This window comes from Bacillus cereus group sp. BfR-BA-01441 (assembly GCF_022663075.1).
GTDB classification, from domain to species: domain Bacteria; phylum Bacillota; class Bacilli; order Bacillales; family Bacillaceae_G; genus Bacillus_A; species Bacillus_A cereus.
Window position 1 is genome coordinate 1 of record NZ_JAKUEU010000031.1, and the last position, 56,913, is coordinate 56,913.

Here is a 56,913-nt window from a genome sequence, read left to right on the forward strand (position 1 = left end):
CCAGTCGGTCCAGTAGCTCCAGTGTCACCAGTCGGCCCCGTAGGTCCAGTAGCCCCAGTGTCACCAGTCGGCCCCGTAGGTCCAGTAGCCCCAGTGTCACCAGTCGGCCCCGTAGGTCCAGTAGTCCCAGTGCCACCAGTCGGTCCAGTCGGTCCAGTTGGCCCGGTCGGTCCAGTCGGTCCAGTTGGCCCGGTAGGTCCAGTCGGCCCCGTAGGTCCAGTCGGTCCAGTCGGCCCGGTCGGCCCAGTCGGAAGGGTAAACGGTGGTATCGGTGGTAATGTTGGTCCTACAAGATTAGGGTCAAATGCACTAGCAGATAAAGATTCATCGGGATTTAATCCATTTGAATAATTATTATTTGACATAAATTCACCTCCATAAAGCGTTCATTATATAGTAGATGCAAAACCGAAAGAAAATGACACGGACATTTGAATTATTGAAAAGAAATCTTAAACTACTTGAACAATTTAAAAAAATGGAAAGTTTAGTATATGTATAACATATGATTGATTTGGAAGAGGGTGATTATGTTGAACAAGCAAGGAATTACAATTAGTTTATGTATGATTGTTCGAGATGAGGAGGAGACAATAGCCCGTTGTTTAGAAACAGTTGAAAAAATTGTGGATGAAATTATAGTAGTTGATACAGGTTCCGTCGATCGAACGAAAGAAATCGTAGAGAAATACACTTCTAACATATATGATTTCCAGTGGATTGATGATTTTGCAGCAGCAAGAAATTTTTCTTTTTCAAAAGCGACGCAAGAGTATATATTGTGGCTAGATGCAGATGACGTCTTATTAGAAGATGCTCAAGAAGCATTGAAACTTTTAAAAAGTGAATTAGATCCTAAAATTGATGCTGTTTCGATGCCTTATCATCTTGCAATGGATTCTAACGGGAAACCTTTATATTGTACAAAAAGAAATCGACTTGTAAAGCGTGAAAAACAATTTCAATGGTTTGGAAAGGTTCATGAGTATTTAGCTATTTCTGGTGAGGTTTTTAGTAGTAATGTTGCTATTACACATAAAAAAGAAAAAAAAGTAACAAATCGTAATTTGAAAATTTTTCAAAATACTGTAGCGGCAGGTGAAGAATTAAGTCCGAGAGATTTATTTTATTACGCAAATGAATCTACGGATAACCAAAAATATGATGATGCAGTTCTTCTATATGAAACATTTCTTAATCAAGACGAAGGATGGTATGAAGAAAAAATTTATGCATGTGGTAAGCTAGGAGATTGCTATGCGAAGCTCGGAATGTGGGAGAAGGCAATCGAATCTTGTGTGAAGTCGTTTCGGTATGACGTCCCTAGAGGAGAGAATTGTACAAGAATAGGATATATATATATGGAACAAGAAAAATATAATGAAGCGATATTTTGGTTTAAACTTGCAACGGAAGTACCAATGGCAACGGAAAGTCCTTTCCATAGTCCAGCTAGCTACACATGGCTACCCTATTTACAAATGTGTATTTGTTATAGCAGGTTAGGGGAGCAGGATAAAGCGTATTATTACAATGAATTAGCAGCTTCTTATGTTCCGAATAATGCTGCAATTGAATATAACCGTAAATATTTTCGGGGAGTTTTTGATAAACCATATAAAGTGTAATAGGTTTCGTTTTTTAGAAATGATTTATCGCTATTCTAACTCTAATAGATTGGTTATATATTAGAGTATCAGTAACGTAACCAATATAAATAAAAGATTTTATACTGCTATTTGCGGGCTAATAATCATTGGGGGATGAACAAAATCTGCACTTTATAGAATTCATATGAGATTTATATTTCTAATTCAATTTGCATAAGGAGTGTGTGAAATGAATCGCGAAAAAAGTTCTTTATATGAAGAAAAATCCGAGCATTATTATAATGCAGCGAATCCGAATTTATTAAAGCATATAAAAAAGGAATGGAAAGAAGTTCTTGATATTGGTTGTTCGAGCGGTGCATTGGGAGCAGCTATTAAAGAAAACGGTACACGTGTATCAGGAATAGAGGCATTTCCAGAGGCGGCAGAAAAAGCGAAGGAAAGACTAGATCATGTTATTTTAGGGGATATAGAAAAAATAGATCTTCCTTATGAGGAGGGGCAATTTGATTGCGTCCTATTTGGGGATGTATTAGAGCATTTATTTGATCCGTGGGCTGTGATTGAAAAGGTTAAGCCATATATAAAGCAAAATGGTGTGATTTTAGCAAGTATACCAAACGTTGCTCATATTTCAGTATTAGCTCCCTTACTTGCTGGAAATTGGACGTATACAGAATATGGTTTATTAGATAAAACACATATTCGTTTCTTTACATTCAATGAAATGCTAAGAATGTTTTTAAAAGCAGGATATTCAATTAGTAAAGTAGATCGTGTATATGTTGATCATAAAATGTATGAGCCGCTTATTGAGGAGTTATATGGAATTTGTAAAAAATATCGTCTTGGAAGTGGCTTCATGGCTGAGACAGTTGTATTTCAGTATATTATTGAAGCTGAAAAATCACAATTATGAGTGCTGCAGACAAAACAATATTATTTGTTACATGTATAAATGATCGGAAATTGTATGCAAACTGCGTTCGACATATATTGCAATTGTTAGTACCGCCAGGGTATATTGTCCAATTTATGCCGATTCGAAATGCGAAAAGTATGACGAGTGGATACAATCAAGCCATTTCGCATCCAGCGAAGTATAAAGTGTATTTACATCAAGATGTTTTTATTATAAATAGGGCTTTTTTATACGGATTACTTCAATTATTTGAGGAACATGAAAACCTTGGGATGATTGGGATGGTTGGAGCGCAATATGTTCCTCCGACTGGCGTATGGAACGAAGGGCGTGGAATTGTAGGGAAAGTCATTGGTTATATGAATGATTTGTTTTATATGGCAAGTTTAGAACAACCGTATCATGAATCAAAAACATTTATTCCTGTAGAATGTATTGATGGTTTATTAATGGCCACACAATATGATGTTCCGTGGCGAGAAGACTTATTTGACGGATTTGATTTTTATGATGTATCTCAATCATTTGAATTTAGAAAAGCAGGATATACAGTCGGTGTACCTGTACAGCGCGATGCTTGGTGTATCCATTATCATTTTGATGTGAATATGACGAACTATGAAAAGTATCGGAAAATATTTGTGGAACACTATATGTCAGATGTAAATAAGGAAGAATAAAAGGGGGGACAAAAATGAAAGATTATACAATATTAGTCGTTGTTTGTGTAAATAATGAGGAGCTTTTCAAACAATGTGAGAGCCAAATAAGAAACATTTTTGTTCCCCCTGGTTATGTCGTGCAAATTTTTCCGATACGAGATGCGCAAAGTATGGCAAGTGCATACAACCGAGCTCTTTCATATCCAGCGAAATACAAAGTGTATATACATCAAGATACATATCTTATTAATCGAGACATGTTTTCTACACTTATATCTCTTTTTAAAGAAAATGAAAAGCTTGGTTTAATAGGAGTCGCTGGGGCTCAGTTTTTACCGAATAACGGGATATGGTGGGAAGGAAAAAATTTAGTAGGGAAAGTGATTGAGTATAGAAGACAGAATTATCAATTATTAAATTTAGATCAGGTTTTTTATGGTAATCAACCATTTTTGTCAGTTCAGGCAATTGATGGTTTATTCATGGCAACGCAGTATGATATTCCGTGGCGAGAAGATTTGTTTCAAGGGTTTCACTTTTATGATGTGTCACAGTCTTTAGAGTTTCAAAGGGCTGGTTATTTAATTGGTATCCCAAATCAAGCAAATTTATGGTGTATTCATTACAACGGGGATGAGTTTGATACGGATACATATGAGAAGTACCGGAAAGTGTTTGTAGAACATTACAAAGATATATTATCTCCATCATAAAGGAGAGATGCAAAGTGAAAGGAATTATTTTAGCAGGTGGTACTGGATCGAGATTATATCCAATAACGAAAGTAACGAATAAACATTTACTTCCTGTTGGTCGGTATCCGATGATTTATCATGCGGTATATAAGCTAAAACAATGCGATATTACAGATATTATGATTATTACAGGTAAAGAGCATATGGGGGATGTTGTTAGCTTTTTAGGGAGTGGTCATGAATTTGGGGTTTCCTTTACGTATCGTGTGCAAGATAAAGCGGGCGGGATCGCACAGGCGTTAGGGCTTTGTGAAGATTTCGTCGGGAATGATCGTATGGTAGTTATATTAGGGGATAATATTTTTTCAGATGATATACTTCCGTATGTTGAAGAGTTTGCAAATCAAAAAGAAGGTGCGAAAGTGCTATTGCAATCTGTAGAAGATCCCGAAAGATTTGGCGTAGCACATATTCAAAACCGAAAAATAGTTGAAATTGAAGAAAAGCCGAAAGAGCCGAAAAGTTCTTATGCGGTTACGGGAATTTATTTGTATGATTCGAAAGTCTTTTCTTATATTAAAGAATTAAAACCTTCTGCACGGGGAGAACTTGAAATTACAGATATAAATAATTGGTATTTAAAACGAGGGGTACTTACTTATAATGAAATGAACGGCTGGTGGACTGATGCGGGAACTCATGCTTCGCTTCAAAAGGCGAATACGTTAGCGCGTGATATTAATTTGGGGAAACAGTTTAACGGAGAATAGGTGAGAATATGAAAGTTGTAGAAACAAATTTTACCGATGCAAAATTGTTAGAACCGAGGTTGTTTGGAGACGAGCGTGGCTTTTTTTCAGAGAGCTATAATAAGCAGGTGCTAGAAACATTAGGGATAACGTATTCATTTGTACAGGATAACGTATCTTATTCGGCTAAGGCAGGAACGATTCGGGGACTACACTTTCAAAAAAAACCGAAAGCACAAACGAAACTCATTCAAGTTATGCAAGGGGCAATTTATGATGTTATCGTTGATTTACGAAAAAAATCACCAACATTTAAAAAATGGAAAGGATATATTTTAAGTGCAGATAACCATCGGCAATTACTAGTGCCAAAAGGGTTTGCGCATGGATTTTGCACGCTTGTTCCGCATACTATCGTTATGTATAAAGTAGATGAATATTATAGCGCAGAGCATGACTCAGGATTACTTTGGGAAGATAAAGATTTAGCAATTCCTTGGCCAGTAACCGATCCTATATTGTCCGATAAGGATCAGATATTACCATTATTAGAGGAATATGAAGATAGTTTTTAAGTAGGAGCGTTGTTTATGAATATATTAGTGACAGGTGGGGCTGGATTTATTGGAAGTAATTTCGTTCATTACATGCTACAAAGTTATGAAACATATAAAATTATTAATTACGATGCCTTAACATATAGCGGGAATTTAAATAACGTAAAATCTCTTCTGGATCACCCGAATTACTCTTTTGTAAAGGGAGAAATTCAAAATGGAGAGCTATTAGAACACGTTATAAAAGAGCGAAACGTACAAGTGATTGTAAATTTTGCAGCCGAATCACATGTGGACCGTAGTATTGAAAATCCGATTCCTTTTTATGATACAAATGTAATTGGGACGGTCACTTTATTAGAACTAGTTAAAAAATATTCGCATATAAAACTTGTGCAAGTATCAACGGATGAAGTGTATGGCTCTTTAGGAAAAACAGGGAAGTTCACAGAGAAAACGCCGTTAGCTCCAAATAGTCCATATTCTTCAAGTAAGGCGAGCGCGGACATGATAGCTCTATCTTACTATAAAACATATCAATTACCGGTTATAGTAACGCGTTGTTCTAACAATTATGGACCGTACCAGTATCCTGAAAAATTAATTCCATTAATGGTTACGAATGCACTAGAAGGAAAAAAACTACCGTTATATGGTGATGGTTTAAATGTAAGAGATTGGTTACATGTAACGGATCATTGCAGTGCGATTGACGTTGTTCTGCATAAGGGACGTGTAGGAGAAGTATATAATATAGGTGGAAATAATGAAAAAACAAATGTAGAAGTTGTGGAACAAATTATTACTCTTTTAGGAAAAACAAAAAAAGACATTGAATATGTTACAGATCGTTTAGGGCACGATCGTCGTTATGCGATTGATGCAGAGAAAATGAAGAATGAATTTGATTGGGAACCGAAATACACGTTTGAACAAGGATTACAAGAGACGGTGAAATGGTATGAAAAGAATAAGGAATGGTGGAAATCACTAAAAGACCAGTAAGGGGCATGTTAAATGAAAGAGAGGGTTATCATAACAGGAGCAAACGGTCAATTAGGAAAGCAACTATTTGAAGAGTTAGACTCTGAAGAATATGATATATATCCATTTGATAAAAAGTTATTAGATGTGACAAATATATCCCGAATACAACAAGTGGTACAAGAAATAAAACCACATATAATTATTCATTGTGCTGCCTATACGAAAGTAGATCATGCGGAGAAAGAACAGGATTTTGCGTATAGAATAAATGCAATCGGAGCTCGAAATGTAGCGGTTGCTTCACAATTAGTAGGGGCGAAGCTAGTTTATATTAGTACTGATTATGTATTTCAAGGTGCCAGACCAGATGGATACGACGAATTTCATAGTCCAGCGCCGATAAATATATATGGGGCCTCTAAGTATGCGGGGGAGCAGTTCGTCAAAGAGTTACATAATAAATATTTTATCGTTCGCACATCGTGGCTATATGGTAAATATGGAAATAATTTCGTGAAAACGATGATGCGATTAGGAAAAGAAAGAGATGAAATATCCGTTGTAGCGGATCAAGTTGGCTCTCCTACGTATGTGGCGGATTTAAATATGGTTATTAATAAGCTCATTCATACTTCTTTATACGGTACATACCACGTATCAAACAGTGGTTCATGCTCTTGGTTTGAATTTGCACAAAAGATATTTTCGTACGCCAATATGAAAGTGAATGTATTACCTGTTTCAACGGAAGAATTCGGGGCTGCAGCTGCGAGGCCCAAATATTCTATCTTTCAACATAACATGCTACGATTAAATGGTTTTTCACAAATGCCGTCTTGGGAAGAAGGATTAGAGCGGTTTTTTATAGAAACCAAAAGTCATTAACAAATTTCTGTTAATGACTTTTTTGTTTGCCTTTAAGCGGTTTTATGGTACTATAATTATAGTATCAGGTACTAATAACAAGTATAAGTATTTCTGGGAGGATATATCATGGAACTATTACAAGGGAAAACATTTGTTGTTATGGGCGTTGCGAACCAAAGAAGTATTGCATGGGGAATAGCTCGCTCTTTGCATAATGCAGGTGCAAAATTAATATTCACATATGCAGGAGAACGTTTAGAAAGAAACGTTCGTGAATTAGCGGACACATTAGAAGGACAAGAATCACTTGTATTACCTTGTGATGTAACGAATGATGAGGAACTTACAGCTTGCTTTGAAACAATTAAACAAGAAGTAGGTACTATTCACGGTGTAGCACATTGTATTGCTTTTGCAAATCGCGATGACTTAAAAGGTGAATTTGTAGATACTTCTCGCGATGGATTTTTACTTGCACAAAATATTAGCGCATTCTCTTTAACAGCTGTAGCAAGAGAAGCGAAGAAAGTAATGACAGAAGGCGGAAATATTTTAACATTAACATACCTTGGCGGCGAGCGCGTTGTGAAAAATTATAACGTTATGGGTGTTGCGAAAGCTTCATTAGAAGCGAGCGTGAAATATTTAGCGAACGATTTAGGTCAACACGGTATTCGTGTTAACGCTATTTCTGCAGGACCAATTCGTACGTTATCTGCAAAAGGTGTAGGCGATTTCAACTCAATCTTAAGAGAAATTGAGGAGCGCGCACCACTTCGTCGTACAACAACGCAAGAAGAAGTTGGCGATACAGCAGTATTCCTATTCAGTGATTTAGCACGCGGTGTAACAGGAGAAAACATTCATGTTGATTCAGGGTATCATATCCTAGGATAAATATAATATTAATTTTTAAAGGACAATCTCTAAATGCTGAGATTGTCCTTTTTATTTGTTCTTAGAAAGAACGATTTTTAACGAAAGTTCTTACCACGTGATGAATATAACTATAATAGTACACGATTTATTTAGCTACGTATGGAAGTGGGAGGGACGAGTGTGAAGAATAAAAATAAAAGTTCAACAGTTGGAAAACCGTTGTTATATATCACGCAAGTAAGTTTAGAACTTGCTGCACCGAAAATAAAAAGGATTATCCTGACAAACTTTGAAAATGAAGATCAAAAAGAGAAAAGTAATAGACAAGAAAATATTGTAAGAAGTGCTGTGGAAGAGGTAATAGAACAAGAACAACAAGAAGAGCAGCAAGTGGAAGAAAAAATAGAAGAAGAAAAAGAAGAACACATAGAACAAGAAGAGCAAGAACCAGAACCAGTAAGAACTGTCCCGTATAATAAATCATTTAAGGATATGAATAATGATGAAAAAATTCATTTTTTACTAAACCGCCCTCATTACATTCCGAAAGTAAGGTGCAGAATAAAAACAGCTACAGTCTCATATGTTGGATCGATCATATCGTATCGAAATGGTATTGTATCTATTATGCCGCAAAATAGTATGAGAGATATTAGGCTGTCTATAGATGATATCCAATCGATTAGTATGGCCGGTTTTTAAATATGTAAAGGTGGTAGAAAGCTTCTACCACCCCAATAGTTTTTTAGTTTACTTTACGATAGAAACGTCGCGTAAGCATTGAATCGCACAGAAACAGCTTAAATCAACAGTAATGCAAGTAGTTGTAGATATTAATCTTGCATTTGGTACAGCTAAAAACGTACAAATTGGATCGTCACCAGGTGGTACCGGAGAACTGTCACCTAAAACTACAGTTAATACACGTAGTACAGCACAGCTATCGTCATCTACACTTTCCACACGGAAAATTGGAGAACGGCAGCTAGTAAGGCTTGATGATGGTGCAAATGCTTCAAAAGGTTCTCCAGTTTTTGTGTATAAAATAAAAGGGCGTGTATTAGCTACTGATGCAGTATTGTGTGCACCTAAGAATGGGATTTCACAACCAGATCCACATGTTGTTGTAGAACAATCTTGTAATTCATTGATGAATTTTACAACGTCAACTACACAATGAGAAGAGCCATGGTGTTTATTTTCGTTACAACTCATTAATGTCACTCCTTATCTTCTTGTTTGTATTTACATTAATAAGATATTGGAGTCGAGGAGATTTGGTCACAATCTCAAGACCTTTTTTTTTAAATAGGCGAAAGAGGATAAGGGAAGGTGGAATCATGCTGTTTACAAGCTGGCTTTTATTTTTTATTTTTGCGTTAGCTGCTTTTAGGCTCACTCGTTTAATTGTTTATGATAAAATTACAGCCTTTTTGCGAAGACCATTTATTGATGAATTAGAGATTACGGAGCCGGATGGAAGTGTATCAACGTTTACAAAAGTGAAAGGTAAAGGATTAAGAAAGTGGATTGGCGAATTGTTAAGCTGTTATTGGTGTACAGGTGTATGGGTTAGTGCTTTTTTATTAGTCTTATATAATTGGATTCCTATCGTTGCAGAACCGTTACTTGCATTATTAGCCATTGCAGGAGCAGCAGCAATCATTGAAACGATTACAGGATATTTTATGGGAGAATAATATATTTTCATAATAAGAGAAAAAGCGGAGTTTAAAAGAATGAGGGAACGGAAATAAAGAGTTGTTCATATAGTAAATAGACAGAATTGACAGTAGAGGAGATGTTTGCTGTGAGCAATAATCCAAGGCAAAATTCATATGACCTGCAGCAGTGGTATCATATACAGCAACAACACCAAGCACAACAACAGGCATATCAAGAACAATTACAACAACAAGGATTTGTGAAGAAAAAGGGATGCAATTGTGGGAAAAAGAAGAACACAATAAAACAATATGAAGAATGAAACACTCATGCTACTGTGAGTGTTTTTTATTATATATAAAAAGCGGTATTTCTGTATTAGAAATACCGCTTTTTACTAGCTAATTTGTGCAACTGTTAATGCTGCAGCACGAATGTCTACAGTTCCAATTAACTGAACTGGCACAATTTGAATTAAGTCACCAGGATTTAAGTTAATAAGAATAACACCGCTGGATACGTCTACTTCACCAGTACCAATAACGTTAGAACGAACTGCTGTACCTGATCCAGGAATAATGTTAGCTGGTGTATTTAATGATAAGAAGAAACGACCAGCTTCTGGTGCAACAGGTGAGTTATCAAGACTAATTGTTAATGTATAACTGATTTGATAAATACCAGCTCGTAGAATTCGAATGCCATCTCCGACACTTACTGTATCATTTATTACAGGAACAGTAATATTTGGGTTTGGACTTACGCTAGGTAATAATAGTGGTGTAAATAGTGAAGCAAACTGAGGTGCAGACGCGTTGAAAGCAAAACCAAAGGCAGGTAGTGTACTAGCTGGCTTCGCCTCGCAATCGATTTTAGTAAATTCGCAATCAGAAGAGAACATGTTTTTCACTCCTTTATCTGTTTCTACTTTCAGTTAATGAAAAGGACAGGTTCTATGTTCTAGACAAGTTCCCAATTTTAAGAAATTTACATAAGAATACTCGTTAAGCATGGATTGGGTGGCAGAATTATCTGCCACCCAATCCATGCTTAACTCATTATTTAGTTTTAAATAGAAACATCGCGTAAGCATTGAATAGCGCAGAAGCAACTTAAATCAACAGTAATGCAAGTGGAGGTTGATATTAGTCTTGCATTTGGTACAGCTAAAAACGTACAGATTGGGTCGTCACCAGGTGGTACAGCGGTACCATCACCTAAAACTACAGTTAATACACGCAATACAGCACAGTCATCATCATCTATACTTTCTACGCGGAAAATAGGAGATCTGCAGCTAGTAAGGCTTGAAGATGGTGCAAATGCTTCAAAAGGTTCTCCAGTTTTTGTGTATAAAATAAAAGGACGTGTATTCGCTACTGATGCATTGTTATGTGCACCTAAAAATGGAACTTCGCAACCAGATCCACATGTTGTCGTTGCACATTCTTGTAGTTCATGTATAAAACGAACAACATTCGATACACAGTTGAAATCACACTCATGTTGATGATCTTCATTACAATTGCAGCTCATTATGTTCACTCCTTCTCGTGAGTTCTGACATACACTATTACAATATGAGTGGAATATGGCTGATATTACGTTAATTCTCACGATAAAAACAAGGAATTTATATAGGAGGGATGTACATAACGTGATATAAAAAAAGACATCCTTATTTAGTGGATGTCTTTTCAGGTAAATCTTTTCGCACAGTATATAAAAAACGAGATATATCTAATTTCTTTCCTCTGAAAAATTGCGGAGAAGAAATATAAAGTTCTTCTTTCGCACGTGTAATGGCGACATACAGTAATCGGCGTTCTTCTTCTAACGCTTCAGAAGTTTCCGTAACACGATCATTTGCATCTTTTAAAGAAGAAGTGTGGGGCAGGATTCCATCACTCGCTCCAAGTAAAAAGACACATGGAAATTCAAGGCCTTTTGCGTTATGGATTGACATAAGTGAAACGGCATCTTTTTGCGGCCTTGTTTTTAATGCTTCCATTTCTTTTTGACCTTGAATCGCCTCGTCAATAAATTGTAAATAAGCTGGAATATCGGTGAAACGAGTTGCAGACTCCAGTAATTCTTCCAACATTTCTTCTTGTATGTCTTTATGCATCGTAAAGGAAGAACGATCGTTACTTTGTAAGTACTCTAAATATTTTCCTTTACCATGAATGATTTCTTTTAATGCTTTTTTCGGTTCTAATTCTTTAATAAACTTAATAAAATCGATGCGCTCATTTACCTTTTTCACTTGAAAAGGTTTTAAGCTTGGATTTAATAGTAAGAAATGAAGAAGAGAAGGGAAGCGCCCCTCACCATATTTCCATTGTTCACGTTCAATAAATGAAATACAATCATCACGTCCGATATACATCGTCGGCAATATGTTTGAAAGTGATTCTAGTCGAAACGGCTCAATCACGAGTCTTAAATGATCTAATACAGGCTTAATTAAAGAATGTTCATAAAATGATTGGCTCGCCCCGTGTTTAATAAACGGGATTTTATGAATGGTAAGCTGATCAAGTAACGAACGACTTACAGAATGTGTGCGATACAGTAAACAAAAATCTTTATAGTTTCGGTCACCGCTATCTACTTTTTCTTGAATGAGCTGCAAAATTTGATTTGCTTCATCAAGAGTCGTAGCAGGTCTTGCATAAAAAGGTTGTACACCTTCCTCACGAACAGAGTATAGCTCTTTATCAAAACGTTCTTGATTTAATTTTATAACTTCATTTCCAAGCCCGACGATAAAGGGATTGGATCGATAATTCGTATTTAGTGCAATGATTGTTGTGTTATCAAATTCTTTTGGAAAAGATAAAATAATTTGGTGACTTGCTCCTCGCCAGCCGTATATCGCCTGGTCGTCATCACCTGCGATAAATAAATTATTTCTTGGCGTGGCTAACAATTTTACGATTTCATATTGTGCATACGATGTATCTTGAAACTCATCTACTTCAATGTAGTGAAACCGTTGTTGTAATTGAGTTAGTAAAGGAGCATTATTTTCTAACATGTAATATGTTTCCAATAAGATGTCATCGAAATCAATATAATTGTATCGTTGTTTTACCTCTTCAAAACGTTCATATACTTCTTTAAATTCTTGTTCCACTGGTGTTTTCGCTTTTACATCTTTCGGACGATTTAATTTGTTTTTCTCAAGTGAAATCATCGCGAGCATCGTTTCCGCATCATAATCGTCTTTTAAACGCAATTCTTTTAAGATTTTCTTTATCATAATTTGTTTATGTTTTTCATTTGCTAAAATTTGCTGATTATAACCTTGACTACGAAGTAATTTTAAGAAAACAGAGTGGAATGTACCAGCAACAACGTAGCTACTTGCTGCATGATTCATACCTGGTAACTTCGCAACACGACTTCGGATTTCTTCAGCTGCTTTTTGTGTAAATGTAAGTAATAAAATATTTCGTGGATGAACTTGTTTTACATTTACTAAATAACCAACGCGAGTTGTTAAAACCGATGTTTTCCCGCTTCCAGCACCAGCTAGTGTAAGAACAGGACCTTCTGTTGTGCGCACGGCTTCTAATTGTTTTTCGTTTAAAAAAACATTTTGTTGTTCAAGAGCGCGGAAATAAGCCGCGTCTACATCTTCTTCCATAATTAAATGGGTAGATGTTTTCGGAATATGATATGTCGCACGCGGAATATCAGCGTGTGTTAACGATTTTTGTGAAAATTTTTCTTGTGTCATATGTTCACCTTCAAAACTATAGCATCAACATTTAACTTTAGCGGAAGAAAAAGAAAATAGCAATGTAAAAAAACAGGAGGGGTCACCTCCTGTTTTCAAATTACAATTTTTTTATCATTACAACGTGCGGGATATTTGCTTCCATAAATACATCAGAACTTGTTACATATCCAAGTTTTTTATAGAAATCTTCAGCATGTGTTTGAGCGTGAAGTTTCAATTTTGGTAGCGAATTTTCTTTTGCATACGCTTCAAGAGAATCCATAACAATTTTTCCAATCCCTTTTTTGCGATGGGAATTTAGCACGCAAATGCGTTCCATTTTTCCTATACCATCAAGGATGCGAAAACGTCCAGCACCAACTGGAACATCATTGTCATATATAACAACGTGTGTTGAAGTTTCTTCAAACTCATCGTACTCTTCTTCAGCAGAGACACGTTGTTCATTTACAAACACTTGTTTACGTACAGAGAATGCATCTCTTAGTTGTTCGTCCGTTTGTACAATCTGTGCGTGCAAATTAGTTGTTCCCCTTTCCAAGACGGAATGTTTCGTGTACAGTCCATGTTCCATTTTCTAATTGATATAGAAGATGGAAACGATCAATTGGTTGTTCGTAATAGAAATCTTTCATACGTAATCGGCCCAACACATCAGCATGCTCTGCATCTGATAAGCCTTGTCCGATTGTTAAATGAGGTACGAAAGCATATTCGCGTTCTTGCGTGAATAACCCGCTATGCATTTCTTCATTTAAGAAAGTAAGTTCAGGTGTTTTTTCTACTTTAAAGTAAAGGACGTTATTAACAGGTGCGAAAGAACCAACTTTCCCAACATGAAGGGTGAAAGGGTTCGTTTTACTTGCGATTGTATGTAACTCGTTTACAATCGACTCTAATTGTTCATCTTGCGCCTCAAAGGGTGTTTTCAATGTAATATGTGGCGGAACTAATGCGTAGTGCGGGTCATAACGTTTACGCAATCCGTTCGCTTTATCTTGAATCATTTTAGATGGAAAAATTACAATGCCTAATTTCATGTTCCAATTCCTCCCTTTGTAAGTCTAGTTAGATTTTGAGATAAATAAATCTCTTTATCTATTATATCAAATTATTCTGAATACTGCTCTCTATTATTTCATTGATAGAATATGAGAGAAGGCTTTCGGTAAATCAGTCTGCCAATATTTCCAAGTATGATTGCCTTCAAATTCCTCGTAATGCGTGATGAAGTTTCTATCTGTAAGAAGCGTATTTAACTCACGGTTCGGCCCTACGAAATCAGATACTTGTCCATCAGTACGCTTTACAGCCGTTTCTTCTGTACCGATGACGTGATACAGTTCTAACGCCTGTGGATCTTTGAATTCTTTTGCTAAGTTCATCACTGTCTCATCCACAAATGGTGATTGCATAACGACTTTACCGAATGTATGCGGATACATAAGTGCAGTCATAAAGGAAACTGTTCCGCCAAGAGAATCACCAATTAAAACACGACCTTTTCCCATTTGGTACGTTGGATAATTTTCATCAATATATGGTGCAAGTTCATGAGCAAGGAAACGAATATATGCAGCATTTTTTACTTCATTTGGGAAATATTTTTCTTTACGATCATGTACATTTTTATATGGAATACCGACAATAATTGTACGGTCAATTTCTTCGGTTTCACGAAGGCGCTCAATTACACGGTGCGCTTTACCAAGCTGAAAATAATCTCTACCATCTTGTGCAATTACAACTGTATGTTTGTGCAGTGGTGTGTAATTTACTGGTAAATAAACGAGAAGTGTAACATCTTCTTGAAGTGATGCGCTATAAAATGAAATTTCTTCAATTCTCCCTATTGTTTGACTCATGTAGATCCCCCTAAATAAAAATTTACTGTAACGATTGTAAGAGCGACGCTTGTAGTGAAAAGGAAAGAAATATTCACTAATTGGTGCCTTAATTTCTATTTTACCATAATGGTACGAAGAATCTAAAAAATTAGTATTTAAGTTGCGAAAGAAAACGGATATAATGAAGTGGGATTTTTGACAGGTGAGAGGGGAGACAGGATTTGAAACAAGAAAAATCAATCGCACTACCATTAGCAATTTCTATAATTGCCATTTCCTTTGCAGCAGTTTTTGTAAAGATGTCCTCAGCACCATCTTCAATATTAAGTATGTACCGCTTATGGATTATCGTACTTATTATGCTGCCTATCGTATGGAAAAAAAGAGAGGAATTTAATAGGATTCAAATGAAAGATTGGGGCTTTTTAATTGGATCTGGTTTCTTTTTAGCACTGCATTTTCTTTTATGGTTTGAATCTTTAAAGCATACAACAGTTGCTAGTTCAACAATTATTTTGGCACTTCAACCAATCGTATCTTTAGTTGGAGGTTTTTTTCTATTTAAAGAAAGAACAACATATTCAGCCATTGCAACGATGGGAATCGCTATTTTAGGAGTAATGTGCATTGGTTGGGGAGATTTAGGTTTAAGTAAGCAAGCAATTTATGGTGACATATTATCCTTTCTAAGTGTAATAGCGGTTGTCGGTTATTTATTTATCGGGCAAACGACAGTGAAGAAAGTATCGCACTGGATTTATAGCTTTACAGTCTTTGCGTTCGCAGGTCTTTTTATGGGGATTTATAATGTTATATTACAAGTACCCTTTACAGGTTATACGAAGTGGGATTGGACTGTTTTTCTTTTACTTGCGGTTGTGCCGACAGTGTCACATGTAATTAATAACTGGCTATTAAATTATGTAAATGCAACGACAATTTCAATGAGTATTTTAGGAGAACCTGTTGGAGCATCTATACTTGCGTTCTTCTTACTTGGAGAAAAATTAAATGCAATGCAAATGATCGGTAGCATGCTCGTATTGTTTGGTGTATCTGTTTTCTTAATGCAGCAACAAAAGCGAACAGCAAAAAATGTCGTAAACGAGCCAGTGTATACACAGGAATTATAGTGTTAGGGGAGAAAAGAGAAGTTATGATACTTCTCTTTTTGTTTTATAGAAATGCGGGCGTAGAAGGGGGAGGAAAATGGAAGAGATATTAAAGAAGTATATGAATAGATTTACAACACTAAGTGAAGAAGAACAGCAAATGATCCTCAGGGAATTACAAATTGAAGAATATAAAAAAGGAACAGTGCTCCTAAGACAAGGAAATGTTCCGTTAAAATGTTATTTTGTATTAAAAGGATGCGTTAGGCAACATAGTATAGATGAAGCAGGGAAAGAAGTTACATCAAATTTTTATACAGAAGAACAGGCAATTTCGAATTTCAACCATCATAAACAAGATAAATCTTCATCATATACGTTAACGTGTTTAGAAGATTGTACTGTAGTTGTTGGTGATCTACATAGTGAAAAGGACATGTATAATAAGTATTCACAATTAGAAGAAATGACGCGTAAAATGATCGAGTACAATTTCGGTGAAGTACAAGATGAACTTGCTGTATTTATCTCATCGACACCAGAAGAGCGATATAAAACATTGTTACGAAAACGCCCGTATTTAATTCATCGCGTTCCACAATATCAGCTAGCAAGCTATCTTGGCATGACACCAGAATCATTAAGTAGAATTAAGAAACGGCTTAATTAGAGTGTTTACCACCTTTCAATAGTAGCCATATCGCAAGTCCTAATTCACCTGCAATCATAGGTAATTGGAATAGTGATTGTATGAGTGAAATCATTGTATCGTATTGTGTAAACATTGTATTCATGACGTGAATTAGCATATAACCGGTAGCAGCAATGAACAGCAGTATACTAATAAACTTTGGTATCTGTTTAGAGAGAAAAGCTACATAGCCTAAAACGAAAAGATGCAATCCAAAAATGATCAATCCTACAGACCAAATGTATTCGAATGCACTGAGAAACAACATTGTATATGTTTCTGGATTTGCAATTGTATTTTTTGAAAGCAATAATGCCAATATTAGATTGAATATAGCAATCCCAAGTATAGCTGTATACATAAGACGAAGCAAAGCGGCTAGTAATGAGAGGCTAGTATGAATTGGTTTTAGAAAGAAATAAAGAGCCCACGCAGCGACAATATCAGTGATAAAAATGATAATCCACCCAAAAACTTCCGCTTTGAAAAGTGAATTTGAAGTTTGGATATTATGGAATGTTGTACTCGCATCTCCTTGTATAACGAGGTTTCCATGAACAAAACCGTAAGAGAAAAATGCAATGAATGCCATAACAAGAAGAGATGTGCTAGCAAATAAGGCGTACTTTCGTTCAGTCATAATATGTCCTCCTTTTCTAATATTGTTTTCATTGTAATAGGGAAGAGGAGGAGATTCATTGACTTAAATCAAGACGGGGAAAGTTTAGTAGAATTTCCATCAAAAAAAATGTATGGTTATATCCAATTTTTTATTAACCTTGTAAAAAGTAAAAACTAAAATATTGAAATCAAGTAAAAGAGTGGCTACGAAGCCACTCTTTTACTTTGGATTTGTCATATAAGGTTGTACATGAATGACACATAGGTCACGAAATTTGCCTTCAGCAGTTGTGACAATTACGACTGCTTTACCTGCACTTTTTCCAGTAATCGTTACGGTGTCACCTTTTGGATATATGGTGATGATATCAGAATTCATATTTGACCAAATAAGCTCTTTATTCGTTGCTTGTATTGGTAAAATGGAAGCTGATAACACAATGTTTTGTCCCGTTTTTATTTTTAATTTATGTTTTTCCATATGAACACCGATGACTGAAATAACAGAAGGAGCAATTGAAATTTTAGGCGGGTTAGGTTGCATGTTTAAACAAGACGCAGAAGTATTTGTGATAGGTGAAAATTTTCGTGTTTGTTGTTGCTGGAAAGCTGCTAACATGTTGGAGTCCCCTTTCTGTATAAGTGCTGATACTCATACTATAAAGGAGTAGTGTTATGTTAAATTTAACGAAACATAAAGAATTTGTTAAATTTGATAAGAAGATTGTCGAACTGTAAAAAATCTCTGCTGTTATGATAACAGCAGAGATTTTTTTATAAATTATGACGATGTTGTTTTTCGAAATCCTCAAATTGCTCTTCAACTTCTTTTGAAGGTTGTGTTAGTAAACTAACAATTACGATGGCTAGTAAACTAATAGCGAAACCTGGAATCATTTCATATAAGAAATCTTTTAAGAATTTGAATTGAGTCCATATAATAACAGTAGCGGCACCAGAAATCATACCGGCAAGTGCGCCCCATTTCGTCATACGTTTCCAATATAAGCTTAATAAAATAGCAGGTCCAAATGAAGAACCGAAACCAGCCCAAGCGTATCCAACAAGAGCTAAAATTGTATCATTTTGTTTAAACGCTAAAGCGCATCCAACTAATGCAATAACAAGTACAGCCATACGACCGACAAATACAAGCTCTTTATCAGAGGCAGAGCGTTTAAAGAATGTACGATATAAGTCTTCCGTTACTGCACTTGAAGTAACAAGTAACTGAGATGAGATTGTACTCATAATCGCTGCTAAAATAGCGGCTAATAAGAATCCAGTAATAAGTGGATGGAATAAAATTTTTCCTAGTTCAAGGAAAATTGTTTCTGGGTTAGATAATGTTAACTCTTGTTGTGAATAGTAAGCAATACCGATAAGACCAGTAAACATAGCTCCGACAACAGAGAAAATCATCCAGCTCATACCAATTCTTCGTGCGCTTTTCAATTCTTTTACGGACGAAATCGCCATAAAGCGTACGATAATATGAGGTTGTCCAACATAACCAAGCCCCCATGCGAATAAAGAAATCATTCCTAAAGTAGAGGCCCCTTTAAAAATATCTAAACGTGTTGGATCTACAGAGCGGATTGTATCAAATGCAGGTCCAAGTCCATTCGAATTCATAATTGTTACGATAGGAACAAGAATAAGAGCGACTACCATAATGATTCCTTGCACGAAGTCTGTCCAACTTACTGCTAAGAACCCACCAAATAATGTGTAAGCTACAACAACGCCTGCAACAATGAATAATCCAACGTGGTAGTTCATACCAAATGAATTTTCAAATAATACAGCGCCTGAAACTAATCCTGAAGCTACATAGAAAGTAAAGAAAATCATAATAACAAGTCCAGATACTAAACGTAGCATATGAGATTTGTCGTGGAAACGGTGTTCCAAAAATTCTGGAATAGTAATAGAGTTATTTGCAATTTCTGAGTAGGTACGTAAGCGAGGAGCAACATAAAGCCAGTTTGCGTATGCGCCTAGTGTTAGGCCGATCGCAATCCAACTACTACTTAATCCAACGCTAAACATTGCACCTGGTAATCCCATTAAAAGCCAACCACTCATATCGGATGCTCCAGCACTTAATGCCGTTACTGCGGGGCCTAGTGTACGCCCGCCAAGCATATAATCTGTTAAGTTGGACGTTCGTTTATAGGCGAAATAGCCGATTACTAACATCCCGAGCATGTAAATAGAGATTGAAGTTAAAGTTAACATCTGCGTACTCATGAAGTTCCCCTTCCTTTTGTCATGTCTTTTGATGCGTTATGCATATTTATCCCGCATAAACGGGCAGTAAAACTCCCACCTTAAAATTGGGTGGGCAAGGAAGTTAGGTGGGAGATTAACTGCCCGTAAATGCCCGATTGATTTAACTAATAATCAGTGGGGATGAACACCCCCCACTGATTAAAGTTTCACTTTATAATCTATCATGATTATTCTGAAAAATCCATATAGAAATATGAATTTTCAGAAATGTAAGCGTTTTTTGATGTCATTTTACTTTTTTAATATATAATATTCATACAAAAAACCTTATTTTTAATAGAGTATTTATTATATTTACATAAAAAGAGGTTGTTTTGTCAATATAATATTGAAAGGAAAGAAAAATAAAATTTTTGAAAAAGTATTGACTTGTGAAAAAAGTCAGGTCTATAATGAGTGCAACTTAAAAAAATGCAAGCGTTGATGAAGAAGAGTACACATGATGAACATGTCAGAGAGCTGATGGTTGGTGCGAATCAGTATGGAATTGATGTGGAATGGGCTTCGGAGCTTCCAAACCGAAACGAAAGAAGTAGGCTTTGGCGACATGATCTCATCGATACAAGAGACACGTATTGTTTTTGATACGGTAAAGTGCGTTACATTTGTAACGAATTAAGGTGGCACCACGGGAGTACCCGTCCTTTCTATAGGATGAGTACTCCCTTTTTGTGTATAAAAAATTAAATAAATGAAATCGTTTAAGTAAGAAGAGTACGTATATTGGAGACGTTACAGAGAGCCGGGAATAGGTGGGAGCCCGGTACGGTGCCATATACGGAATGGGCTTACGAGAGGTATGCTGAACAATTTTTTTCAGTAGGCAACCCGGGTTCCGCCGTTACAAGGATAAGGTATAAATTTTGTACCTGAACAAAGCGGGATGCTTTTGCATCCAACACGAGGTGGTACCGCGGTATATTTATCGTCCTCTACATATTTTCGATATGTAGAGGACTTTTTTATTTTTCAGGGCGAGGTGAAGGACATGATGACGAAAGAAGAATTTATAAAACAAAAAAGAGAGAGAAAGACATTTTTAGTAATTACTGAAGAAGAAGGAGATAGCATTACGCCAATTTCTTTATATAGACGTATGAAAGGGAAGAAGAAATTCTTATTAGAAAGTTCACAGCTTCATCAAGATAAAGGGCGTTATTCTTACTTAGGATGTAATCCTTATGGAGAAGTGAAAAGCGTTGGTACGGAAGTGGAACGAACGATTTACGGCCGGGCAGAAAAGTTACAAGGTAACGTACTGCAAGTGTTAGAAGAAGTAATCGCACCATCACAAGTAGACAGTCCATTTCCATTTTGCGGAGGAGCAGTTGGTTATATTGGATATGATGTCATTCGGCAGTATGAAAACATTGGAGCGGATTTACACGACCCATTAAATATTCCGGAAGTACACCTTTTACTATATCGTGAGTTTATCGTTTACGATCATTTACGCCAAAAGTTGTCGTTTGTATATGTATGCAGGGAAGATGATTCAACAGATTATGAGGAAGTATACGAAAGGATACGAGTATACAAAGAGAAAGTGCTACAAGGAGAAGAAGCTGAAGTAAATACAATACAATCCCCATTATCATTTACTTCTTCTATAACGGAAAAAGAGTTTTGTGAGATGGTAGAAATGGCGAAAGAATATATAAGAGCAGGAGACATATTCCAAGTTGTACTGTCACAGCGTTTACAAAGTGAATGTATTGGTGATCCATTCGCGTTATATCGAAAACTTCGAATTGCAAATCCATCACCATATATGTTCTATATCGATTTTCAAGATTATGTTGTACTCGGTTCTTCGCCGGAAAGTTTACTATCAGTAAGGGAGGATAAAGTGATGACGAATCCAATTGCTGGTACAAGGCCGAGGGGGAAAACGAAGAGGGAAGATGAGGAAATCGCAAAAGAACTGTTAGGCAATGAGAAAGAGCGAGCAGAGCATATGATGCTTGTAGATCTTGGGCGAAACGATATTGGTAGAGTGAGTGAAATCGGCTCGGTTACGATAGATAAATATATGAAAGTAGAAAAATATTCTCACGTTATGCACATTGTATCCGAAGTTTACGGAACATTGCAAAAACAAATGGGCGGATTTGATGCGTTAGCGTATTGCTTACCAGCAGGGACGGTTTCTGGAGCTCCGAAAATTAGAGCGATGGAAATTATAAATGAACTAGAGAATGAAAAAAGAAATGTATACGCTGGTGCAGTTGGATACGTTAGTTTTTCAGGAAATCTTGATATGGCGCTCGCCATTCGAACGATGGTCGTAAAGGATGAAAAAGCATACGTTCAGGCAGGAGCAGGAGTCGTTTACGATTCAGATCCAGTAGCTGAATATGAAGAAACATTAAATAAAGCGAGAGCGCTTTTGGAGGTAATGAAATGATTGTACTTATCGATAATTACGATTCGTTCACATATAACTTGTATCAACTGTTAGGCGAACATGAAGAAGAAATTGTAGTTGTAAGAAATGATGAAATAACGATAGAACAGTTAGAAGAGGTGAATCCAAGAGGAATTGTACTTTCACCAGGACCAGGAAAACCAGAGGATGCTGGCATTTGTATCGACGTCATCCGTCATTTTTATAAGAACGTTCCCATATTAGGGATTTGTCTTGGCCACCAAGCGATCATAGCTGCATTTGGAGGAGACATTGTTAGAGCAGAATGTATTAAACATGGAAAAACATCGCGTGTGAAACATAACGGAACGTCAATCTTTTCATACGCTACACAGCCGCTAACGGCAATGCGCTATCATTCCCTTGTTGCAGAGCAAACGAGCTTGCCAGAGTGTTTTGACATATTAGCGACAGCGATGGACGACGGAGAGATAATGGCAGTCCGTCACAATTATTATCCGCTCTTCGGATTACAGTTTCATCCGGAATCAATCGCAACAGAAGAAGGCGGAAAGTTAATACGTGCCTTTTTAACAGAAATAAAAGAGGAGGAAAGAGTATGAATAACTATCTTCGTAAATTAGTGGAGGGTCAACATTTAACAGAAGAGGAAATGTATAAAGCAGGACTACTTTTATTAGGTGAAAACATATTAGAAAGTGAAATTGCAGCTTTCTTAGTCTTACTGAAAGCGAAAGGTGAAACTGCAGAAGAAATATACGGTCTCGTTCGAGCTCTTCGCGAAAAGGCATTGCCGTTTTCGAACCATATACAAGGAGCAATGGACAATTGCGGGACGGGTGGTGACGGTGCTCAAACGTTTAATATTAGCACAACATCAGCATTCGTACTGGCAGGAGCAGGTGTAAAGGTTGCAAAACATGGTAATCGTGCTGTTTCTAGTAAAACAGGAAGTGCAGACTTATTAGAAGAACTAGGTGTAAATATTAGTAGTACGCCAAACGAAATTGATTATTTACTAGAGCATGTGGGCATTGCATTTTTATTTGCACCAGTGATGCATCCAGCACTAAGGCGCATTATGAAAATAAGAAAAGAGTTAAACGTGCCGACGATCTTTAATTTAATTGGTCCTTTAACAAATCCAGTGAATTTAGAAACACAATTTGTTGGTATTTATAAACGAGATATGTTATTACCAGTTGCAGAAGTATTACAAAAGTTAGGCCGGAAACAAGCGCTTGTCGTAAATGGAAGTGGTTTTTTAGATGAAGCGTCATTACAAGGGGAAAATCACGTAGTCCTTTTAAAAGATAATGAAATAGTAGAAATGAGTATTGATCCAGAAAAGTATGGTTTTTCAAGAGTGAAAAATGAAGAAATTAGAGGGGGGAATTCAAAAGAAAATGCAAAGATTACGCTTGAAGTATTGAGCGGAGAAAAGAGTGTTTATCGTGATACCGTTTTATTAAATGCAGGTCTAGCTCTTTTCGCAAATGGAAAAACGGAAACGATTGAAGAAGGAATTAAACTCGCGGCACATAGCATTGACTCTGGAAAAGCATTAACCAAATTAAACTTATTAATTGCAGCAAGCAACGAAAAATTAGAAAGGGTGAACTAAAGTGGGGACGATTTTAGATAAAATTGTAGAACAGAAGAAAAAGGAAGTTGCGGAGTTATATGAAATATATACACCAGTAAAAACAAAAAGAAAGACACATTCACTTGTAGAAGCGTTACAGCAGTTTACTGTCATTGCAGAAGTAAAGCGAGCATCACCATCAAAAGGAGATATCAATTTACACGTTGACGTACGAAAACAAGTGGGAACATATGAGAAATGTGGTGCAGGAGCAGTATCTGTTTTAACAGATGGTCAATTTTTTAAAGGATCGTTTCACGATTTACAAACAGCAAGAGAAGAAAGTAACATTCCGCTTTTATGTAAAGATTTCATAATTGATAAGATTCAAATCGATAGAGCGTATGAAGCGGGAGCAGATATTATTTTACTAATTGTAGCAGCGTTAACGAAAGAGAAGTTAAAAGAGTTGTATAGCTACGTGTTAGAAAAAGGATTGGAAGCGATTGTTGAAGTTCATGATGAACAGGAATTAGAAACTGCGATTGTATTAAATCCGCACGTTATTGGCATTAATAATCGTAATTTAAAAACGTTCGAAGTAGATTTAAGCCAAACTGAAAAGCTTGGAAAAAGATTGAATGAGGAGAAATTATTTTGGATTAGTGAGAGTGGCATTCATTCAAAAGAAGATATTATCCGTGTTAAAAGAGCTGGAGCCAAAGGTGTATTAGTTGGAGAGGCACTTATGACATCATCTTCTATTAGTAATTTTTTTGAAGATTGTAAGGTGAATATATGAAAGTGAAAATTTGCGGCATCACTGATATGGAAACAGCAAAACGTGCTTGCGAATACGGAGCAGATGCACTCGGATTTGTTTTTGCAGAAAGTAAGCGGAAAATCACTCCAAAGAGAGCGGAAGAAATCATTCAGGAGCTTCCAGCCAACGTGTTAAAAATCGGTGTTTTCGTAAATGAATCAGTAGAAGTGATCCAGAAAATTGCAGATGAGTGCGGGTTAACACATGTACAACTACATGGGGATGAAGACAATTATCAAATTAGAAGATTGAATATTCCGTCTATAAAATCGCTAGGAGTAACTTCAGAGAGTGATATGAAAAACGCTCAAAGGTATGAAACGGATTATATATTATTTGATAGCCCGAAAGAAAAGTTTCATGGAGGAAATGGAAAGACATTTTCATGGGAACTACTTGGGCATATGCCAAAAGAATTGCGAAAGAAAACGATATTAGCTGGTGGATTAAACGCTCTTAATATAGAAGAAGCAATTCGCACTGTTCGGCCATACATGGTCGATGTGAGCAGTGGAGTAGAGACAGAAGGAAAGAAAGATGTAGAGAAAATAAAACAATTTATTATAAAAGCGAAGGAGTGTTCCAAATGAACTACGCATATCCAGATGAAAAAGGACATTACGGTATATACGGAGGACGATATGTTCCAGAAACGTTAATGCAATCTGTACTAGAACTAGAAGAAGCATATAAAGAAGCGATGCAAGATGAAGCATTTCAAAAGGAATTAAATCATTATTTAAAAACGTACGTCGGAAGAGAAACACCGCTATATTATGCTGAAAATATGACGAAGTATTGCGGTGGTGCAAAGATTTATTTAAAACGTGAAGATTTGAATCATACAGGAGCTCATAAAATTAACAATACAATCGGTCAGGCACTACTTGCAGTGCGAATGGGCAAGAAAAAAGTTGTCGCTGAAACAGGAGCTGGACAACACGGAGTTGCAACAGCTACTGTATGTGCTCTTCTCGGATTAGAATGCGTCATTTTTATGGGAGAAGAAGATGTAAGACGTCAAAAATTAAATGTGTTCCGAATGGAATTACTCGGAGCGAAAGTAGAAAGTGTAGCGGCAGGTAGCGGTACATTAAAAGATGCGGTAAACGAGGCGCTTCGTTACTGGGTTTCACATGTGCATGATACGCACTACATTATGGGATCTGTTCTCGGACCACATCCATTCCCGCAAATTGTCCGTGATTTCCAAAGTGTAATTGGAAATGAAACGAAAAAACAATATGAGGCGTTAGAAGGAAAGTTACCAGAAGCAGTCGTTGCTTGTATTGGCGGTGGTAGTAATGCGATGGGGATGTTTTATCCGTTCGTACACGATGAAGAAGTTGCTCTTTACGGCGTAGAAGCAGCTGGAAAAGGCGTTCATACAGAAAAGCATGCAGCAACTTTAACGAAAGGAAGCGTTGGCGTTCTCCACGGATCAATGATGTATCTTCTGCAAAACGAAGAAGGACAAATTCAAGAAGCACACTCTATTTCAGCAGGACTTGATTATCCAGGTGTTGGTCCAGAACATAGCTTGCTAAAAGATATTGGCCGCGTTTCCTATCATTCGATAACAGACGAAGAAGCATTAGAAGCATTTCAATTATTAACGAAAAAAGAAGGCATTATCCCGGCGTTAGAAAGCTCGCATGCTGTCGCATACGCATTAAAATTAGCGCCGCAAATGAAGAAAGATGAAGGGCTTGTCATTTGTTTATCTGGCCGCGGTGATAAAGATGTAGAGAGTATAAAACGTTATATGGAAGAGGTGTAAAAAATGGGAGTAGAAAAAATTAAAGCAGCGTTTGAAAATGGCAAGAAAGCATTTATTCCGTACGTAATGGGCGGAGATGGTGGCCTTGAAAAATTAAAAGAAAGAATTCGTTTTCTTGATGAAGCAGGAGCAAGCATCGTTGAAATTGGTATTCCGTTTTCAGATCCAGTTGCAGATGGCCCAACGATTCAAAGAGCAGGGAAACGAGCGCTAGATAGCGGCGTAACATTAAAAGGCATTTTTCAAGCGTTAGCAGAGGTAAGGAAAGAAGTACAAATACCTTTTGTTCTTATGACATATTTAAATCCGGTACTTGCATTCGGAAAAGAGAGATTCATTGAGAACTGTATAGAAGCAGGTGTAGACGGCATCATCGTTCCAGACTTACCGTATGAAGAACAAAATATTATTGCGCCGTTACTTCGAGAGGTAAACATTGCGCTCATCCCACTGGTTACCGTAACGAGTCCTATTGAAAGAATTGAAAAAATTACGAGTGAATCAGAAGGGTTCGTTTATGCTGTTACAGTAGCGGGCGTAACGGGAGTACGTCAAAACTTTAAAGAGGAGATTCATAGTTACTTAGAAAAAGTAAAATCACACGTCAACTTACCAGTAGTCGCTGGATTCGGCATCTCAACAAAAGAACATGTAGAAGAAATGGTTACAATATGCGACGGAGTTGTCGTTGGAAGTAAGGTCATTGAGCTTTTAGAAAATGAAAAGCGAGAAGAAATATGTGAATTAATATATGCAACAAAACAAAAAGAAGAGGCATAGTCTCTTCTTTTTGTTTTGCGTAATAAGTGTTAAAATATACAGAAAATACATATAATTCAGAGGGGGAGAAGGCATGCTAAGACGTAAATTACTATATCTATTTTTAACTGTACCATTATACGCTTGGCTCATTAGCATGACGAAAATAGAGTTAATGGCTCTATTTTTAGGGTATGTATTCATCTTTTCCAACTTAAATCGCATTCAAGAACAGTCTATTTTAGAAATATGTCTATTTTCGATTAGTATAGAATTATTTAGTATCGTTTCGATTGTATTATTAAACGAATTATTTCTACGGATTCATTCATTTACATTAATGAAATTTTGGAATATTATATTGCAAGCAATATGTACTTACATTGTGTTTGTTGTGTTGAAAGAAATAGTCGGAAAGCAGACAGTTTTTCAGGATAATAGAAAATGGGAGTGAATGAAAAGGAGCCGTTTGGTTCCTTTTTTGAATCTGTTTTAAAAACAATTGAAAATTATAGCATCTGTTATATAATAGTTAAAAATTGTATTTTAAACGAAATGAGATGATAACATGGCCATATTGTTGGCACTTATCCCAATTATGATGATTTTCATTTGTTTATTTTTATTTAAACAAACGTCATTAAGGTCCTCGTTAATTTCTTATGCTGTGTCTGTTGGAATCGTTTTACTCTCGCCAACGTTTCAATTAGGGATAAGTGAAACTGTACACGCAACGATTAAAGGATGGTTAATTTGTTTTATTGTCGGGTACGTTTTATTTTTCGGTATTTTTTTATTTCACCTCATGAACAAAATGGGGTACATCGATCAAGTAGCACGTTTTCTAGAAGAAGTTACTCAGGATCGCTTATTACAAATGCTGCTTATGTGTTTTGGCATTTGCCCGCTTATTGAATCAGTAAGTGGATTCGGTATCGGCTTCATGGTTGCAGCACCTATTTTTCTTTCACTAGGATATAAACCATTTCAAGCTGTACTACTCTCATTCATCGGCTTACTAGCTAGTTCATGGGGCGCAATGGCAACTGGTACGATTATCGGTTCGCAGCTAATAAATATGCCTCTTACAACACTTGGCACAAATACAGCGCTATTAAGTATTCCGATGTTTGCTTACTTCGTTATTCTTTCTTTACACGTTGTTGGCGGCTGGCAAGCGGTTATAGAAAAGTGGAAAGAAGGAGTAGGATTCTTTCTATTATTTTCTCTCGGAATCTATCTTTCTAATGCATACGTAAGTGTTGAACTAGCCGGGATATTAAGTTCTATCGTTACGATTACCTTTGGCTTTCTTATCATTAAATTAAAAGGAAAAAGTGGGCAAAATCTTATAACAGAGCATGCGGCTGCAACGGAGAGAGAAGTATCCATTATAAAAATTATTAGCCCTTATATATTTCTAACAGTTTGTATTTTACTTTCTCGCCTCGTTCCAGCATTACATGATTTGTTCAGATCATATGCGGTTCTTGATTTGAAATCATACTCTTACAAACTAGAGTTACTATATTCACCAGGATTTTGGCTCGGTATGACTTGCTTATTTACTATTATTTTCTTCCGCATCCCGTCTAATATTATTAAACAATCACTCTCACAAACGATCAAACAATGGATTCCTTTTGCGATTACGACGACAATGTTTATCGCCATTTCAGAACTAATGGGTGCATCAGGCATGCATTCATTACTCGCAAAGACAGCTGGTGATACATTTGGAACATTTTTCGTTTTCGTTGCGCCGTTTATTGGCGCTATTGGTGGATTTTTAACAGGTAGTAACGCAGGATCAAATGCAATGTTTATAAAACTACAAATGCAAACCGCACAAAACGTAGCACTCCCGTGGCAATATGTCACAACACTTCAAAACACCGCATCATCAGTAGCGACAATCGCTTGTCCATCACGGATTACACTAGGTGCTTACTTATGTAATATCCCTTACCGTGAAAATGAACTATTAAAGAAGACGACGTTAATGATTTTTGGTGCGGTTTTGCTTGTAGTGGTAGAGGTTATTGTTTGGTATATGTTGAGAAATTAAAAATCCTCCTAATATAGGAGGATTTTTTTTATGAGTGGATAATGATTTAAATATGAATAGCTTCTACTAGATGAATAGGAGATGAAATGTATGACCCTAAAAAACTACGGTGTGTTAAAAGGTACAGTTATACAATCAGAGATTGGAAAAGGGAAAACACCTCATTATCAAGTTCATTTACAAGGCGAAGCAGAAGTAGATTATCGCATTGCAATTAACGTAAAGTCGCAAAGTTATCCGTCAGAAGTGTTATATTTTGCGAGTGACAATATTCGGTCAGAGGCGATTCATATTTTACCGACATTACCATTTGGTTTTACAGAAATAAAAAATAATGAACCGAAAGTAGCTTTAGACTACGTACGAGGTAATTTATTTGATTCGAAACAAATGATTCCTTTACCTGCTGAAAAAGCAGGAGTAGACAATGATTTAAATGAAAAAATAGAACGTTATATAAAACGAGCAATAGAAGAAAAAGCGACCATTTACGCGTTTGGTGAAAGATGGGGACCAGAAGAAAATACACCAGATTCCTATTTTCATTTCAAACCAGGAAACGGTATACATGATATTCACATGAATCAAGGGAATGTAGAAAAATGGCAAGGTGATGATGGCATATGGCAAGACGGAGGAATACTCATTCACTTTGAAAAGGAAGAAGAATGGATTGGTATCTTTCTGGCATTCCAATCACAGTCATGGTGTACCGATGAAGAAGGGCATGCTCGTGTGCCTGTTGAGCATTGTGATTATAAGGGGAATATAAAATAAGAAGAGGGCGTTCAAAAAGAACGCCCTCTTCTTATTTTATAAAACGAAAAACTAACAAGTGTAGAAATACAAGAGAAAAGCAGTGCTACACTAGAAAACGCAATGAGATACATATTATATTTCATAACCTGTCCAATTAGCTGGTTACTGTCGTATTGGAACAGTCCCGCTATGATGTTGAATAAAAATAAAACGATAAACATGACGATAACTCCGTCTATTGATCCTTTAATGTCTGGTTTACTTAAAGCGATATGTGCGGAAATGCAAATGGCGATAAATAAAAATAACCAAAAGGAAGGATTCAATAAATTACCGATTGTAAATAAGTTTTTCAATAATACAAACGTCGACAAGAGCATGTTTTGGATCATTTCTACATTAATAGAAGTAGAAGCAATCGTTTTTTCGAGAGTTGTATTAAATAAAAAATATGATTCTGGTACGAAATAGCGCATTAAAAGGATTAGTGCAGTAATACCAGAAATAATAGGCCCAATGCCGATGAAGAAATTCCCAATTCGTTGATACACACTTTTTTGATTGTATTGATGTTGTACGTAACCTAAAGCCCCTTGACTTGTATCTGTTGGGAAGAACTGAGTCGCCACAATTTTATGACGGAACAGTACGCACATAATGGCATGTCCAAGTTCATGAATCGGAACACCGATCCAAGCCGTTAATAGGAATCCTTTTCTTCCAAAAGCTCTCGACCAATACATGCGTGTGAGAGATTCTAAATAGCCTAATAGAAATCCAATTACAATGATAACGCCAATTAAAGATAATAATTGGATTACGCTTGTAAGAAGTATTTGAAAAATTGAGTTTATCAATTCCATTGCCAGTCATCCAATCTGTTAAAAATATTATTTATTCTGTTTCATAATAGCATTTTTTTTCAAGATTACTAGCACATATATTTTCTTTCGGAAGAAGGATTTCAGAATCTTTTTCTTGTAGTCATGTTTTATGTCCAAAGTCATATATTGAACTTGTAACACCCTATATGGTATATGCTTAAGGAGGGATAAGAGAATGAAATGTCCGTCATGTCATACAGAAAATGCAGCGGAGGCAAAGTTTTGCGGGAATTGTGGACATTCGTTAACGGAAGAAGTAGTGGCAAGTAGTGGCCAAGAAGAAGGGCCGGAACAAGCACGTGCGGCACAAGCAAAGGAAGCTCGGCCAAATGAAACGGTAGAGCAAGCGAAGCGGTTCGCGAGCGGCTATTTTCAATTTTTTAAACATGCATTACAAGCACCGACAGCGATTATGAAAAGCGGCGCTATTGAAGTGCGAAATGGAATTGTAAGCCTTGTTCTTATTTGTTTTTTAGGAGCATGTATTTTTTATAGAATGATGAGTGCAGCATCAGCAGTTACGAGAACATTTGCACCAGATATATCTACTCCCACGTTTTTTGGAGAATCTATAACGGTCTTTTTCTTTTTATTAATTTTAACTTTATTTGTCGGATTTATTATTTTTGTAAGTGGTAAGATGATGAAATCGTCTTTTTCGTTTCTTGAAGTATTTGGTATATGGGGAACGATAGCGACGCCGACTATTGTCATATTAGTCCTTTCTTTTCTTTTTAGTTTCTTATTAATCTTTTTCTTACCTATATTATTATCCGTAGCTGCAACTTATATAGGGATTAGTATAACTGTAGCCGTATTAAAGCTAGACAATGGCGGATTAGATCTTGTTTACACACTTATTATTGCAAATGTTTTAATTGGAATTGCAACGTTCATGGTACTTTGGTCTTACATTAGTACGATAATTCAAGCCTTAACAAAGGGAATAACTGGCTTCTAATGAAAAGGTGGTTGACTGAATGAATGTATGTACAAAGTGCGGAGCTCAGTTTGAAGATGGTGTGCAATTTTGTCAAAACTGCGGGTCGAAGAGGGGACGTCCTGTAGTAAAGAAGAACATGAGCGGTGGTACAAAAGTTGGCATTACACTGTTAGCACTATTTGTTATAGTGATTATTGGATTGTATTTGTACGGAGCATCGTATTATACGCAGGTGGCACAAGTAGACCGGATGATTACGATTTTACAAGAGAGGGACGGAGAGAAATTAGCTGAGATCGTTACGGCAGATGATCCATCGGTTATGATAACGAGAGAGAGTTTAACGCCTCTATTTTCATATATAAAAGAAAATCCATCTTACGTAAATGAATTAAAAGGATATTTGAGACAAGGTGAAAAACAACGGGACGGAATAGAAAGAGCTGATTTTTCATTAACGAAAGACGGAAAGTATTTCTTTATATTTGATCGATATAAATTGAAAGCGAAGACGTACTATACAACTTTGCTTACAAATGAAAAAGGCGTATCGTTAAAAATGAACGGAAAAGAAATTGATAAGACAGATGACAAAAAGTTTGAGAAGCAATATGGGCCATTTCTTCCGGGAAATCAAGTGTTTCAATCAGATTATAAAAATGACTATGTAAAATTATCTCGTGAGGAAAAGGTTGTACTTATGAAACAAAGCCAAAATAACGTAACGATAGATTTAACGTTGCAAGCTCAATATATTACAGTTCAAACGAACGCGCCTGGTGCAACATTGTACGTAAATCAAAAACCGGTTACAGCGCTGGCAGGAGAAGAAATTACATGGGGGCCTGTAGCGACTGATGGAAGTGCGACGATTTATTTAGAACGAAATGGAGAAAGTGGACGGGAAACGACACAAGTAGAGACGGTAACGGCACTTTTGTCTTATAATCTTCCATTCCAAAAGAAAAATACAGAAAAAACAGTTGTTTATAATGTTACTCCAACGCCCGCGACTGGGTATGTATATAATGGTTTCATCTTTCCTGATAGTGATATTCGAAAATTAACGAGCGCAGATTTAACATATTTATCGAAAGAGCAGTTGAAAATTGCTAGAAATGAAATATATGCAAGGCATGGACATATTTTTCAAACGAAAGATATGCAAGCGTATTTTGCAAAACAGTCTTGGTATAGAGAAAATCCTTATTTTAAAGGAAAGTTAACAGATATCGAAACTTATAATATTGAACTAATCAAATCAAGAGAATAGAACACATGAAAAAAGGTACAGTGCATAACTGTACCTTTTTTATGGTTTTTTATCTGAACCAGGATCCCTTGAGAAAAAGATATGAAAGAGAAATGTGACTTTACTTGCTCCTCCTGATGTACTTGCTTGCACATCAGATAAACCATTAGATGTTAAAACACCTTCAGAATGAGGGGGTACGACTATTTTGAGATTATCATCTGATTCTGATGATGCAGTAACTGTTATTGTATCATCAGATAAGTTCAAAATTTTTACAGTGCCGATTGGTAAGATGGACTTGCCAGCGTGTGATGCTGAAGCGAAGCGAGAGCCTTTCCAAATCGTTTGTGGGAAAGTCTCATCATTAGATAACCAAGCACGAGCACTATAGATGGTTGCGTTAATAGAGAATTCTTGATCAAGCGACAAGGCGGGTTTTGGTTCTTTCGGTTCCTCTGGAGTTTGAGCGAGAAGGCCGGCGCACATGTATGTTTCACCTACTTTCAATTGTGACTGTTATAGCATATTAAACATATTGTTTATAAGACACGACAGTTACCTATTCAAGCATAGGTTTGTGCACAAAATTTGAAGATGAAATTCTCTTTCTTTACAATAGAAGTAGGTGTTATTTCTATAAAATATGGAAAACGTAAAGAGTATGTAAAAAAGAAGGAGTGGTAAAGTGAACTATGTCATTATTGGCGGAGATGCAGCTGGTATGAGTGCAGCTATGCAAATTGTTAGAAACGATGAAAATGCAAATGTTGTAACTTTAGAAAAAGGTGAAATTTATTCATACGCTCAGTGTGGATTACCGTATGTCATTAGTGGTGCTATCACTTCAACTGAAAAGTTAATCGCGCGTAACGTAAAGACGTTTCGTGAGAAATATGGAATTGATGCAAAAGTGCGTCATGAAGTAACGAAAGTAGATACGGAAAAGAAAATGGTGTACGCAGAGCATACGAAGACGAAAGATGTCTTTGAATTTCCGTACGATCGATTATTAATTGCGACTGGAGTGCGTCCTGTTATGCCAGAATGGGAAGGACGGGAATTACAAGGCGTTCATCTTTTAAAAACAATTCCTGATGCTGAGCGCATATTAAAAACGCTAGAAACGAATAAAGTTGAAGATGTAACGATTATTGGCGGTGGCGCAATCGGACTGGAGATGGCAGAAACATTCGTCGAACTTGGTAAGAAAGTAAGAATGATTGAGCGAAATGATCATATCGGTACGATTTATGATGCAGATATGGCAGAGTACATACATAAAGAAGCAGATAAGCATCATATTGAAATTTTAACGAATGAAAATGTAAAAGCGTTTAAAGGGAATGAACGAGTAGAAGCAATTGAAACGGATAAAGGTACGTATAAAGCAGATCTTGTTTTAGTGTCGGTAGGAGTGAAGCCAAATACTGATTTTCTTGAAGGGACAAATATACGTAAGAATCATAAAGGGGCAATTGAAGTAAATGCATATATGCAAACGAATGTGCAAGACGTATATGCAGCTGGTGATTGCGCAACACATTACCACGTTATAAAGGAAATTCATGATCATATCCCGCTCGGAACGACTGCCAATAAACAAGGGCGACTTGCTGGACTGAATATGCTTGATAAACGAAGAGCCTTTAAAGGTACGTTAGGTACAGGTATTATTAAATTTATGGATTTGACGCTTGCAAGAACAGGATTAAATGAAAAAGAAGCGAAAGGGCTACACATCCCGTATAAAACAGTCAAAGTAGATTCGACTAATATGGCGGGCTATTATCCAAATGCAAAACCACTTTACTTGAAATTACTATACCGTTCTGACACGAAACAATTATTAGGCGGACAAGTAATTGGAGAAGAAGGTGTAGATAAACGGATTGATGTAATCGCAATGGCACTCTTCAATAAAATGAGCATTCACGATTTAGAAGATGTCGACTTAAGTTATGCCCCACCATATAACAGCGTTTGGGATCCAATTCAGCAAGCGGCAAGGAGAGCGGAATAGCACTTTTTAAAGTGCTATTTTTTTGTTAAAGGGGAATTATCATTTTTGTCGAATGAAGAGAATCGGGAAATAGTTACATATGTGGAAGGGGAGTTTTTTTATGATTGTAGCACTTCAAAAAGTTCAAGAATCAGAAAAAGAAATATTACGTAATTTGTATGCTTTATATCTTCATGACCTTTCTAAGTTCACTATGAATATAACTATCGGAGCGAACGGATTTTTTGAATACGAAGATTTGCATATGTTTTGGAAAAATGACGGAATCACGCCGTATTTTATAAAAGTTGATCAGAGTATTGTAGGATTCTTATTACTACTGGAACGTCCGTTTTTGAAGAAGGAAAATGATTTTGGTATTAATGATATTTTCATATTGAATCAATATAAAGGAAAAGGAATCGGTAAACAAGCTGTTGAGAATTTACTAGAAGAGAAAAGAGGACAATATTTCGTTATCGAACTTGTAAAAAATGTACCAGCATTGTCGTTTTGGAAGAAAGTATATAAAGAACTAAACATTGAATTTGATGAGAGAGCGCAACTAATTGATGATGAAGAATGTCTCGTTCAAACGTTTAAAATTTAATGAAATTGGTGTTCCTTTTATATTAATTTGAAATTTAACTTTATCCCGCTATTTGCGGGCAGTAAGCTCCCACTGATTAAAGTTTCACTTTATTTTGAATATACCGTTTCCCCTTGAAAACATATTAAGTATCGCTTATATTTTCATATAGTATTTATTTTTTAAACGAAGCAATGAACGAACCAGGGGGCGCAGTATGGCAATTAACATGAGAACAATCGAAGAATGGATTGCTGAATCAAATGCAAGACATGAAGAAGACTTTGGACACGTTGTGGAAGAAATGAAAGAAGTATGTGTCGGACTTGATAACGCGACATTAATTTATACGAAAAATGTATTTTGTTTCGGTAAAAAAGTAGAAGTATTTTTCTTCTTCCAAGACCATGTCGTGATTGGACAAGAAAAAGACGAATATGTTGAGATTGAAAAATTAAAGTATGATGCCATTACAAATAGTAACTTAAAAACAAATGACAAAAATACTACGTTAGAATTAAAGTTTGCTAACGGACAATCTATCAACTTAGATAGTTTAAATGATAACTACGGTACGAAAAATTGGTTATTTGCTAGACAAATTAAGAGTATTTTTAAGTTAATCTAGTAAAAAAGCAGACCCTTTGAGGTCTGCTTTTTATTTAATTCCTATTACACAAAGACAATTTCTTTCTTCGTAACATTGTACACTTGTAAATCCTGTTTTATAAAAGAGATTTATTAGTTCTTCGGTCGTGTTAAATTTCTTCATATGATATTGAATTTTGAAAGTTTCAGCCACTAATAAAAAGGAGCCGTCCGGTTTTAAGACGCGAAATACTTCTTTTATATCTTGTTCAACATCAGGCCAAAAATAATGAGTTTGAAAGGCGGTAATGAGATCGAAGAAGTTCGTATGATGTGGAATCGAAGAAACGCTTGCTTGTTGAACAATTACTTTTTGTTTTTGAACATCTTTTGCATTCGTCTGTATAGAATTTTTCACAGCTTGATCGGAGTAATCAATCCCATATATTTCCCCAAGTGGAGTTCGTTTTGAAAGAGTGTGTATGGTTTTACCTCCACCACAGCCGATGTCTAATACGACTGCATCTGTCTTTATATGTACTTTCTGCAATGCCCAATTTATTAATCTCGTATGTGCAGCGTTCATAATACAAAGCATGGAGGAACCAATTGTTCCGCTAGGATTTTTTGCTTGCTGAATTAACCGTTGTAAAATGCTCAAGTTAAATTCTCCTTTTATGTAAGAATATATACTCATTTCGCCTTTTATAAATTAAATCCTTTAAAAAAGCACGCCGATAGACGGCGTGCTTCTAACAATGCAAAGCCCCTTTTAACCAATTCCGCGCCCGATATGCCCCAACTGGAACTTGAATAAGAGATGTTTCATTCCCAGCATCTATTCCGTACAATTGATCACATGAATTTGTATCAAAACTAAGTAAAGGATGCCCGCCCATCCCCATCGCGGTCGCTGCAAAAACGAGTTTATGAACAAGTATACCTGCTTCCATTTGATGAATACGGTACCCTCTATAGCCTAATGCATTTGTATAATAATCTTTCTTTCCGACTACATGTAGGCAAAGTGATACTTGAAAAAGGTTTACGTTATCCATCGTCATACTAGATTGAAGAGGATAACGAAGGTCCCCATATCGAAGTGGTTGTATGGAATGCGTTTTACTGTTATAAGTGTAAGCGCCGTTTTTTATATCTTTTACATTATAGAAACATCCATATAATGAGACGCGCGCATTTTCATTTATATACTTACCATCAAGGTCGTTGGAATAAGGGAGGGAGAGGGTCGCTTCTTGTAGTAAAGTAGCGAGCTCAGCTGCATCCCATTTCGTTAAAGTAAAGTCAGCATCAGGGGAATACCGTTTTCTGCAAAGTTGCAAGAAATCATAAGATAAACGCTCTACTTTCGGCAGTTGTACAGCATGCTCATGATATTGATAGTGCTCTTCATGAGCTAGTGTTTGGAAGTGTGCTGTCGATTCGATCATAGAAGCTTCATTTATTTTTGTTATCATCGGATATTCATCTACATGTTTTGAGCGAACGAAATGTTCATGTGCGAGCGGCGGAATTTGTTGCAACAACTCACGAGAAGTAAATGTTTTATTTTCATGGTAATCATTGTGAAACCAATTAGTTTCTGGCTCTGTACTTAAAGGAATAACGGCATACACACTTTCTTCACCTTCTGACAATCCGAGTAAATGGTTCAGTGCACGGTCTAGAAATTGAAAGTATACGCCGTTCGTATAACCGAACTGTTTGGCACATTCAAGTAATTGTCCAATGAGAACCCCGCTATCTAATCCTTGAAGGCGATATGAAAAGTTATTGTATTTAAAGAAGTTTTTCCAAAACATAGTGGATACGAATGCGGCACCGAAACAATCATGTATATTACAGCGGTTACCGAGTGCGTCTGCTAAATAAGAATCGAAATTTCCTTCGCGAAGTAAAATAAGCCGGTGATGCGCGGCGTCATAATGGTAAATGCCGTCTGGATAATCGTCAATCTTTAAATAGATATACAATTCATTAGGGTATAAGGCACCGCCTGAAGGAATGGATCTACGTAATACATTTCTCCCGCTATTTAGCTGACATAATTGTGTTACACCAAATGAATACCAAAGGTAGTGACCAATCTCATTTAGAGTAGGTGTAGTAGAAGAGTTCGATAAAGATAACGGGATTTCTAAGGAGAGCGGGATGGTAGGTACATTTCGATATAATTTATAAGGAAGCGGTGCGTCTTTCCAGTCCACCTCATGATTTGGCATAATTTCATCGATAGAGAAATGGAGATGATGTAAAAAAGTATTTAGCTGCATGAAATCCCTCCTTTACTATGGAAACGGATGTGGATGTGGATTTAATCTTTCATTTGTTAAAGGTTCGTCTGTATATCCAAGTGTCATCGGTACGGTATATATCCGGTCCAGTCCTGTAACCCGAGTAAGATGGTGTCCGAACGTCATCGGTAACATACCTGGAATAATAACTTTTACACAGTGTAGTCCGTTCTTTTCTATAAGGGGAACGGTTTGATCTACAACGATTACTTCAAGGTCAGATTGATGCAAACGATTTAAAAGTTGGTGGAGATCGGATGTTAAATCCATATCAAATGATTGTGATACATTTATTTCTTGGAACGTTTGCACCGGTGCATCTTCTCGTAAAAGGAAGTGAAGACGTTCTTCCGTTTCTTTCAATCCGTACAGCATACTATGGTCTTCCATTTTATTAACGAAATAAGGATCTTGTAAGCACTTTTCGTAGTATTCTCTTTTGTGCTCGAGCTCATCGTCTGTTATAAGTAACATGCCTGCTATTTCTTGAATGGCACTTTTTAAAGCTCGAATAGGATCTAAATGAGCGCCTCCCGCACAAACAACGTTCATTCCATTTTCACGCGTATTTTTTGCAATTACCCATAAGCTCGGGATGCCGTGTTCCATCGTCGCGTTAAAAGCGTGTAATTCATATCCGGTAATCGTACGTAACCGCTGGATCATTAATTGTAATTCTGTATCATTTGCTGAATTAAGATCAAGGCGGGGAAGAGGTAATTCGGCATACCAAGTGAGTAAGAAGGCATCACGCTCTACAATTTCTAAAATGCCGTGAAAAATCGCTTCTTCTAAACTACCGCCAATTGCACATCCATTTGATGTTTCATACACGAAAGCGTCTCGATGACCGAGGCTATAATAAGCAATTGATTCAGGAACTAAAAGCGGTCTGTTTTGTGATAAAGAATATCCCCATACCCAGTTTTGCTCATAATCAGGATCAAACGGTTTAAATGGAAAATTATCACGATTGTAATGTTCATTTGTATGTACACCGAGCGAGAGGGGATTTAGTGCGTGTTCTTCTAAATCATGAAAACTACCATGCACATTTGTCTTTTTCCCGCGAGGCGACATCCCGCAATATCGTTCTAAACCTTCTAAAATAGCAGTTGCTTCACTCACTGCAAATGAATGAGTTCGGCCTGCAACACCTTCATTTCCGAACATTAATGGCATGTTTATAATGACGTCAGCGAATGGTAATAATGAATGCTGCATTTTGCCGTTCAACATACCGACCCGATAATCTAAATAGTCTCTCGTTAAAAATGTGTTTAATTCATGAATGGAACGGCAGCGATACGTTTCGGTGCTTACTTTTAAACTCGGTTGTAAAGAAATTTCCGCCGCATCCGCAGTATCATTAGGTAAATTACTACATACAGGACAGAGAGGATCTGGAAGAAAAGAATGCCGCGTACATTGTAATGTTTGTAAGTTTAGTAAAATAAGTTCATTTTCTAAAGAAGAATGGTTATGAGTTAATATTTTTTCTGTTTCTGCGCAAATAAGATGGCACATTTGTAACATTCCATTTTGGGTGGCACGTACATCACGCCTCGTTACATTATCTGCTTTAAAGGCATATTTCCGCTGTAGTTCCCACATTTCTTTTTGGTCAAAGCCAGCGATAAAACGGCGTCCATCAGAACAATGGGAACATCCGGGCGTAAGAGGATGAATGTAAGGACCGATAATACCTTCGCCAAATGAAGTAAAACCACGTAGCCATGGAATATGATTTGACCGAAAAATTAGCTCAGCGTCATGATGAATAGTAGAAGGAGATCCGTCATGTAATACGAGAGCGAGATGAATATTTTCAGGAAGTACTTCTGGAAGGGTATGCTGATGAATGATGGAATATTGTTTGCATAATTGATCATGTACATAGTCTGCAAGAAGGCCATCTCCTATAAGCAATATATTTTGAGTCATAGACCGTCCTCCTTTGCAATTAATACCCCATACACACCGTCTAAGTTTTCTTTCAAAAATGGTTCGATTGCTAAATCAAACACGAAGGGATAAAAATTATGTTCTTCTAAATGCTGTAAGGCAAGCTGTAAAGATTGTGCGCTTGGAATTTCTTCTTCCGCTTGTATTTCCACTCTAAAAGAATCCGTGTCATATAAAATAATAGATGATTCAGGCAAGATATTAGCTCTGTAAGGAGTCTCTTCACTTTGAATGTGGAGCAGTGATAGTTGTAGTGCGTTCCGTAAGGCTAACGTCATATTAATATTAGATGCACCGTACCATCTATCATTTACACCAACCCAAATGACTGGAAAACTGAGAATCTCTTCACTCATTGCAATTTTAGGTGTTTCATGAATTGTAGCAAGAGCATCGTAATAAAATCTACAATGTTTATCGTGAATATCAGTTAAATCAATCGTTGTAAGTTCTTCTAGCATATGTGACTGCCGCTCATACAGTTTATTGTTTAAATGTTGTTGTAGTGCCCGGTAAAATCCTTCTGTCATCGTTTCTCCAGCACCGATACCGATATCGTTATGTTCAGGAATAAGGCGGTGAATGATTTCTGCTACATATGTTTCAATTCCTGTTAAACCGGCTTCTCGGCGTGCTTCATTATGAGTCAATCCACTGCAAGTCATAAGAGGCAGAAGGGGAGCTGGGCCATCTGATAGTGGAGTGGCTACTTGAATATAGCACTGTGATAACGGTAATTGATATGAATCTTGTTCATCCCATACATGGAATATACCGGCTTCTTTAGAAGTTAATGAGTCGAAAAAGCGGAATATATCAGTTGAAGTATGTTGGCCATACCGATGCTCAAGTTTTTCAGAAAGATTTTCTATCGTATCAATTGTAAAACTTTCATCAGTTGCAAGAGGGTGTTTTATAAAAGGATGCCACGTTCCTTCAAGTGTTTCATAGTTTAATAAAAAGAATTGTGATTCTTTTTCACGATAAGAATCATCCGCGACATGTTTAAATAATTCAAAAACGATTACATTTGCTAACATGGCAGATGTAATTTGTGAGAAGGAATCCGATGAATTTTCATTTTGCAAAGTCGTTTCATGTAGCCGATGCCATGCGGATTCCCAGCATTCATCACGGTTTTCCATTACGACAGGTCCAGCTATACCGAGTGTTGATAAACAAATAGCTGGTATAAAATTCTTTTTCGTTTCTCTACAAATAGTGTGAACTGTTTTTAAACCGTCAATGTCTCCATTTTGAGAAACATATAAAATCCAATCAAAAGGTTCGAATACTTCATGTAAGGGACGGTCAATTGTAGTATCGATTTCTTGAAGGAGTACACTGTTATCAACTTCATATGCACGTTCTATTAGCTCATGTATTCTGTCATAGTTTGTTTTATCTCGATCTGTAACGAGGTAATGAAATGTAGGTAAACCAGATTCTAATAAAGAAGAAACTAAGGAAGTGAGCATATCCCCAGAACCAAGTACAAGGACATTTGCTCCGCGGTACGTTTCAAATTTTAAAGCACCTGAATGAGAATCGGCTTCTAAAAATTCAATTTGCGAAGCATATCTGTCGAGTAATGTACTGTTTAATTCATGAGGTGCATCTTGATTTGCATCGCGAACGAAACCATTTTCATATAAAATCTCTCCAATTTCAAATACCCGATTTTGATAGGGGAGAGGGAGGCCATCGGTTATTTCTGCTAAAGAATAATTTCCGTTAAACATTGGCATTAATTTTTCAATCCAGTCATAAATTCCATCACCGTCCATGCGAAATGAACTGGCGTTATTTCGAAAATAGACACCCCCGTTTGAATCGGGGAGGAAGAAAGTATCCTTATTTACTTTAAGTTTTGCATGAATTGGAAGGTTATTCATTTTAATCCTCCTTACGTTTAGGCATACATTATTACTTTATGTCATGAAATTTGTCCCGTATGAACACAATAAAAAAAGGCTGTAGAATGATTCATTCTACAGCCTTTAATAGATTTTTAATCTATCAACCTTCTAATAATAATGACTTTGGATCTTCAAGCATATCTTTAACAGCAACAAGGAAGCTAACTGCTTCTTTACCATCAACAATACGGTGATCGTAAGATAAAGCAATGTACATCATTGGGCGGTTTTCCATACGCTCGTTATCAATTGCAACTGGGCGTACTTGGATTTTATGCATTCCTAAAATACCAACTTGAGGGCTATTTAGGATCGGTGTTGACATTAGAGAACCGAATACACCACCGTTTGTAATTGTAAATGTACCACCTTGTAGTTCTTTTAATGAAAGTTTGTTATCGCGTGCTTTTTTACCTAATTCACGAATTTCGCTTTCGATTTCAGCGAAGTTTAATTGGTTAGCATCGCGTACAACTGGAACAACTAATCCATCTGGAGCTGCTACTGCAATACCGATATCATAGAATTTTTTAATGATAAGCTCGTCACCTTGAATTTCAGCATTTAATAATGGGAATTGTTTTAATGCTGCAACAACTGCTTTTGTGAAGAATGACATGAAGCCAAGACGTACATCATGTTTTTTCTCGAAAGCATCTTTGCGTTCTTTACGTAATTCCATGATCGCACTCATATCAACTTCGTTAAATGTTGTTAACATTGCAGATGTTTGTTGAACTTCTACAAGACGTTTTGCAATTGTTTGACGGCGGCGGGACATTTTCACGCGCTCAACTGGTTTTTCGAATTCCGTTTTTGCAACTGGAGCAGGAGCGGGACTCTTTGGAGCAGCTGGTGCTTCTTTTGGTGCTGCAGCATGAGCTTGTACATCATGTGGTCTCACGCGTCCAAGTGGATCTGTACTACGTACGTCGTTTAAGTCGATTCCTAATTCACGAGCCATCTTTCTAGCAGCTGGTGATGCGATAGGACGGTTTGTATTTGGTAACCCTTGTAGTGTTGCAGTTTGCTCAGCACTTGGTGCCGCAGCTTTCGGTGCTTCAGCTGTTTCTTGTTTTGGTTGCTCAGCAGCCGGTGCAGGTGTACTTACTGCAACTGGTGCTCCATTAGCATCTAAAATTGCGATAGTTGCGCCAACTTCAACTGTATCCCCAGGTTCGCCTAGTAACTTCGATACAATACCTGAATCTTCTGCAATGATTTCTACATTGACTTTATCAGTTTCAAGCTCAACAACGCTGCCACCTTTCTCAACTTTGTCGCCTACGTTGATAAGCCATTGTGAAATAGTTCCTTCAGTAATAGATTCTGCAAGCTCAGGTACTTTAATTTCGATCATTTTAAATGTCCTCCCCTTATTTGCCTAACGGTGTGTTTTTTCTTCTTTTGTCTTCGGTAATCTCCATTTGTTAGCCTGGCCTTGGGCAGATATTCTGCCCAAGGAACAAGCTAGAAACCTTCATTGTTACTTTTTAGTTGCTGTAAACTTCAATTTCTTGTTTATCTTGACGGAAGTTATACTTCACATCTAAAGCATGTGCAACAATTAGCTCTTGCTCAGCTTTGTGAGCGAATGGATCGCCGCCAGATGGACTAGAGCGATCAGGACGTCCAATGTAGCCTGTTTTCACTTTATCTCCAGCAAGTTCGAACAGAATTGGAGCCATGTAATGCCATGCGCCCATATTACGAGGTTCTTCTTGAACCCAAATGATTTCTTCTAAGTTTTTAAAGCGTTTAATAATAGATTGAACTTTCTCAGCAGGGAATGGGTACAATTGCTCAATACGAACGACATGAACTTCGTCTAAGTTGTACTCATGTTTACCCGACTCGATTTCTGCTGCTAAGTCAATCGCCATTTTACCTGTGCTTAAAACAAGACGTTTTACTTTATTTGGTTTCATGCCAAGGTTTTCTTGTTCTAAAGCAGGTTGGAAACGTCCTTCGCTAAACTGACTAGCAGTTGAAAGCGTAAGTGGGTGACGTAATAAACTCTTCGGCGTCATCAATACTAATGGTCGAACAGCTTCTGTTCCTAAGATAGATGCTTGACGACGCAGGATATGGAAGTATTGAGCCGCGCTCGTTAAGTTTGCAACTGTCCAGTTATTCTCAGCAGCTAACTGTAAGAAACGCTCTGGACGTGCACTAGAGTGCTCTGGTCCTTGACCTTCATAACCGTGTGGTAATAGAAGAACTAAGCCAGATTTTTGACCCCATTTTGCTCTTCCAGCTGAAACATATTGATCAAATAATGCTTGCGCAGTATTTGAGAAGTCACCATATTGCGCTTCCCACATAACAAGAGTTTCTGGAGCGAATACGTTATAACCATATTCGTAACCAACAACAGCAGCCTCTGATAACGGACTGTTATGAACAGAGAACGATGCATTAATGTTTGGTAAGCGATGTAACGGTGAATATGTTTCATTTGTATCAGTATCGTGTAATACGATATGACGGTGTGCGAATGTACCACGCTGTGAATCTTGACCAGTTAAACGAATTGGCGTACCTTCTTGTAAAATAGAAGCGAATGCTAACGATTCAGCAAGTGCCCATTCAATTTTACCGTTCTCTTCAAGAGCATCTTTACGGCGCTCAAGAATTTTCTTCACTTTCGGATATACGTTAAATCCTTCTGGCCAAGATAGTAGACCTTCATTAATTGCACGAAGTGAGTCAATCTCAACACCAGTATCAATTGGTTGAATACCTTTTGCAACAACATCTGGTACTTTAACGTGAATTGTTGCGTCGCTCGTATCAGCTGGTGGTACTTGTGCATAGTCGGATTTTAATTGCTCTTGTGTAAACTGTGTAATTGTTTCAACCTCATCTGCATTTAGAACACCAGCAGCTTGTAATTGATCTGCATAAATTGCCCTTACAGTTGGATGGTTTTTAATTTTTTTGTACACTTGTGGTTGCGTAACTGCTGGATCATCCATTTCGTTATGACCGTAGCGGCGGTAACCAATTAAATCGATTAAGAAATCTTTTTTGAACAACATGCGATATTGAATCGCAAGGTTAGCAGCTGCAAGACAAGCTTCCGGATCATCAGCGTTCACGTGAACAATCGGAATATCGAAACCTTTTGCAAGGTCACTAGAATATTTCGTGGAACGAGAATCATAGCTATCAGTCGTAAAACCAACTGCATTGTTTGCGATAACATGAATCGTTCCGCCTGTTTGATACGCGTTCAATCTGCTTAAGTTGAGTGTCTCAGATACAATACCTTGACCAGGGAATGCAGCATCACCATGAACTAAAATTACGAATGATTTTGAAGTATCTTGATCTGGAAGACCAGATTTTTTACGATTCTCTTGAGCAGCACGTGCGAAACCTTCTACTACAGGATTCACGAACTCAAGATGACTCGGGTTATTTGCTAATGTCACGCGAGTGCTAACTTCTTCGTTACTAACGACTTGTTCTCTACCTAGGTGGTATTTCACATCGCCAGTCCAGCCAGAATTAGCCACTGCGCCTTCTATTTTTGCATGTTTGAACTCAGCAAACATGTGGCTATATGGTTTTTCTAATACGTGAGCAAGTACGCTTAGGCGACCGCGGTGAGCCATACCAATCATGACATCCTCAACGCCGTTTTTAGCACCTTCTAGAACAATTTCATCTAAAACAGGTACAAGCATATCAACGCCCTCGATAGAGAAACGTTTTTGCCCAACGAATGTTTTATGCAAGAATTGCTCGAAACCTTCAACAGCTGTTAAACGTTTTAAAAGAGCAGTTCGTTTTTTATTTGATAGTGGTTGACGCAATGAATTTGATTCCACCATTTGATGCAACCACGCGCGTTCTTCACTATCTTGTATATGAGAAAATTCATAAGCTAAAGATTTTGTATAAACGTCTTTTAATCTATGAATTACATCAAGTGCAGTGTGAATACCTTCTGGTGCATCTGGCCATACTGTTTTCGCTGGAATCGCTTTCAAGTCAGCATCGCTCAGTTCGCTCATTGCTTTCTCAAGAAGAGATTGTCCATTTGCAGCATCTTCCATCGGGTTGATGTGAGCCAACGTGTGCCCGAAAGAACGAATCTGCTCAACTAGTTGAACGACTTTAAGAATTTTTTCAATGTTACCTGTGTTTTGAGGAGAAAAATGTGTTGCTGTGTTGTCCCCTGTTACGACATCATCTTGAAACGAAGGAGCTCCAAAAATTTCAAAAAGCTCTTGTAATTCCGGATCAACAGAACCTGCTCCAGTTACGTAAAGATCATACTGTTCAATAACATAACCAAGGTTCGGACCGTGGAACTTGGCCCAAGGGTTTGTCGTTGTATTCTTCCTCGTCATTTGTTTAAACCTCCCAATGCATATAATCCTTTTCCATACAAAGGTGCATTTTGCTCTTTTTCAATAAGTAATGAATCAATAATCAATGTAAATGTTTTCTTTACTCTTATGTTATTACAATAATTTACATAATACCAAACACTATTACTTATCTGTTTTGTAAAAAAACATTCACAATAACTTATCACCCAAGTTAATCTTTCATGTTATAAAGTAATTTTACAGAAAAATGGGGTGGATATATTTGGTATGCCTATACTAATAGCTATAATTGTTGCATTTAAATATAGGTATAATAGTTAGAATGTTTCGATAAAATCAGTTTGAATTATGTATATTGAAATAATAAGCGCTTTCATAGATATTATACAACAATATAACGGAATATAGTATAAAAAATAAAAAATTATGAATTTATCGTAAACTTTATTTAGATAGTGTTAAATATTGAAAGGAAAGTGAAGGATTTCTACAAAAAAAGTTGCTAAACATAAAAAATGCTCCATAAACAGTTAGTTTCTATAAATATGACGAAAAACACCGTAAAACAAATAACGTATTTCGTGAAATAAAGAAATAAATGAAATATTTTAAAAGGATAAAACAAATATGGAGATATTAAATTTTAAAAAAAGAAGTGAGGAGATATAGTAACAGTTATTTACAGTGTTCCGTGTTTCGCTTCAAAATAGACGTGCTGAAATTGAAAAAAGTTTCTTCTATATTATTGAATATACTTATGGCACTTACAATGAGTACCGTCTTTATCTCATTTGTTGTTTTGGCAAAAAGATATTAAGATGGAAGAGAGAAAGGAAGATTAACATATGCAAATGATGTATGCTTTTGGCATTGGGCTTGTATTATTTTTAGCAGTATTCTTATTTATTCGTAAAGACGTTCAAGGCGGGATGTTAACGAAACGAGGATTTTATAAAATGATCGGCTGTTTAGTTGTTATGTTTATAGCGATTATTGTAATGATCGTTTTAATAAGTCAGTCACTATAGAATGTAAAAACGGAACCTTACTTCGGTAAGGTTTTTCTTTATTATTCAACCTAAAAATTACCACTAAATCCATTTACTACAAATGACTTATATTATATAATCCAATGAAATGATAGATAAGGAGTGTAGTATATGAATAAAAAAACTATCTTCTATTTATTAACTTGTCTACTACTTGTAGCTAGTACTACTTATATAATATGTAACAAACGAGAACAAGTGCCGCCTATATTAGTATGGGACAAACAAGAATACTATGTTACGAATGAACCAGCCAAAGTAAAAGAAGTTGGGCAAAAACTTGGCGAAGTAACAAAGAAAATTAAAACAAGTAGAAAACCTACTAAAAATAGAGAATCTAATACATTACAAGAGAAAACAGAAGTATTTACAATGATTGAGGAAGAAAAAAGTGATTACCCGCCTTTAATCATAAAGGAAGCTTATAGTGATGAATATAGGGTAGTGAGGCCGATGTTGAAGCAAGTATTGTGATGAAAAGGGGATTCATATGCAGACAGTAATTTCGTATCCGTGGGTGTTAAGAAAAATATTTGTCTTTTTCCTCCTATCGGTGCTGTTTACATTTTGATGAATAGAGGAGCGATACAAAAGAGAGATTTTATATTTATTATTTGCTGCTATGAATATATCACTTTGGTTATTGCTTATGATTTTTGATTGGAGTATGTGGATGGTAGTAGGGCATTATTTGTTTGGAGCAGTTGTTATTGTTTTTTCGAATATGAATAAGAGCTAAGCCAGCAACCTTAAAGTTGCTGGTTTTTATTTTGCTATTTATAATGAAGAAACAAATTTTTAATAGAGAGTAGTGGGCGTTATGAGATGGAAAGAGGGAACGTTTGAAAAAATAGACACGAATAACTCATCTGTTGAGCAACTTATAAACACGTTTAAGGAACAAAACTTAATTGGTGGAGCAATAATAAGCTGTTTTAAAGTGCATAACGAAAATTTTTTAAAGAAATACCACATTCGAAAGATGGACATGAGCACTTCTTTAGAAGAATCTTCAACTCTTTAGATATAATCAATAACTTAGAAGAGTTAAAAATACATACATCAGACAAATATAAGTTTCGTTTTAAAGAGCAGCTGGCAGTTATGCTTGATGGTAGCATTGCTGCGCAAATTTTGTGGGGCGGAGCATATGAAGGGTTTAAGGAACGACCAGTTATCGCAAAACAATTAGCAGTCAATGTATGTCAATATATGTTCCAAAATCGATACGAAGATATTAAAGTGTTCGAAAGCTATCGCCCTTGGACAGATTGGTTTTACGATGTTGCGTGGGATGTTACTTGGATGGTGTTAGATAGTAGGGAACAGAAAATGTGGTTCATTTGTGCTACGGATACAGATTGATAGAAGAGGGACCTTGTAGGAATGCTGCAAGGCCCTTTATCTTTTGGGAATTAATAGAAAACGAATCATATAAATGCTATACTAAAAAATGTTTGTAATGTCAGTTTCATAATATTGTATGATGCTGACTTACTAGAAAAGATAAGAGGAGAATGAGCGTGCAAAAGATAAAGAGATTATTGCTATTAATGATGGTAGTAGGATTAACAGCAGGTGTTTTAGCAGGGTGTGCAAATCCGAAAGATACTACAGAAGAATTTTTAACAGCGATACAAAAAGGTGATGTAGAAAAGGCTCGTACATTTGTTGAGAGTGACAAGGAATTTAATAAGCTAAATGAAAAAACAGATGATGCTGAGGCAAAAGCAATGCTAAGTGCAATTACAAAGAACTTTAAATTTGAAAAGCTAGAAGAAGTATCGAAAAAGGATGACAAAGCAGAAGTGAAAGTGAAAATTACATCTGCTGATCTATCCGTTGCTGTAACAAAAGCAGTGGGAGAAGTTATGCCAATGGCCTTCGCTAGCGCATTTAGTGAAGACAAAGAACAATCTGAAAAAGCAATCGAAAAAACAATGACCTCAACTATCATCAAAAACTTAACGGATAAAGATGCAGCAATGGCAACTCGCGAAGTTACATTGAACTTAAAGAAAGACAAAGATGGCGACTATAAAATCGTTGCTGACGATAACTTGAAAGAAGTATTGTTTGCAAATGCGAAATCTTTGGAGAAGATGTTTGGTGGGAAGTAATTGAATTAGATAAAAAAGAGACACTATATCACGTAGAAGGTTGATATGGTGTCTCTTTTTTATATGACCCCGGAGAGGCTCGAACTCACGACCTCCACCCTGTCAAGGTGGCGCTCTCCCTGCTGAGCTACGGGATCCCAACTATAAATGTTACCATCAGCAATGTGTTTTCATTTCATTCGTGTAATCGGAGGATTTGTATAATCTGTTGAATATTGTAACATTTGATGTATTCCTATAATAGCAACAAACTTTAGTAGTGTAAAGATGTAATTTTCTGAATATTATTATTCCAATTTTTATATAAAAAAATAAGCTCCGAAGAGCTTATTTTAATAATAATATTACCGCAATTATTAATGATATTATCAAAAATACAATCATAAATAATGGAGCTTGTTCATGAATTATCTTCCTGTAAGTGTCATTGAAGCTGTATAAATTGTATCTACAGAACCGTCAACATTTTTAATTTCAACTTTGTAACGATATTCCCCGTTTTCTGAAAGTTGTCCACCCCAACCAGTTGTATTGTAAAATTCTTCGTTTGTTCCAGCTGGTAATTCGGAGCCGAAATTGAAGTCAGTTTCATAGTAACCCCAGCCACTTGCCCATTTCTTTTCAATAGTTACACGATAGCGCACATCTTCAGCTCTATCATTTGTGATTTTTGCAATCATATTTTGGCCGTAGGTGTACTCTGTAGCGTGTACTTGAACTGTAACACCGTTCAACGTTTCGCTAGGACCACAAATATAACGACAGAACTCGCTTACTCCGTCAGCATGTGCTTTTGGTGTTTCAATGTTCATAACCGTTAAACCGCCTAAAGCTAATGCGCCAGTTAATAATACTTTACTAAATGCCTTCACTTGAAATTCCCCCTAAGTATATTCTCAATTCGTTCGATAGGCGTCACATTAAATAGTTTAATAAGATTAATCTAATCGAACACTTTTTTCCTCGAGTGCATTCGCTATGAATCTTTCATCTTGTAGTAATCTAATCCCTACATAAAATTTCATAGTTTTGATTCCATATATGTATCATGATTTACATAGAACAAATCTGTTAATACGTTTTGGTTATTTGCTTATTCCACTACTTTTTATTACCTTTTATTGGTAAAAAGTTGATTTTATTATATACCATTATTATCTATTTACAAGAAAAAATCATACTGTATGCAAAAATGCATAATAAAAAACACTACTTGTATTCTGTAATTCAGAATACAAGTAGTGTTGGGTTTCAATTAATATTTAATTGGAACTTAATGCTAACTTTTTATGTTTAACAGTATACAATATATCATCGTTAATTAAAGTCATAATTGATAAATCTTGTTCAGGGGACGCTCTTCCTGTTGAGCTATGGGATCTTTAAAAGAGAAAGTATAAGCGATTATGAGAGTAATGTATGAAGGGATAATGATGAGAAGCGAATTTAGTAGAAAGTAGTCTTTGGATGTAGAGGTTATATTATTTCCGATACCAATCCAAAGGACCTTCATCACTCAAATCAACAAGAAAAGGGAACAAGAAGTGTAAAGGTAAGCTTATAAGTTCTGGCATAGCGTTCACTGTTTTCTTTGATAGATATTGCCTCCCAAAACAATACGGACAATCTTTTTCAAATGCCAAGAGTATCGACCATACGTCTTTTACTTTCCACTTCGTTTTACAATACGTACAACGCGCCATTGAGTTCCTCCTTAGTTTAAGGTGTTTTCTAATATATTCTACTTTATTGTACGAAAGTCATTTGAATTTGATGTGGTAAAATGCAAAACAAGCCTAACCTCGTTCTACATTCAGGGAGGGGTTAAGCTTGTTTTAATTCCGTTCAAAGTCTCTTTGTATCAGGCTGTTTATACATTGCCTAGATAGCTTCGTGTTAAATTCGGGAGAATAATTTTTCCATCTTTACTGTATTTTTCGAATAGCTCTGATAGGAGAAAAATAAAATTTTTATACTGTTCGTCATTTTCTTTCGGAGCATAAGATGCTGATAAATTCCTTCCCAAAAACTCTTCATAATCAAAAAGTAAATCATTTTGATATTCTTTAAAATCATACTTTCCATCTTTAAAAAAGTTGTTAAATACTTCTGGAGTTTCATCTATTCCACCGCTAAAGCCTTTAAAGTTTGGACAGGTTTTCTGGCAAATTTCTGCATTCTCTTTAATAAGTGGACTAGTTAAATCTCTACTATTCCAAACAAGTGCAACATTTGCTTTTATGGATTGAAAACGAGAATATAGTTTTAACGATTGCTCAGCCATCTTTCTCATATCATCATTTGGCTCAACTCCAATAACATGTAAACCACTTTCAAGCAGCTGGTGGCTAAATATCCCCGTACCTGAACCAATATCAGCCACAATCCGATTCCCTTTCAGTTGGTTAGCTGAAAGCAAGTAATCAATATATTCATTAGGATAACTAGGGCGATATTTTGCATATATATTGGCCCTGTCAGTAAAATTTTCTGTTGTTTTCACAGTACTACCTTCTTTCTTACGATATGATGTACAGTAATAGAAATTAAATATGAATTCCGGCATCAGTCTCTAAGTCTACAACTTAAGAGTCCAGCTAAATAGAAAGCCTCAGTTTCTTTATTCAAATATCCTTTATCCGTTTAGTATACTATTTTAGATAATATCTTCCAAAAGACTATAATGGCTTACTCAATTATGTTTTAAAGTGTATATTTTTATGGATTTATTTAATAATTTATGAGCAATTGTATGCCGTATTACGTTTACGTAGGTAAGAGATTTTCATTTTTGCTATTTAAATTGGCCAATATATCCTTTTTACAATTTACTGAAAATCATGTATAACAGAGATACATGATTATTTTATCTCGCTATTTGCGGGCAGTAAGATCCCTTACCTCGAAATTCAGCAAAAGCAAAGAAGTTAGGTTGGGTCGGGATGGCCGTAAAAGTCCGATTCGTGAGGGTTGATTAAAGTTTCACTTTATAAATATTCAGAAGTAGAGGGAGAAAAGTTGTAATGGTAAGAAAAACGTTCAAGATGCGCGTGTCTAAAAATAGAACGATTTCGATTAATGGTTCGATTCTTGATGTAGATGTTACACATGATGAATTTTTACAAGAGTTTGTTGAGTGGGTCGATTCTAAAGGTTGGTCGTTTATGGGGATAACGGACGAGATTACGCCCGAGGAAGCTAGTCAAAAGTTAATAGATTCGTTGATTGATGAGAAGGATAAGAAAGAGTAATTCCTTCTTATTTTTATTGTATATTTATGTTCTTTATCGTAAAAATATGATATAGTAAAAAATAGTGAAAATTCTTCCAGTTTAATACAAATTACATATGATTGGTAGATTTATTATTTTGTTAGAGGAGTAAATGGAAAAGGGAGAGTCATATGGTAAATTTTAAGAAAATTTTGGTTTTTATTACAGTTATTTGTTTGTTTTTGTTGACACCTATGACATTGCGTGCTGAGACGAATATTGGAGTAAATCCAGAACAAGTTGCACCACCACCTGCAGAAGGACCGAATGTTTTTAGTCAGTTTGCAACGACAATTGATGCAAAAACAGGAGATGTTTTGTATGACAAAAACGCATATCACCGTGCATATCCTGCTAGTACGACGAAGGTGTTAACAGCGATTTTACTCATGGAGCATACAAAGCCAGAGGATCAATTTACATTTTCACAATTAGCATTAGATCAAGAGAAGAGTAATTATCAAATTGAGTTTCAACCTGGAGAGACAATTAATAGAAATACTGCGCTTATGATTTTAATGGTGCTGAGTGCGAATGATGTGTCGTATGCGATTGCGGAGCGGATTGGCGGGAGTGTTGAGAATTTCGCTAATATGATGAATGAGAAAGCGAAGCAATTAGGGGCGAAAGATAGCCACTTTGTAACACCGAATGGATTACATGATCCGAACCATTATACGACGCCGTATGATATGGCTATGATTACGAAGGGGGTGCAAAAGTATCCTGAAATTTTACAAGCGATGAATACGAAAAGAACGACAGTTACGACGTCTAGGCAGACGGTTTCTATTTTTAATAAATCTAATTTTTTTGAAAATCCATATAGCATTGGCGGTAAAACAGGGTTTACGAATGAAGCGCGTAATACACTTGTTTTATTAAATGAGAAAGATGGAAATCGTATTATAAGCGTAGTAATGGCTTCTCAAAGACCTGAAATTTATGAAGATTTGAAGCAGATGGCGGAATATTCTTTCGGTCAATTTACGAAGCAAATGGTGCTTGATAAACATAATTGGCATCAAAAAACAACATATTTAAATAAAGATGTTAATTCTGAGTTGGAACAAAGTGCAGAGCTTATGCTTAAGAAAGATGAAGGGAAAAATGTGAAAACTATTTTCCGGGCGGCTTCATTAGATAAAGAATCTTTATATCATAAAGGAATACATCGTGGTGAGGTAGTTGGTGCAGTTGATATTACGAAAAATAATCAAACAATTGCGACGGTAAATGTTCTTTCAACAGAAGATGTCACTTTTGCGATGCCTAAAAAAGATACAACTATGCCTGAAGTAAAAGACTCAAATATGAAAGTAATAAGTGTTGGGATAGGTGCGATTGTATTATTTGGAGCAATTTTATATGTAGTGTTGCGCCGAAATACAAAAGGAATGAAATCAGAAGGTAAATAAATTACTAATAAAAAGACTGTGTAAAATTTTTGCACAGTCTTTTTTATATATCTTAAATAACTAATAATTGTAAATTTTCTTATTGCAATAACTTGAAGTTCGTTATATCATTTACTTGTGTTCTTGTTAAAGAACACAATGGGTATTGCATACTTCAAATAATATAAAACAACGGAGAGGGAGAGAGACGATGAAATTAATATGGAAGATAATTAGCAACGCGATCTCATTTGTTTTATTTGCATTGATGGTTTTTTTAGCTTTTGTAGTTATTTCTTCAAAAGCAAGCGGTGGTGATCCGACAGTGATGGGATATCAATTTAAGAGCGTTCTTTCAGGATCAATGGAGCCGACGTTTTTAACAGGATCAATCATTGCAATAGAACCAAACAAAGATGGTTCTAAATATCAAAAAGGTGATGTTATTACCTTTAAAGAGAAAGATCAAAAAATTATCACTCACCGTATTATCGGTGTGAAAGATACAAATGGAAAAGTAATGTATGAAACAAAAGGGGATAACAACAACGGACCAGATTTAGAGCCAGTACTTGCAGAAAATGTAGTTGGAAAGTATGCAGATATTACAGTTCCATATGTTGGTTATTTACTGAATTATGCGAATTCGAAAGCAGGAGCAGCATTACTTCTTATTATTCCAGGAGTCTTTTTGCTTGGTTATTCCGCTATTTCTATTTTTGGTGCTATTCGTAGCATTGACGGAGAAAAGAAAGATAAAAAAGTAGAACAATCCGTCTAGTTCGTTTGGTTATACTTTCCGTTTAGGAAGTTAACAAATATATATTAAGGGGATATGGACATGACTTTAAAGAAAAAATTAGGAATGGGTATTACATCAGCAGTATTAGGAGCAGCTTTAGTTGGTGGAGGAACATTTGCATTTTTCAGTGATAAAGAAGTGTCAAACAATACATTTGCGGCTGGAACACTGGATTTAGCATTAAATCCATCAACAGTTGTTAACGTATCGAATTTAAAACCTGGGGATACAATTGAAAAAGAATTTAAACTAGAAAATAAAGGTTCTTTAGATATTAAAAAGGTTCTACTGAAAACAGATTATAATGTAGAAGATGTAAAGAAAGATAATAAAGATGATTTTGGTAAACATATTAAAGTAACATTCTTAAAAAATGTAGATAAGCATGAGACAATTGTGAAACAAACTACTTTAGATAAATTAAAAGGTGACACACTTACAGCTGTAGATAATGATTTATCGGCTTGGTTCTGGGATGAAAAAGGTATTTCAGCAGGTAAATCTGATAAATTCAAAGTGAAATTTGAGTTCGTTGATAATGGAAAAGATCAAAATCAATTCCAAGGCGATAAGTTACAATTAAATTGGACGTTTGATGCACAACAAACAGCAGGTGAAGAAAGATAATAATAAAAAGGGCTATCACATGGATAGCCCTTTTTCTATTTTTCTAGTATTTGTCTATCAATTTTAATAGTTCTTTACTATAATATAGATAATGTTCTGTATAAAGAACGTAATGTTCGATGGGAGAGATTAAGATGCTGAAAAGACCGCGTAATTTTAAAAAGATGCTTATATTGCCGTGTATGTGTTCTATTACGTTTTATTTAGGATCTCAAATTATGACGCATACAGAAGCGGCGTTCATTCATGAAACGAAAGTAGAAGCGACGCTTTCTACAGCAATTATATTTCCGAAAACAGTTAATACGTTAAAAGAGCAATCTGAAAAACATAAACAGTTTATTGAGCGTGAGTATGGAACGATGAAGGGGAAATCGGAAGCAACTTCTATTGAAGAAATAAAACAGGCGATTTCTGTATGGCAACAAGGGCGTGAGAAAATTGTTGCTGAGAAGGAAGCTCTGCAAAATGTATATACTGAAATAGAAGCTCCTTACAATCAAATACAAGAAGAATTAAAGGTAAATAAAGATGAGTCGATGCAGCAAGTGTCCGTATATGTAAATGAAGGCTTTCGCAGTATCAAAGAGAAGCGTGACTATATTGAGAAAGAAATTAGCTTGAAAGCTATTGATGAGCAAATTCAGGCTCTTCAGCAACAATTAAACGTTGCAATTGAAGCGGAAGGACAAAAGAAAGTAGAAGAACAAAAGAAAGCAGAGGAACAGAAGAAAGTAGAAGAACAAAAGAAAGCAGAGGAACAGAAGAAAGTAGAA

58 protein-coding genes, 1 tRNA gene, 4 pseudogenes and 2 other annotated features are annotated in these 56,913 nt (G+C 36.2%); of the genes and pseudogenes, 40 read left to right on the forward strand and 23 right to left on the reverse strand.

Annotated features, from left to right (window positions below; all coding sequences use genetic code 11):
- Positions 1 to 365: pseudogene (gene bclA / locus MR107_RS14855) on the reverse strand (collagen-like exosporium glycoprotein BclA); the annotation flags it as partial.
- A gap of 165 nt (positions 366 to 530) precedes the next feature.
- Between bclA and MR107_RS14860 the strand changes: the two are divergent.
- The 10 genes from MR107_RS14860 to MR107_RS14905 all read left to right on the forward strand — a co-directional run bounded on the left by MR107_RS14860 (position 531) and on the right by MR107_RS14905 (position 8,630).
- The gene (locus MR107_RS14860) at positions 531 to 1,628 is read left to right on the forward strand and encodes a glycosyltransferase (protein ID WP_000932915.1); all 1,098 of its coding nucleotides are present in this window, start codon (positions 531 to 533) and stop codon (positions 1,626 to 1,628) included.
- A 211-nt stretch (positions 1,629 to 1,839) separates the two neighbouring features.
- Positions 1,840 to 2,529 (forward strand): class I SAM-dependent methyltransferase, encoded by a 690-nt coding sequence (locus tag MR107_RS14865; protein ID WP_001078432.1) that lies wholly within the window; start codon positions 1,840 to 1,842, stop codon positions 2,527 to 2,529.
- Positions 2,526 to 3,212 (forward strand): glycosyltransferase family protein, encoded by a 687-nt coding sequence (locus MR107_RS14870; RefSeq protein ID WP_001271188.1) that lies wholly within the window; start codon positions 2,526 to 2,528, stop codon positions 3,210 to 3,212. Before MR107_RS14865 ends, MR107_RS14870 begins: the two co-directional genes overlap by 4 nt.
- Before the next feature lie 14 nt (positions 3,213 to 3,226).
- Positions 3,227 to 3,907 carry a glycosyltransferase family protein gene (locus MR107_RS14875; protein WP_242244697.1) on the forward strand — a complete coding sequence of 227 codons (681 nt, stop codon included), beginning with the start codon at positions 3,227 to 3,229 and terminating at the stop codon, positions 3,905 to 3,907.
- A gap of 14 nt (positions 3,908 to 3,921) precedes the next feature.
- Complete coding sequence (locus tag MR107_RS14880; protein WP_242292482.1) at positions 3,922 to 4,659, forward strand: sugar phosphate nucleotidyltransferase; 738 nt, start codon at positions 3,922 to 3,924, stop codon at positions 4,657 to 4,659.
- 8 nt (positions 4,660 to 4,667) lie between these two features.
- Positions 4,668 to 5,213 (forward strand): dTDP-4-dehydrorhamnose 3,5-epimerase, encoded by a 546-nt coding sequence (rfbC, locus tag MR107_RS14885; protein WP_242292483.1) that lies wholly within the window; start codon positions 4,668 to 4,670, stop codon positions 5,211 to 5,213.
- A gap of 15 nt (positions 5,214 to 5,228) precedes the next feature.
- Complete coding sequence (gene rfbB / locus MR107_RS14890; protein WP_134995145.1) at positions 5,229 to 6,200, forward strand: dTDP-glucose 4,6-dehydratase; 972 nt, start codon at positions 5,229 to 5,231, stop codon at positions 6,198 to 6,200.
- A gap of 12 nt (positions 6,201 to 6,212) precedes the next feature.
- Positions 6,213 to 7,067 carry a dTDP-4-dehydrorhamnose reductase gene (rfbD, locus tag MR107_RS14895; protein WP_048568771.1) on the forward strand — a complete coding sequence of 285 codons (855 nt, stop codon included), beginning with the start codon at positions 6,213 to 6,215 and terminating at the stop codon, positions 7,065 to 7,067.
- A gap of 108 nt (positions 7,068 to 7,175) precedes the next feature.
- Positions 7,176 to 7,946 (forward strand): enoyl-ACP reductase FabI, encoded by a 771-nt coding sequence (gene fabI / locus MR107_RS14900; RefSeq protein ID WP_000421886.1) that lies wholly within the window; start codon positions 7,176 to 7,178, stop codon positions 7,944 to 7,946.
- A gap of 141 nt (positions 7,947 to 8,087) precedes the next feature.
- Positions 8,088 to 8,630: a spore coat CotO family protein gene (locus MR107_RS14905; RefSeq protein WP_242244699.1), complete on the forward strand. Its 543-nt coding sequence runs from the start codon at positions 8,088 to 8,090 to the stop codon at positions 8,628 to 8,630.
- Positions 8,631 to 8,678: 48 nt separating this feature from the next.
- Here MR107_RS14905 and exsY read toward each other — a convergent pair whose 3' ends face one another.
- The gene (exsY, locus tag MR107_RS14910) at positions 8,679 to 9,143 is read right to left on the reverse strand and encodes an exosporium assembly protein ExsY (protein ID WP_001277744.1); all 465 of its coding nucleotides are present in this window, start codon (positions 9,141 to 9,143) and stop codon (positions 8,679 to 8,681) included.
- Between the two features lie 125 nt (positions 9,144 to 9,268).
- Here exsY and MR107_RS14915 point away from each other — a divergent pair, with 125 nt between their 5' ends.
- Both MR107_RS14915 and MR107_RS14920 read left to right on the forward strand, forming a co-directional pair.
- On the forward strand, positions 9,269 to 9,628 hold the full coding sequence (locus MR107_RS14915; protein ID WP_000899662.1) for a DUF1360 domain-containing protein: 360 nt from the start codon (positions 9,269 to 9,271) through the stop codon (positions 9,626 to 9,628).
- A gap of 101 nt (positions 9,629 to 9,729) precedes the next feature.
- Positions 9,730 to 9,915, forward strand: a complete 186-nt coding sequence (locus MR107_RS14920) for a hypothetical protein (RefSeq protein ID WP_029948404.1) — start codon at positions 9,730 to 9,732, stop codon at positions 9,913 to 9,915.
- A gap of 75 nt (positions 9,916 to 9,990) precedes the next feature.
- Here the strand turns inward: MR107_RS14920 and exsF are convergent, their stop codons facing one another.
- From exsF to MR107_RS14950, 6 genes are all read right to left on the reverse strand, one after another.
- Positions 9,991 to 10,494, reverse strand: coding sequence for an exosporium protein ExsF (gene exsF / locus MR107_RS14925; protein ID WP_000492939.1), 504 nt, complete (start codon positions 10,492 to 10,494; stop codon positions 9,991 to 9,993).
- A 167-nt stretch (positions 10,495 to 10,661) separates the two neighbouring features.
- Positions 10,662 to 11,129, reverse strand: a complete 468-nt coding sequence (gene cotY / locus MR107_RS14930) for a spore coat protein CotY (RefSeq protein ID WP_001277719.1) — start codon at positions 11,127 to 11,129, stop codon at positions 10,662 to 10,664.
- A gap of 142 nt (positions 11,130 to 11,271) precedes the next feature.
- The gene (locus MR107_RS14935; RefSeq protein ID WP_242244701.1) at positions 11,272 to 13,338 is read right to left on the reverse strand and encodes an ATP-dependent helicase; all 2,067 of its coding nucleotides are present in this window, start codon (positions 13,336 to 13,338) and stop codon (positions 11,272 to 11,274) included.
- Positions 13,339 to 13,438: 100 nt separating this feature from the next.
- Complete coding sequence (locus MR107_RS14940; protein ID WP_000543296.1) at positions 13,439 to 13,861, reverse strand: GNAT family N-acetyltransferase; 423 nt, start codon at positions 13,859 to 13,861, stop codon at positions 13,439 to 13,441.
- A gap of 1 nt (position 13,862) precedes the next feature.
- Positions 13,863 to 14,381 (reverse strand): YjcG family protein, encoded by a 519-nt coding sequence (locus MR107_RS14945; RefSeq protein ID WP_000765863.1) that lies wholly within the window; start codon positions 14,379 to 14,381, stop codon positions 13,863 to 13,865.
- Positions 14,382 to 14,474: 93 nt separating this feature from the next.
- Positions 14,475 to 15,206 (reverse strand): alpha/beta hydrolase, encoded by a 732-nt coding sequence (locus MR107_RS14950; protein WP_000084013.1) that lies wholly within the window; start codon positions 15,204 to 15,206, stop codon positions 14,475 to 14,477.
- Positions 15,207 to 15,409: 203 nt separating this feature from the next.
- Here MR107_RS14950 and MR107_RS14955 point away from each other — a divergent pair, with 203 nt between their 5' ends.
- A complete protein-coding gene (locus MR107_RS14955; RefSeq protein WP_000806941.1) occupies positions 15,410 to 16,321 on the forward strand; it encodes a DMT family transporter in 912 nt (303 codons plus the stop codon).
- Positions 16,322 to 16,397: 76 nt separating this feature from the next.
- On the forward strand, positions 16,398 to 16,970 hold the full coding sequence (locus MR107_RS14960) for a Crp/Fnr family transcriptional regulator (protein WP_070757200.1): 573 nt from the start codon (positions 16,398 to 16,400) through the stop codon (positions 16,968 to 16,970).
- Here the strand turns inward: MR107_RS14960 and MR107_RS14965 are convergent.
- The 3 genes from MR107_RS14965 to putP all read right to left on the reverse strand — a co-directional run bounded on the left by MR107_RS14965 (position 16,963) and on the right by putP (position 19,865).
- Positions 16,963 to 17,631, reverse strand: a complete 669-nt coding sequence (locus MR107_RS14965; RefSeq protein WP_000140099.1) for a DUF4386 domain-containing protein — start codon at positions 17,629 to 17,631, stop codon at positions 16,963 to 16,965. The genes MR107_RS14960 and MR107_RS14965 overlap by 8 nt on opposite strands.
- 201 nt (positions 17,632 to 17,832) lie before the next feature.
- Positions 17,833 to 18,231, reverse strand: a complete 399-nt coding sequence (locus MR107_RS14970) for an Ig-like domain-containing protein (protein WP_000878734.1) — start codon at positions 18,229 to 18,231, stop codon at positions 17,833 to 17,835.
- 155 nt (positions 18,232 to 18,386) lie between these two features.
- Positions 18,387 to 19,865: a sodium/proline symporter PutP gene (putP, locus tag MR107_RS14975; protein ID WP_000107210.1), complete on the reverse strand. Its 1,479-nt coding sequence runs from the start codon at positions 19,863 to 19,865 to the stop codon at positions 18,387 to 18,389.
- A gap of 453 nt (positions 19,866 to 20,318) precedes the next feature.
- Positions 20,319 to 20,556: a binding site (T-box leader), on the forward strand.
- Between the two features lie 42 nt (positions 20,557 to 20,598).
- Positions 20,599 to 20,843 (forward strand) — a binding site (T-box leader).
- Positions 20,844 to 20,895: 52 nt separating this feature from the next.
- Between putP and trpE the strand changes: the two genes are divergently transcribed.
- The 10 genes from trpE (at position 20,896) to MR107_RS15025 (ending at position 30,088) form a co-directional block, all read left to right on the forward strand.
- Positions 20,896 to 22,314: an anthranilate synthase component I gene (gene trpE / locus MR107_RS14980; protein WP_226369043.1), complete on the forward strand. Its 1,419-nt coding sequence runs from the start codon at positions 20,896 to 20,898 to the stop codon at positions 22,312 to 22,314.
- Positions 22,311 to 22,898, forward strand: a complete 588-nt coding sequence (locus MR107_RS14985) for an aminodeoxychorismate/anthranilate synthase component II (RefSeq protein ID WP_000636322.1) — start codon at positions 22,311 to 22,313, stop codon at positions 22,896 to 22,898. Before trpE ends, MR107_RS14985 begins: the two co-directional genes overlap by 4 nt.
- Positions 22,895 to 23,920 carry an anthranilate phosphoribosyltransferase gene (trpD, locus tag MR107_RS14990; protein WP_226369044.1) on the forward strand — a complete coding sequence of 342 codons (1,026 nt, stop codon included), beginning with the start codon at positions 22,895 to 22,897 and terminating at the stop codon, positions 23,918 to 23,920. Before MR107_RS14985 ends, trpD begins: the two co-directional genes overlap by 4 nt.
- 1 nt (position 23,921) lies before the next feature.
- Positions 23,922 to 24,683, forward strand: coding sequence for an indole-3-glycerol phosphate synthase TrpC (trpC, locus tag MR107_RS14995; protein WP_000536697.1), 762 nt, complete (start codon positions 23,922 to 23,924; stop codon positions 24,681 to 24,683).
- Positions 24,680 to 25,294 carry a phosphoribosylanthranilate isomerase gene (locus MR107_RS15000; RefSeq protein ID WP_000865121.1) on the forward strand — a complete coding sequence of 205 codons (615 nt, stop codon included), beginning with the start codon at positions 24,680 to 24,682 and terminating at the stop codon, positions 25,292 to 25,294. The genes trpC and MR107_RS15000 overlap by 4 nt, the downstream gene beginning before the upstream one ends.
- Positions 25,291 to 26,484, forward strand: coding sequence for a tryptophan synthase subunit beta (trpB, locus tag MR107_RS15005; RefSeq protein ID WP_016124290.1), 1,194 nt, complete (start codon positions 25,291 to 25,293; stop codon positions 26,482 to 26,484). Before MR107_RS15000 ends, trpB begins: the two co-directional genes overlap by 4 nt.
- Positions 26,485 to 26,487: 3 nt before the next feature.
- Positions 26,488 to 27,264: a tryptophan synthase subunit alpha gene (gene trpA / locus MR107_RS15010; protein WP_000537823.1), complete on the forward strand. Its 777-nt coding sequence runs from the start codon at positions 26,488 to 26,490 to the stop codon at positions 27,262 to 27,264.
- A gap of 73 nt (positions 27,265 to 27,337) precedes the next feature.
- Positions 27,338 to 27,697 carry a DUF4029 domain-containing protein gene (locus tag MR107_RS15015; RefSeq protein WP_000946131.1) on the forward strand — a complete coding sequence of 120 codons (360 nt, stop codon included), beginning with the start codon at positions 27,338 to 27,340 and terminating at the stop codon, positions 27,695 to 27,697.
- 114 nt (positions 27,698 to 27,811) lie between these two features.
- Positions 27,812 to 29,311 carry an L-lactate permease gene (locus MR107_RS15020; RefSeq protein ID WP_000996262.1) on the forward strand — a complete coding sequence of 500 codons (1,500 nt, stop codon included), beginning with the start codon at positions 27,812 to 27,814 and terminating at the stop codon, positions 29,309 to 29,311.
- A gap of 90 nt (positions 29,312 to 29,401) precedes the next feature.
- On the forward strand, positions 29,402 to 30,088 hold the full coding sequence (locus MR107_RS15025; RefSeq protein ID WP_226369045.1) for a DUF2278 family protein: 687 nt from the start codon (positions 29,402 to 29,404) through the stop codon (positions 30,086 to 30,088).
- An 11-nt stretch (positions 30,089 to 30,099) separates the two neighbouring features.
- On the opposite strand, the gene MR107_RS15030 is transcribed toward MR107_RS15025, so the two are convergent.
- Complete coding sequence (locus MR107_RS15030; protein ID WP_226369046.1) at positions 30,100 to 30,933, reverse strand: hypothetical protein; 834 nt, start codon at positions 30,931 to 30,933, stop codon at positions 30,100 to 30,102.
- Between the two features lie 196 nt (positions 30,934 to 31,129).
- Here MR107_RS15030 and MR107_RS15035 point away from each other — a divergent pair, with 196 nt between their 5' ends.
- On the forward strand, positions 31,130 to 31,915 hold the full coding sequence (locus MR107_RS15035; protein WP_086404100.1) for a zinc ribbon domain-containing protein: 786 nt from the start codon (positions 31,130 to 31,132) through the stop codon (positions 31,913 to 31,915).
- 19 nt (positions 31,916 to 31,934) lie between these two features.
- Positions 31,935 to 33,170, forward strand: coding sequence for a TcaA 3rd/4th domain-containing protein (locus MR107_RS15040; protein WP_226369047.1), 1,236 nt, complete (start codon positions 31,935 to 31,937; stop codon positions 33,168 to 33,170).
- A gap of 39 nt (positions 33,171 to 33,209) precedes the next feature.
- Here the strand turns inward: MR107_RS15040 and MR107_RS15045 are convergent, their stop codons facing one another.
- A complete protein-coding gene (locus tag MR107_RS15045) occupies positions 33,210 to 33,638 on the reverse strand; it encodes a hypothetical protein (protein ID WP_000332414.1) in 429 nt (142 codons plus the stop codon).
- 199 nt (positions 33,639 to 33,837) lie between these two features.
- Between MR107_RS15045 and MR107_RS15050 the strand changes: the two genes are divergently transcribed.
- The 3 genes from MR107_RS15050 (at position 33,838) to MR107_RS15060 (ending at position 36,368) form a co-directional block, all read left to right on the forward strand.
- A complete protein-coding gene (locus tag MR107_RS15050) occupies positions 33,838 to 35,172 on the forward strand; it encodes a CoA-disulfide reductase (protein WP_226369048.1) in 1,335 nt (444 codons plus the stop codon).
- A 100-nt stretch (positions 35,173 to 35,272) separates the two neighbouring features.
- Positions 35,273 to 35,761 (forward strand): GNAT family N-acetyltransferase, encoded by a 489-nt coding sequence (locus tag MR107_RS15055; RefSeq protein WP_063246046.1) that lies wholly within the window; start codon positions 35,273 to 35,275, stop codon positions 35,759 to 35,761.
- A gap of 196 nt (positions 35,762 to 35,957) precedes the next feature.
- Positions 35,958 to 36,368: a DUF3908 family protein gene (locus MR107_RS15060; protein WP_071740052.1), complete on the forward strand. Its 411-nt coding sequence runs from the start codon at positions 35,958 to 35,960 to the stop codon at positions 36,366 to 36,368.
- A 30-nt stretch (positions 36,369 to 36,398) separates the two neighbouring features.
- Here the strand turns inward: MR107_RS15060 and MR107_RS15065 are convergent, their stop codons facing one another.
- From MR107_RS15065 to odhA, 6 genes are all read right to left on the reverse strand, one after another.
- Positions 36,399 to 36,989 carry a class I SAM-dependent methyltransferase gene (locus MR107_RS15065; protein ID WP_053564981.1) on the reverse strand — a complete coding sequence of 197 codons (591 nt, stop codon included), beginning with the start codon at positions 36,987 to 36,989 and terminating at the stop codon, positions 36,399 to 36,401.
- 91 nt (positions 36,990 to 37,080) lie between these two features.
- Positions 37,081 to 38,622, reverse strand: coding sequence for a SagB family peptide dehydrogenase (locus MR107_RS15070; protein ID WP_242292484.1), 1,542 nt, complete (start codon positions 38,620 to 38,622; stop codon positions 37,081 to 37,083).
- Positions 38,623 to 38,637: 15 nt separating this feature from the next.
- Positions 38,638 to 40,587, reverse strand: a complete 1,950-nt coding sequence (locus tag MR107_RS15075) for a TOMM precursor leader peptide-binding protein (protein WP_199630646.1) — start codon at positions 40,585 to 40,587, stop codon at positions 38,638 to 38,640.
- Positions 40,584 to 42,503: a putative thiazole-containing bacteriocin maturation protein gene (locus tag MR107_RS15080; RefSeq protein WP_078385894.1), complete on the reverse strand. Its 1,920-nt coding sequence runs from the start codon at positions 42,501 to 42,503 to the stop codon at positions 40,584 to 40,586. Before MR107_RS15080 ends, MR107_RS15075 begins: the two co-directional genes overlap by 4 nt.
- A 124-nt stretch (positions 42,504 to 42,627) precedes the next feature.
- A complete protein-coding gene (gene odhB / locus MR107_RS15085) occupies positions 42,628 to 43,887 on the reverse strand; it encodes a 2-oxoglutarate dehydrogenase complex dihydrolipoyllysine-residue succinyltransferase (RefSeq protein ID WP_000569896.1) in 1,260 nt (419 codons plus the stop codon).
- A 133-nt stretch (positions 43,888 to 44,020) separates the two neighbouring features.
- Positions 44,021 to 46,888: a 2-oxoglutarate dehydrogenase E1 component gene (gene odhA / locus MR107_RS15090; protein WP_199630648.1), complete on the reverse strand. Its 2,868-nt coding sequence runs from the start codon at positions 46,886 to 46,888 to the stop codon at positions 44,021 to 44,023.
- A gap of 721 nt (positions 46,889 to 47,609) precedes the next feature.
- Between odhA and MR107_RS31980 the strand changes: the two are divergent.
- The 6 genes and pseudogenes from MR107_RS31980 to MR107_RS15115 all read left to right on the forward strand — a co-directional run.
- Positions 47,610 to 47,687, forward strand: a pseudogene (locus tag MR107_RS31980) (permease); the annotation flags it as partial.
- A 28-nt stretch (positions 47,688 to 47,715) separates the two neighbouring features.
- On the forward strand, positions 47,716 to 47,898 hold the full coding sequence (locus MR107_RS15095; protein ID WP_226369052.1) for a DUF3976 domain-containing protein: 183 nt from the start codon (positions 47,716 to 47,718) through the stop codon (positions 47,896 to 47,898).
- A gap of 132 nt (positions 47,899 to 48,030) precedes the next feature.
- On the forward strand, positions 48,031 to 48,393 hold the full coding sequence (locus MR107_RS15100; protein WP_001036584.1) for a hypothetical protein: 363 nt from the start codon (positions 48,031 to 48,033) through the stop codon (positions 48,391 to 48,393).
- 16 nt (positions 48,394 to 48,409) lie between these two features.
- Positions 48,410 to 48,658 (forward strand): annotated as a pseudogene (locus tag MR107_RS15105) (hypothetical protein).
- Positions 48,659 to 48,739: 81 nt separating this feature from the next.
- Positions 48,740 to 49,284: pseudogene (locus tag MR107_RS15110) on the forward strand (hypothetical protein).
- Between the two features lie 158 nt (positions 49,285 to 49,442).
- Complete coding sequence (locus MR107_RS15115) at positions 49,443 to 50,039, forward strand: DUF4878 domain-containing protein (protein ID WP_001169495.1); 597 nt, start codon at positions 49,443 to 49,445, stop codon at positions 50,037 to 50,039.
- Between the two features lie 64 nt (positions 50,040 to 50,103).
- Here the strand turns inward: MR107_RS15115 and MR107_RS15120 are convergent.
- The 4 genes from MR107_RS15120 to MR107_RS15135 form a co-directional block, all read right to left on the reverse strand.
- Positions 50,104 to 50,176, reverse strand: a tRNA-Val gene (locus tag MR107_RS15120).
- 270 nt (positions 50,177 to 50,446) lie between these two features.
- Positions 50,447 to 50,911, reverse strand: a complete 465-nt coding sequence (locus MR107_RS15125) for a hypothetical protein (protein ID WP_234574390.1) — start codon at positions 50,909 to 50,911, stop codon at positions 50,447 to 50,449.
- A 609-nt stretch (positions 50,912 to 51,520) separates the two neighbouring features.
- Positions 51,521 to 51,742 (reverse strand): hypothetical protein, encoded by a 222-nt coding sequence (locus tag MR107_RS15130; RefSeq protein WP_000090211.1) that lies wholly within the window; start codon positions 51,740 to 51,742, stop codon positions 51,521 to 51,523.
- Between the two features lie 167 nt (positions 51,743 to 51,909).
- Positions 51,910 to 52,542, reverse strand: a complete 633-nt coding sequence (locus tag MR107_RS15135) for a class I SAM-dependent methyltransferase (protein WP_242292485.1) — start codon at positions 52,540 to 52,542, stop codon at positions 51,910 to 51,912.
- A 520-nt stretch (positions 52,543 to 53,062) separates the two neighbouring features.
- On the opposite strand from MR107_RS15135, the gene MR107_RS15140 reads away from it, so the two are divergent.
- The 5 genes from MR107_RS15140 to MR107_RS15160 all read left to right on the forward strand — a co-directional run.
- Positions 53,063 to 53,290 (forward strand): hypothetical protein, encoded by a 228-nt coding sequence (locus MR107_RS15140; RefSeq protein ID WP_000251856.1) that lies wholly within the window; start codon positions 53,063 to 53,065, stop codon positions 53,288 to 53,290.
- 152 nt (positions 53,291 to 53,442) lie between these two features.
- Complete coding sequence (locus MR107_RS15145; RefSeq protein WP_048534151.1) at positions 53,443 to 54,729, forward strand: D-alanyl-D-alanine carboxypeptidase family protein; 1,287 nt, start codon at positions 53,443 to 53,445, stop codon at positions 54,727 to 54,729.
- Positions 54,730 to 54,919: 190 nt separating this feature from the next.
- Complete coding sequence (sipW, locus tag MR107_RS15150) at positions 54,920 to 55,489, forward strand: signal peptidase I SipW (protein WP_000767792.1); 570 nt, start codon at positions 54,920 to 54,922, stop codon at positions 55,487 to 55,489.
- A gap of 60 nt (positions 55,490 to 55,549) precedes the next feature.
- Entirely contained in the window at positions 55,550 to 56,137 is a 588-nt protein-coding gene (locus tag MR107_RS15155) for a CalY family protein (protein WP_000172852.1), read from the forward strand.
- Between the two features lie 119 nt (positions 56,138 to 56,256).
- Positions 56,257 to 56,913: DUF4047 domain-containing protein (locus MR107_RS15160; RefSeq protein ID WP_242292486.1), on the forward strand; the 657-nt coding region annotated here is incomplete at its 3' end.

Coding starts and splice junctions, on each gene's coding strand:
- MR107_RS14860 (WP_000932915.1), top strand. CDS start 531: ATGTTGAACAAGCAAGGAATTACAATTAGTTTATGTATGATTGTTCGA.
- MR107_RS14865 (WP_001078432.1), top strand. CDS start 1,840: ATGAATCGCGAAAAAAGTTCTTTATATGAAGAAAAATCCGAGCATTAT.
- MR107_RS14870 (WP_001271188.1), top strand. CDS start 2,526: ATGAGTGCTGCAGACAAAACAATATTATTTGTTACATGTATAAATGAT.
- MR107_RS14875 (WP_242244697.1), top strand. CDS start 3,227: ATGAAAGATTATACAATATTAGTCGTTGTTTGTGTAAATAATGAGGAG.
- rfbC (WP_242292483.1), top strand. CDS start 4,668: ATGAAAGTTGTAGAAACAAATTTTACCGATGCAAAATTGTTAGAACCG.
- rfbB (WP_134995145.1), top strand. CDS start 5,229: ATGAATATATTAGTGACAGGTGGGGCTGGATTTATTGGAAGTAATTTC.
- rfbD (WP_048568771.1), top strand. CDS start 6,213: ATGAAAGAGAGGGTTATCATAACAGGAGCAAACGGTCAATTAGGAAAG.
- fabI (WP_000421886.1), top strand. CDS start 7,176: ATGGAACTATTACAAGGGAAAACATTTGTTGTTATGGGCGTTGCGAAC.
- MR107_RS14905 (WP_242244699.1), top strand. CDS start 8,088: ATGGAAGTGGGAGGGACGAGTGTGAAGAATAAAAATAAAAGTTCAACA.
- exsY (WP_001277744.1), bottom strand. CDS start 9,143: ATGAGTTGTAACGAAAATAAACACCATGGCTCTTCTCATTGTGTAGTT.
- MR107_RS14915 (WP_000899662.1), top strand. CDS start 9,269: ATGCTGTTTACAAGCTGGCTTTTATTTTTTATTTTTGCGTTAGCTGCT.
- MR107_RS14920 (WP_029948404.1), top strand. CDS start 9,730: ATGTTTGCTGTGAGCAATAATCCAAGGCAAAATTCATATGACCTGCAG.
- exsF (WP_000492939.1), bottom strand. CDS start 10,494: ATGTTCTCTTCTGATTGCGAATTTACTAAAATCGATTGCGAGGCGAAG.
- cotY (WP_001277719.1), bottom strand. CDS start 11,129: ATGAGCTGCAATTGTAATGAAGATCATCAACATGAGTGTGATTTCAAC.
- MR107_RS14935 (WP_242244701.1), bottom strand. CDS start 13,338: ATGACACAAGAAAAATTTTCACAAAAATCGTTAACACACGCTGATATT.
- MR107_RS14945 (WP_000765863.1), bottom strand. CDS start 14,381: ATGAAATTAGGCATTGTAATTTTTCCATCTAAAATGATTCAAGATAAA.
- MR107_RS14950 (WP_000084013.1), bottom strand. CDS start 15,206: ATGAGTCAAACAATAGGGAGAATTGAAGAAATTTCATTTTATAGCGCA.
- MR107_RS14960 (WP_070757200.1), top strand. CDS start 16,398: ATGGAAGAGATATTAAAGAAGTATATGAATAGATTTACAACACTAAGT.
- MR107_RS14965 (WP_000140099.1), bottom strand. CDS start 17,631: ATGACTGAACGAAAGTACGCCTTATTTGCTAGCACATCTCTTCTTGTT.
- MR107_RS14970 (WP_000878734.1), bottom strand. CDS start 18,231: ATGTTAGCAGCTTTCCAGCAACAACAAACACGAAAATTTTCACCTATC.
- putP (WP_000107210.1), bottom strand. CDS start 19,865: ATGAGTACGCAGATGTTAACTTTAACTTCAATCTCTATTTACATGCTC.
- trpE (WP_226369043.1), top strand. CDS start 20,896: ATGATGACGAAAGAAGAATTTATAAAACAAAAAAGAGAGAGAAAGACA.
- MR107_RS14985 (WP_000636322.1), top strand. CDS start 22,311: ATGATTGTACTTATCGATAATTACGATTCGTTCACATATAACTTGTAT.
- trpD (WP_226369044.1), top strand. CDS start 22,895: ATGAATAACTATCTTCGTAAATTAGTGGAGGGTCAACATTTAACAGAA.
- MR107_RS15000 (WP_000865121.1), top strand. CDS start 24,680: ATGAAAGTGAAAATTTGCGGCATCACTGATATGGAAACAGCAAAACGT.
- trpB (WP_016124290.1), top strand. CDS start 25,291: ATGAACTACGCATATCCAGATGAAAAAGGACATTACGGTATATACGGA.
- trpA (WP_000537823.1), top strand. CDS start 26,488: ATGGGAGTAGAAAAAATTAAAGCAGCGTTTGAAAATGGCAAGAAAGCA.
- MR107_RS15015 (WP_000946131.1), top strand. CDS start 27,338: ATGCTAAGACGTAAATTACTATATCTATTTTTAACTGTACCATTATAC.
- MR107_RS15020 (WP_000996262.1), top strand. CDS start 27,812: ATGGCCATATTGTTGGCACTTATCCCAATTATGATGATTTTCATTTGT.
- MR107_RS15025 (WP_226369045.1), top strand. CDS start 29,402: ATGACCCTAAAAAACTACGGTGTGTTAAAAGGTACAGTTATACAATCA.
- MR107_RS15030 (WP_226369046.1), bottom strand. CDS start 30,933: ATGGAATTGATAAACTCAATTTTTCAAATACTTCTTACAAGCGTAATC.
- MR107_RS15035 (WP_086404100.1), top strand. CDS start 31,130: ATGAAATGTCCGTCATGTCATACAGAAAATGCAGCGGAGGCAAAGTTT.
- MR107_RS15040 (WP_226369047.1), top strand. CDS start 31,935: ATGAATGTATGTACAAAGTGCGGAGCTCAGTTTGAAGATGGTGTGCAA.
- MR107_RS15045 (WP_000332414.1), bottom strand. CDS start 33,638: ATGTGCGCCGGCCTTCTCGCTCAAACTCCAGAGGAACCGAAAGAACCA.
- MR107_RS15055 (WP_063246046.1), top strand. CDS start 35,273: ATGATTGTAGCACTTCAAAAAGTTCAAGAATCAGAAAAAGAAATATTA.
- MR107_RS15060 (WP_071740052.1), top strand. CDS start 35,958: ATGGCAATTAACATGAGAACAATCGAAGAATGGATTGCTGAATCAAAT.
- MR107_RS15070 (WP_242292484.1), bottom strand. CDS start 38,622: ATGCAGCTAAATACTTTTTTACATCATCTCCATTTCTCTATCGATGAA.
- MR107_RS15075 (WP_199630646.1), bottom strand. CDS start 40,587: ATGACTCAAAATATATTGCTTATAGGAGATGGCCTTCTTGCAGACTAT.
- MR107_RS15080 (WP_078385894.1), bottom strand. CDS start 42,503: ATGAATAACCTTCCAATTCATGCAAAACTTAAAGTAAATAAGGATACT.
- odhB (WP_000569896.1), bottom strand. CDS start 43,887: ATGATCGAAATTAAAGTACCTGAGCTTGCAGAATCTATTACTGAAGGA.
- odhA (WP_199630648.1), bottom strand. CDS start 46,888: ATGACGAGGAAGAATACAACGACAAACCCTTGGGCCAAGTTCCACGGT.
- MR107_RS15095 (WP_226369052.1), top strand. CDS start 47,716: ATGCAAATGATGTATGCTTTTGGCATTGGGCTTGTATTATTTTTAGCA.
- MR107_RS15100 (WP_001036584.1), top strand. CDS start 48,031: ATGAATAAAAAAACTATCTTCTATTTATTAACTTGTCTACTACTTGTA.
- MR107_RS15130 (WP_000090211.1), bottom strand. CDS start 51,742: ATGGCGCGTTGTACGTATTGTAAAACGAAGTGGAAAGTAAAAGACGTA.
- MR107_RS15140 (WP_000251856.1), top strand. CDS start 53,063: ATGGTAAGAAAAACGTTCAAGATGCGCGTGTCTAAAAATAGAACGATT.
- MR107_RS15145 (WP_048534151.1), top strand. CDS start 53,443: ATGGTAAATTTTAAGAAAATTTTGGTTTTTATTACAGTTATTTGTTTG.
- sipW (WP_000767792.1), top strand. CDS start 54,920: ATGAAATTAATATGGAAGATAATTAGCAACGCGATCTCATTTGTTTTA.
- MR107_RS15155 (WP_000172852.1), top strand. CDS start 55,550: ATGACTTTAAAGAAAAAATTAGGAATGGGTATTACATCAGCAGTATTA.